Genomic DNA, 57,671 nt, shown 5'->3' on the forward strand with positions numbered 1-57,671 from the left:
ATCCGCCACCGATGGCGAACCGTTGCCCGTTACCGCTGGGGTTGTACTGCTGCCATTGCCAGCCGCGGGACCACGAGGATGAGCTGTCGCATCACTCGGCGCTGCATCTGGGGTTGTCCCCAAATTATGTCTAGATCCTTGGGTGTAATTGCTGCCCGTTTGCGCACCCTGACTCAGATTCACAGGTGTTGAACTACTCACCTCCCATTTACGGCCAGTGTATCCTTTTGCAGCATTCGCCTCAGGCACTTCTGTTGCAGGGGTGTCGTCCGTAGGCACGCCATCCGTCTGTGACGTTACTGGCGTGTTTGTGGTGTTCGCCGCGACAGGCGGACGAGCTGGTGTCCCCGCATTCGTCGGTGTGTCCGCGACGGCTGTCGGCACATCGGTTTGAGTACCATCATCTGTTACATCCGCCACCGATGGCGAACCGTTGCCCATCACTGGTGGGGTTGTTCCGCTGCCATTAACAGCCGCGGGACCACGAGGATGAGCTGTCGCAGCACTCGGCGCTGCATCTGGGGTTGTCCCCAAATTATGTCTAGGTCCTTGGGTGTAATTGCTGCCCGTTTGCGCACCCTGACTCAGATTCACTGGTGTTGAACTACTCACCTCCCATTTACGGCCAGTGTATCCTTGCGCAGCATTCGCCTCAGGCACTTCTGTCGCAGGGATGTCTTCCGTAGGCACGCCATCCGTCTGTGACGTTGAAGGTGTGTTTGTGGTCTTCGCCGCGACAGGCGGACGAGCTGGTGTATCCGCATTCGTCGGTGTGTCCGCGACGGCTGTCGGAACATCAGTTTGCGTGCCATCATCTGTCATCGATGGCGAACCATTACCCGTTGCAGGAACAGGACCACGAGGATGAGCTATCGCTGAACTCGGCGCTGCATCTGGGGTTGTCCCCAGATTACGTCTAGGTCCTTGGGTGTAATTGCTGCCCGTTTGGGCTCCCTGACTCAGATTCACTGGTGTTGAACTACTTACCTCCCATTTGCGGCCAGTGTATCCTTGTGCAGCATTCGCCTCAGGCATTTCTGTCGCAGGGATGTCGTCCGTAGGCACGCCATCCGTCTGTGACATTGAAGGCGTGTTTGTGGTCTTCGCCGCGACAGGCGGACGAGCTGGTGTACCTGCATTCGTCGGTGTTTCTGCGACGGCTGTCGGCACATCGGTTTGAGTGCCATCATCTGTTACATCCGCCACCGATGGCGAACCGTTGCCCATCACAGGTGGGGTTGTACCGCTGCCATTGCCAGCCGCGGAACCACGAGGATGCCCAGTAGCTGCATCTGGGGTTGTCCCAAAATTATGTCTAGGTCCTTGGGTGTAATTGCTGCCCGTTTGCGCACCCTGACTCAGATTCACAGGTGTTGAACTACTCACCTCCCATTTACGGCCGGTGTATCCTTGCGCAGCATTCGCCTCAGGCACCACTGTCGCAGGGATGTCTTCCGCAGGCACGCCATCCGTCTGTGACATTGAAGGCGTGTTTGTGGTCTTCGCCGCGACAGGCGGACGAGCAGGTGTACTCGCATTCGTCGGTGTTTCTGCGGCGACTGTCGGAACATCAGTTTGAGTGCCATCATCAGTTATCGATGGCGAACCGTTGCCCATCACAGGTGGGGTTGTACCGCTGCCATTGCCAGCCGCGGAACCACGAGGATGACCAGTCGCGGTACTCGGCGCTGCATCTGGGGTTGTCCCCAGATTACGTCTAGGTCCTTGGGTGTAATTGCTGCCCGTTTGTGCACCCTGACTCAGATTCACTGGTGTTGAACTACTTACCTCCCATTTGCGGCCAGTGTATCCTTGTGCAGCATTCGCCTCAGGCATTTCTGTCGCAGGGATGTCGTCCGTAGGCACGCCATCCGTCTGTGACATTGAAGGCGTGTTTGTGGTCTTCGCCGCGACAGGCGGACGAGCTGGTGTCCCCGCATTCGTCGGTGTTTCTGCGGCGACTGTCGGCACATCGGCTTGCGTGCCATCATCTGTTAGTTCCGCCACCGATGGCGAACCGTTGCCCATCACAGGTGGGGTTGTACCGCTGCCATTGCCAGCCGCGGAACCACGAGGATGACCAGTCGCGGTACTCGGCGCTGCATCTGGGGTTGTCCCCAGATTACGTCTAGGTCCTTGGGTGTAATTGCTGCCCGTTTGCGCACCCTGACTCAGATTCACAGGTGTTGAACTACTCACCTCCCATTTACGGCCGGTGTATCCTTGCGCAGCATTCGCCTCAGGCACCACTGTTGCAGGGGTATCGTCCGTAGGCACGCCATCCGTCTGTGACATTGAAGGCGTGTTTGTGGTCTTCGCCGCGACAGGCGGACGAGCTGGTGTACCCGCATTCGTCGGTGTTTCTGCGACGGCTGTCGGAACATCGGTTTGAGTGCCATCATCTGTCACCGATGGCGAACCGTTGCCCGTCACTGTCGCAGGTGTATCGTCCGTCTGCGTCGCAACTGGCGTTGTGGTTTTCGTTGTTGTACCTGCTAAAGGCCTAGGTACATCGGATCCCGTCGCACGATCGTGTTCATCAATAACTAATGATTCACTATTAGGAATAACAGCATACGCTGTAGCACCATCTTTCCCTTTTATTTCGACCATTTGAGCACATGCATCATCCCCGCTTAGAAGTAAATTGAATAAGGTTACCAGCTGCGGATCTGCTTGCTCTTGGCACTCAGATATTAACGTCTTTAATCGCGCTTGACGCTCCTTAACTGGCGTCTCGACAACAGTGACTTCAGCAGCATCAGCAAAGGGTAACGTGACCCGCCCGATCGATGTTGCATCAGTTGTTTGCGTGCCGATATTATTAACATGCGACTCGTTAGGGGTCTTAACTTGATCTTCTGAAACCAGATTAATGTCTGGATCCTTGGAAGAGTTAATAAAGACATACCAACTGTTATGAAAGTTATTAACGTTGTTAAAACAGTTATTAAAAACATCTCCGCGTTCGGTGTCTTTGTCCGTCACATCTTCTGTATGCTTAGGTTCCGGTAGCTCGGCCAGGGGAGGTAAATGAAAAGGGCGCTTAGTTGGTAAATCTTTGGGGGCATCAACTTTAGGCGGCTCAAGCGGGGCTTTTTTCTTCTCTTTATCGCCAGCGACAAATTGGGAGCCACCATACATAGCTATCGCAGATGCATTACCATACATCACTACAAATACCGTCGGTAATAAACTAAATCCTAAGGTGAAGGGAGCTAACACAGTACCGATTGTTACGGCACCGGCGATAGCAGCCAAATGAAACTTAGCCTTTTTCTCTGTGCTCACTCTATTTGATTTTTTAGTGCTTTCTTTAATCTTTTTAGGCTTAGCTTTAGAATGAGGCTCTTCCGTCTCCAAAATACTAGGGGCAGTAGAGACACTCTCTGGAATTTGAGGTTCCGCAGATCTAAGTGTTGGAGCTCTAACGTCCAATAAAGAGGTAGATCGTGCTATATTCCTAGGTAGAGCCTCACAGTCTAAACGTGATAACTCTGGCATAGAAGTACTACGAGTCAACGCTGGATTAAGTGCCATATTAAAATCTCATCTTTTCAAATAAATTAATGCTTAACCGTCTCACATTATCTTCGGAATAATCTTGCTCAGCTATTGTGAGAGTAAGAAATCCATCAACACGAATAAATACACCTTTTGAGGCCATTTCAAATTGTAAAATAAGATCAATAACGGCCTCCAAGTTAACGAGATGTATTAACTGGAAAAAAGGAAAAACTGGCAGCAATAGATTGTCTGGGTAATCTCTAAAAATAACACTCTCATTTTTTTCGAGGCGCTGTAAAAATTGTTGAATGTAGTCACACGTTCTAGTTTTCATTTACTTTGGACAAACCAATACAAGGTCATTATTAGTTAACGACAATATTTCTTCAACACTAAGACTAGTTTTAAACATAGTACAAGATGCCATCAGAACTAACGTTTTCGGTAATGAAGATAAACTAGTTTTCAAATAGTTAGCATCAATAATGAGTGTATCCACTTTTAACAATGCAGATATGTTGAAATCTCCTATAATAAGTTTGCAACTCATTAACAGAGGCAACTCATCTATATCCATCTCAGGATATGATTTAAACGCTAATCCATACTGGCTTAAGACTTGAGTGATTACATAGGATAAGTAATCCTGTTCGAGATGGTTCACATCCAAACCGAGCAACCTGCCTGCTTCGCATAAAGAAACATATAGTTCAGCCTCAATACCAACATGCTTTAAGCTGAGTAATATGAAATCCTGCTGCTGAAATCGATGACATACAGCCCCCACATCAACTCTAATCTCTTGATTATTAAAAGTTGTCCCAGCAATCTGATTAACTGCTCGGTACATTGCTGGTTTCATCTCATATTTTGGCATGAGAGTGACGCGCTCTTGTTTCATATATTTCACCGATTCCTAGATAACAGTGCTAATACATCCATACTCATTTTAAAATCTATATCATCGATCCAATCACGTATTCCAGCAGGTGTTTTGCAAACAAAGTCATAAAGCTGTTGATAAGCATCTTTCGAAGTCACCTCTTCAAAATCAACACTTTGTACTAATGTTAAAATAAAGGTAATTTTATGAAATTGACTATCTAGTATCCCTTCTACCACAATCGCTTTAACTGTTGTTTCAGAATAATCGCGCAACATAGCAAACCATTCGATTACCGCTTGTTTATCGGCATATATCTCCACATCAGATAATCTATTCCAACTAAGCCGTTCTGACTTAGCCTTTAATAACTGATAAGGATCAAGTGTTTTACCCTGTAAATGACAATGCGAGATACGAATATGGCGATTATTTTTAGGCATTTATACTTTACTCTTGAATATAGTAACGGCGGCATAAAGCCAATAATGACAGTAAACCATCTAAATTATGTTCATAAGCGACAAGTTGCTGCACCGTGCTGCTATTCGCATCCATATTCCCTGCGGAGGACTTAACATCTGCAATATATTTTTTAAGCTGTTTTCTTAACGTTAATGGATACAAGTGCTCACAGTGCTCTGCCGCATGTAATATCCAAAGTTGAGCATCATTTAATGATTTAACATCAAGTAAATTATCAGAGAAACCTTGCCAATCGCGTAACGCCTTGAGCTGATAGCTATTAAGCTGTCGAGCAAATTGCCTTTGCTGATCCAATGTTAAATTTTTACGTTTAACCCGGAACAGACGAGGATATTTTTTAGTTCGCTTGTCGACTTGCTTTATATCTTTTACTCGGCGAGGCTGGCGGTGGTCACCAGCCTTCTGAGTTCGGTTAATATCCGAAATTTTTTCGGTGCGTTGTGTCACGGCAAAAGAAACGGGTCGAAGCATAGTTAATCAGAGCGAGCTTAGGCTCGCTCTGCTCCGTATTATCGGTTAGTCACTAAACTCGCTTTCGCTACAGCTTCAAGGATCTCATTTAACTTCACCGCTTCAGCAGTCAGATCTTGAATATATTGATCAAGCTGAGCATCAAACTTCTCTTTCAAGTCTTTGCTCGCTTGAGTCTCTTCTTGTACTTTCACCTGTTCAGCATTTTGAATTTCGTTTGCATTGCCAACCATACCATCAGCCATTCCACCCATTTGAGTGACAGAGTTGTACTTGGCAGTACGCTGCTGCTGAAGATTAGCACTGTATTGATTAAGCTCTTTTGCTGTTAGATCTGAGACTTTAGGAGACTTATCAACATTAGTGACTTTACCAGACTCAAGATCCGTCGTTTTTAATAACTTGACTCCTCCTGTATCCGCAGCCCCTCGGTCGCCCATTTTGGATAAGTGTTTATCCTTCAGCGTTTTAGTTTGGCCAATTCGAACAGTTGCTGCAGTTGTCATTCCCATGTTAACCACAGATGACGCTAAGGTAATACCGAAGCGTAATTTGGCATCTTGAGATTTATCTTGCGCGAGCATAGTCGCCAACTCTGACGTAGCAACAGCTTCACCAATGCGATTCTTCATCACTTGAGCGCGAACCTGTTGAGACGACTCAATAATTTGTGCTAAAAGTGCCAGTAAATCAGCCATTGAAACCGAGCCTTTGTTGGCCTCTTTCAATGAGTTTTCATAACTGCCCCATGCTTTTTGATCTATCGGCTTGAGATTATTAACAGAAGAAGTCTCTTCAGATTTTGTCGATGGTAGTGACAGTGCACTCATTTGTACTAAATTCATAAATTAACTTCCTCTTACATATTGATTGAAATAATCTTGTCGTTGTATTCGCGCTGATCACTATTAACTTTAAAAAGTGATTCAAAAGCATGGCTTACCGCACGCAACGCCTGATTAAGCATGGTCAAGATTTGCTGGATACGTGTTTCCAACTCCTCTTGGTTTGCTTTAGCAATCTCAAGATCTTTTGTAATGTCGGCAGACTTAATCGCGTAACCGCTACTCACGACTGAAGTTGCATTTGAAGTAACCGAACTTGCTTGAGCAATCTTTGAGGTCAGCTTTTCACCACCACTTGCAAATGACTTAATCTTATCGAGTAAAGGCTCAATCAACTTCATAACTTTGTTGACCATACCCTGAATTTTTGTCGATATAGTGCTGAATGACTTCAACGTTTTAACTGCGTCGACAGCCTTATCAACCATAGTTGCGACTTTCGCAGCCCCACTCGCAACAGCCTTACCCGCAGTCGCCATCATGTTCCCAGGATTGAAACTGACCACCATACTGATAATGCCAATAGCAATCTCTAATCCCATTGATACATAGCCCCTGATCTCTTCAGAGACACCTGCGGCTTCCATAATCTTATCGACAATTTTAGGCAACACGATCGAAGCAATCATGAAACCAATCATCACTGCAGCCATAACAGGATTGAATGGCGCCATTATAATTGCCGCAAGAAAACCTAATCCCATAGCAATCTTGCCCCAAATGCCTTGGCTCTTTTGGGCTTGCTTCTGTTCTTCAATCTGCGCCATACGCTCTTTAAGCGCATCGATCTGAGCATTTTTTTGAATATCTATCAGTGTTTTTTTCGCTTCAGAGTTTTCTTTACCGGTACCAGAAAACGCTTCAGCGGCCAGTTTCATACTCTCTTGCACCATGCGCCAGAGCTGACTATCGGACACTCCAATCGTATTGCCTGGTAAGGGTTGATTCGGCTTAGCCGATTCTGTCGCAGCAGTGTTTTGGCGCTGAACACTCTGGCTCTGTTCATCGACTGTACCAATAATGCTTGGCGCAGCGACGGTAATCATGAATGTACTCATAGTTATTTCCTTTCATGTGACGATACTGGGAATAGATGCGCACTCACTATCAGAGTTACTGAAGTGAGCTTGCACATCTAAATTCTCGCGATGCGAGCGGCATGTTCCCAGTGCTACCATGCCCTTCTATTTTGTACTTAATACAAACACGACTCTTTAGATGTTCCTTGCGAATGCCATTTGTTCATCACGGCAGACCTGAATCCAATACTTAAGGGTCTGCTGCAGCATCTTGACTTGATCGCCGATACGGTTAATTTCTTTAATATCTTCATCAGTAAGCTGTCTAGGCGAGAAGTTTTTATAAAGATCTGTTAAATACTGAGCCTGAATCGTTCCGTCATAATCGAAGGCCTGAGTCACTCCAGGTGGTAAAGGCTTATTTGTGTCCGACGAATTCTGCCAACCAGGACACTTAGCACTGAACAAGTACGCCATCGCATCCATATTGGCTAATTTAGTGAGTAATCCATCAACCTCTGCTTTACTGCCAGTGAGAATGGTCTCGACCTCGGCTGCCGATACTGTTTGATCACCGTTTAACGCGCTCAGCAACACAATTCTTGCCATAGGGCTAATATCGTTAAGGCCGCTGGTGATCCAGCCGCCGGCATTGGGATCGTTATACACAGACGAGGTAAAGCGACTCGATAACTCTGTGGGCGTCGTCGATGAGATATTACCGCCACTCATAGCTGACATAGCTTGGTAAGCAATGCTATCCGTTGGAATTTTCCCCCCCTGAATCGCACTATTCAGAGTACTCCAAACATTATTGACCTTCGCCCCCAATTGCTCAGGGGTAAAATCCCAATTGGTATGACTGCCACTACCAGTTTTTTCCAGTAGAGTCCCCAATTCTTTCAAGAAGTTAGCGTCTTCTAAACCGTACTCTTTACTATTACTCAACACATCGAGCAGCACCAGCTGGAACATGTTCTCGTACTCAATTCCGTTAATCCCGCCCTCTTTCATAGCAGTAAACATCTGCATAATGGCGGCCTCGAATGCAGGTTTTCCACCACTGGTCCACTTATTAACGATGTCTAATTGACTTCCATAGCCCTCAATACTCGTCGCAAGAGCCGAAGCAATAACGGCCTCGGAATGTTGGCCCGCCATAACCATCACCACTTGTTTCTGCTGCGCCGCAACCATTAATAGCGTTGTTACATCCCCCGTTTCGACATCGAGTGAGGCGAGCGCACGGTCAGCAATCGCCAACTTGATTCATTCGCGACAGGCACCATAGCTTTAAGTGGTGCATTTTCGGTTGTAGACGGCACTGTCCACTGGGGCTGAAGACCAGAAACACCATTAATACTCATAGCAAACTCCCTGTTGATTGTTAGATATTTCTAGCAAATGCCATGAGTTCATCCCGGCAGATCTGAATCCAGTACTTAAGGGTCTGCTGGATCATTTTCACTTGATCGCCGATACGGTTAATTTCTTTAATATCTTCATCGGTTAACTCGCGTGGTGGAAAGTCGGTATACATATCTTTAAAATAACCGGAATCCAATCCAACCCCCTCCCAATCAATCACCTTATGCCCATTTTGAGTGACTTCACGCCAACCGCTATCTTCCCCGTGACCATCATTTTTAAAGAGAAAATCCATAGCAGATGTATAACTTCCGCCCGGTGTATTATTTTTAATAAAGTCATTCAACTCACCCACTGACCCAGTGAGAAATAAATTTATCGTATCTTGCGTTACGTCAGGATACTTATTTAAATAGGCAGCCATTAGTGCCATACGTAACATAGGCGAGACACCTGCATCACTTGGATATCCAGCATCACCAATAAACGAATATTTATTTTCAAAATTATTTTTAAAGTGGTCGACTAATGCAGATGGTGCGCCTTGTTTATCTTTTAAAAATGTCAGTACTTCATTACACAGGCTGTCTTTCGGAGCATTTTTCAACATAAAGTCAAAGATAGCTGTACTTTTATCTGCGAATTTCTGTCCATTCCAGCCCTCATGATATCCATGTGAACCAGAACCCGTGCTCTCTAAAAAATGCATCATGTCTTCCATCATCTGTGGCGTGAGATCTGGAAAGTCAGCTGAGTGTGAAATGTAATCCATAATGGCTAGCTGAAATAAATCTTCAATTTCATTACCTGTGATACCATCTTTCAGAAAACCTTCGAACATTTCTCTCATTGCACTTTCGAACATTGGCAGACCGCCAGTTGTCCAACCTTGTATATGTGCTAATTGTTTACCATAAGCTTCAATGCTTCCCGCCAAAGCAGAGGCGATCGCGCTTTCAGAGCTCAGGCCAACCATTGAGCGTACAACTTCTTTCTGATGGGCAGCAAAAGTAGCAAGCGTCTGAAATGGAGATGGCTCACTCTTAGTAAATGGCAGAGCTTTATTTGTTTTTTCTTCTTGCTGGGAGGCAGACTTAACTAACTTTTCTATATCATTTAGATTTTTTTTATCGGCATCAGTCAAAGATGAACTTTTTTGTTCAAAATTTAGCGCATCTGATAACACTCGTGCATTATTCACTATCATTTATAGAGTCTCTACAATTTAAGAATCCTGTATCCTCTTGATGGTACAGGTTGGGAATGCACTCACACAGAACAGCTAAATGTGTGAGTCATGAAATTGGCTTATATCTCAAGAAAAAACTTAGATTCAAATGGTTGTTTCATATTGACTCTGCAATACTATCTATAATTAAGGTAAATACGGGCTCAGCTGCGACTTAAGATAATGATATCGTTGCAGATAGAAATCATTTAAATTATCTTCTTTTACAATAAGCCAGGTAACACTAGCCTCGGTATATTCATTTAACTTATAATGACACAAAGAAATGTTGAGAATAGTTTCATCTAGATCATTTGTCGGGAAAGTCTTTAATATGTTTAGCACTTCCAAAGCTTTTTTAAATTGCCCTTTTTCCAAAAAAATGGCAGCTAGACATCCTGGGCCTCGATGATCATACGGATTTAAACCAACATAGGCAGAAAAAACAATCTCAGCTTCCTTAAATTGGAATTCAGTATAAAACTTAACCCCTAATTCATAAATTGATTTTAGTTGAGTTATTGTGATTTTCTGCGACTTACGCATAGCTGCAATATCTTTTTCAATGACTGTGCCACTCAATAGCTCAAAAAAGTCATCACAGGTTTCACCTGGGCGTATTGTATTTTTTTTCATATAAATTCAATCCAATTTTAACGGTTATTTTACCCGCCGCTGAGTTCGATATCTGTATCCTTGGCGACTTGTAAGATAAAGGCATCAAGTCTAGTAGAAGATTTTACTGCTAATATGGATTCTGGCAGTGATATACCTAGTCTTAAAGCCCAAATGATGGCATGACGTGGATTGTGAATAGCCAATAATGCTACTCCAAGTTTTTGGGTGCACATATTTTTTGACACATTAGAATCGAGTTTAATTCCTAGTGTACTTGACCAGAGATATTGACTTTGATTGAGATATTGCTTGCTCAGCAGCCAAGAGCGATCACTCGCGTCACCTTTGCGAGCTTGGTATATGACTACGCTACCCAATACTTTCACTAAAGCAGTAATTTTTGAACGTCTAGGTGTAAACCATACCTGTACCTCACTCTCGGTTAGTGTTGTAAGCACACTATATTGATCCGGGGAAAGTCGCCGATTGACCAGTAAATAATGTAAGTATGTTTGATGAAGTTTTTTATACTTTTTCATTACCCGTATTCTGAAAAAAATAACTGACAGTTAATGTATCCAACTCTGAAACTAAGCCTTTCAAAAAACGCTCAATATTCAACTTATTTTCACGTTCGATTTCATCAAAGCTAAAAATAATAACCGAGACTCGCTTATTTTTTTCCCCAGTGACGATAACACTGCTCCGTAGCACATTGGGAATAACACTAATTTTGTTATATATTTCGCGGCTCTCAAGCAAGTTTCCCTTCACTATCTCTAACTTACTCAAGCTAGCAAATTTTGACTCAAGCAGATCATTGAGATCTTCTCGTTCAAAATAGAAATTGAATTTTGTTAACACTTCTCTCGCCTGAGCTAAGTGATCTTTATCAACATAGACAAGATGACGATCCTTACTAATAGATAAAGAAGCGGAAACCTGATATCGGGCCAGCAGAACAACCACTTTGTTCGCTGCATCAGCGGAATCAAAATTGGCAACTTCTACTCGGCCCTGATCATTACATCCAAAGAGTACAAGAAAAACTATCCAGTACAGTTTTTTCATCACTGGGCCTTCATGACATCATTTATTGCAGTGGCAGACTTCGAAGCAATTTTAGTTACTGTTTCCTGATACATGCTGTAATGAAATACCGATTGCTGTAAGGCCAACGTATCCTGCAAGGTAATCGTTTTTCCATCATTTATCTTCTGTAAATTATTCATAATCTCTTGAAAACCTTCACCAATATTATTAAAGGTATCTTCAAATACAGAAGGTTGTATCGCTTGTACATTAAGATCTACCATTTCTAAACAACTCTTTAAATCAATACGCTTCACAATGTTTGATATTTAACCGCTGCCATCGTTAGCAAGCAAATGAACAAACTGGAATCAAAGTGAAAAAACACGAGTTTAAAAATAACTTTTTAATACAATGAGTTAATTAATAGACCCCGAGTTATTAGTTAAACTCCTAACCCGTCATATCCAAATATATGCGCTTTAGGAAAGTATTTATCGGCTTCAGTTTTACGCTTTACCCAAAACGTCAACACCTTTCCTTCTCGAAGTAAGTCATTTGTAGTCGAACAGCTTCGCTATGGCCTACAACATAAATATTCTTAATACTTTATCGGGTAGACAATTGATTGCTAAAAGGGCTATAGATGACACCATTAGTCACATGACGAACACGCGTTGCGTTGGATTTAGAATCAATAGCCACTTTTTCAGTGCATTATGGAGCCAGCTTAGTCGGATATACTGGAGACAGTTGATGAACAGATAATAATGAAAGAACATTAAAATTAACTAAATCATTCCTCTTGAATCATCAACTGCAGAAATTTCATTCCTGAATAATGATGTAAATTACTGGCTAGACTTTGATATATGCAACCATGTTATTGAACAGTTTCAGCTTACCGGCCAACACTCGTTCTACATTAGCGATATCTGCGGAAAATTCTGTCACTACTGTTAATTTCTCTTTCTTTATATTGAAGAAAACGTCTTCATCAGACATGAGACTCTCTATTATTTTAGGAGCTTTATTTTTAAGCATGCGTTGATCACGCAAGGGGATTTCAATAAAAGTTTGCAATGTTCTATCATTTATATAAACAAATATCTCCTCTCCGCCATTCAATTCGATTGCGATAGGATCATCACCCTCGATGCGAGATAATAAGCTTGGTGACACATTAAAATCATCTACGAGTGTTTTATAAACAATTTCTCTGAGTTTTTTCATAATACCTTCCGTTTAAAAGTTAATATTTAACTATTCAATGTTAGAGTTGCCCAAAAAGCAGATGGAATTGATCATAAATCCCACCGCCAACTTGTGTAAGTAAAACGATAAATACAACTAATTTAGCCGCCATAGGTAAGCCTGGATCTTGCACACTAAACACAGTTTGCAACAGACCGACAATAACTCCCGTGACGACAAAACTAAGCGAAAAAATAATAATCGCACTCTTGAGAATGTCTAAGCATGCCGCTGTGACATCAATGACGGTCATAATAATCCTCAAGAAAGTTAGTCACTTTGTTATCCTCAAACTGGAATACGTAGTACTTATTGCGAAAAAATACTCGATAGGTGTTCAATTGCGCATATTGGGTAAAATACTCGGGTGCGATTTGGTAATGCAGCATCAACGAAGACAATACAGGTTGGACAGTCATGCCTGCACTCACAGCTCCAATCGCCACAAGTTTAGAACCTAGACTTGGTAATTCCATCTGAGTGACTAAAACTGAAGATTTTTCCTCAATAAAAACCTTATTTATGTGCTGACCTCCCTCCTTTACTTCTAAATTTGAATGAACTGGTACAAAAGCTTTAATAACCGGGTCTTCTTTCTTCTCTCCGGCGGATAAGCCTTTATTAGCATTCGATTCTCGCTGTACTCGAGCCAAAACAGGTACATTAGAGTGAGCAACTGTTAATTCTGATTGCTTTTGAAGATTCACTCCAGACTCCCCCTCCATAGCAGCCAGCTGACTTATTGGTGGTGATTTAATTGGTGACGACAGAGTCGCTGCCGCCATAGACTGGGGTGGTGTCGTCAGTGAGCGCGTAGCCTGTTCTGAATTCACAACTGGTTGCACTACTATCAAGGAGTTACCAACCAGCGTCGTTGACACTTGAGCATTCGCTCCAGACTCTCGTCCGATAACAGCGGATGGCTGACTTATTAGTGGCGACTTAATTGGTGACGACTGAGTCGGTTGAAGCACTGCCGCCATAGACTGGGGTGGTGTCGTCAGTGAGCGCGTAGCCTGTTCTGAATTCACAACTGGTTGCCCTACTATCAAGGATTTGCCAACCAGCGTCGTTGACACTTGAGCATTCGCGCCAGACTCTCGTCCGATAACAGCGGGCGGCTGACTTATTAGTGGCGACTTAATTGGTGACGACTGAGTCGGTTGAGGCACTGCCGCAATAGATTGAGGTAATCGCGTCAGTGAGCGCGTAGCCTGTTCTGAATTCACAACTGGGCGCTCTACTATCAAGGATTTGCCGACAGGCGCCTCTAACACTTGAGCATTCACTACTGACTCAAACCCCATTGCCGTAGTAGGTTGCTTTATTAGTGACGACTTGAGTAATGGCTGAGAAAGTTCAGACTTTGCCCTCAGAGGGAGCGTAATCTTATCCGCACCTACTGTTGACTGAGCTGTGTTCAAAGACTTGCTGACTGGCACCGTTGAAGATGACACCTGGGTATTCATCGCAACCTCATCAGTGTTGCTCACTTTTAACTGAGATTGAACATGATTCGCTACTGGTATTGCACGTCTAGGCCGCTGCAAATTAGCCACATTTGCCAATGGTTCACTGGTCTCTAGTTTAAGCCGACTGCCACTAACTGCATCAGACGAATGGATTCTGATAGCTTTACTCGCCGAAAATATATGCTGCCGAAGTGGTACATAAGCCGTGACAGGTACAACATGCCCCCAAATAAAACCCTCTTCATGCTCAGCCTCATGGCTTTCAATGGCCTCCTTTTCACCATCAAATGTTGATGCATCATGAGAAGAAGCCTGCCGTTTTGATAGATTCAAAAGCTGTTCAAATTCGCTCTCTACTGGGCTCAAACAGGCTATTTGGGCAACTGGGGCAAGTCTATCCATCTTTGTCATTTTGTCACTCATCTCTTAACTGTTCTTGGATCTCAGCTAAAGCGTCCTTTCGTTTTTCTTGCCTTCGCTTTTCAGCGATAACAAGGGCAATCTCGGCAGCTAATTCATTAGCATTTTGTTGGGTCACAGACGCATCGAAGAATAAAGACTCGATATGAGACTTAACGCTTTCTCTTCGCTGAAACAAACGAGAAAGCCCATTTAATTCGTCTTTAACGACTAGACTTTTTAACTTTTGTTGCTCATTGGCGATTAATGCCCATGAGGCCTCTATCGAATCCAATAGCTCTTGATGCTTCAAATTTAGTTTGGCTAATTTACGTTGTTGCTTGCCAATTCTGATGTCAACTACATCAATAAGTTGACCAAATTCGATCCATTGCTTGGAGGGTTTCTTCATATTCGACCCCGTCGTAACCTTGCTTCAAAAACTCCATGATATATGGGAAGCGCTCTATCGCTTCGTCGGTCGCCAAATCGTTACCTTTCTCGTACTCGCCGACTCGGATTAACAATTCAACATTAAAATAGCGATACACCATATCTTTGAACTTTTCAGAAAGACTTACATATTGAGGATCCTGAACTTTATTTTGTAGACGGCTCTTGCTCTTTAGTACATCAATAGCAGGATAACGGCCAGTAGAAGCAATTGTCGTTGAGTAGACCAAATGTCCATCAATCAGTGACTTAACTTCATGTGCAATAGGATCTTCATCAATTTCTTTTTCAATCAATACCGTAAAAATTCCAGTCACTGAGCCATGAATAGAGTTACCACAATTCTCTACCAGTCGTGACAGTGCCAAAGAGACTCCGATCGGAATTCCGCCCTCGATGGGAGTACCATCTAACATGGCTTGTGCACGTGCAAAACGTGTCAATGAATCGAAATAGAGCACCACTTTCTTGCCCTGAGCCATGTAATGCCTAGCAATAGATACAGCGACTAAACCCGATCTCACTTTCTCCAACGGATTTGCTTCGGATGTAGACACTATAGTGATCGATTTTTGAATCACAGCAGGACCAATCTCTCCCTCCAAAAACTCAACCACCTCCCTTGCACGCTCACCAATCATGGCGAAAATCACCACATCGGCATCCATGTTATTTGCCATGATCGAAACCGTAGTAGTTTTGCCAGCACCTGCGGGGGCAAATAGGCCCAAACGCTGCCCTACTCCAATGGTGAATAAGCCATCAATAATTTTAATTTTTGTTGGAAAAACAGTGTCGATTGGTGCGCGAATATTAAGCGGTATAGGCTTATCGATAATGGGTAGATCATAGTAATCACCCTCACCGCCCAAATATTGTTCACCATACAATGACTCGCCATAGCAATTAATGACCTTACCAATAAGAGCCGTTTCATTCAGCGGGAAACAGAAGCGCCGCGGGGTAATTTCAACTTTACTTCCCCGTTGAATAGCACCAGGCTGAAGCAACTTAATTTCTACTCTTTTACCAGTAATTTTCATTATCTCACCACGAATACGCTCATTAGCGACTGTGATAATGAAGCACTCCTGCCCCACAAAAGTATTTATACTGACATGACAAATCACTGTATCTTGATAAGATTCTTTAACCTTAAAAAAATGTTTGATCATGACTAGATAACCTTAAATGACACTGATACGTAACGTTTATATTTACGTTTAGTTTCCTTCTTACTCTTAAATAATTCACCTAACCAAGGAATACTTGAAAGGATAGGGACACCATTCTCGACACTATCAGTCACTGTATTGTCAAATCCTCCAAGAATAACGGTCTGCCCTGGTTCAATATAGACTTCTGATGTCAAAGATTGAGAGTTAACTCTAGGCGCCTGAGTAGCTCCGCCTTCTGTCTTATCATCACTCAGTGACTCTTCTATATAGCTAAATTTCGCCTGCACTTTTCCCGATGGCAATAAACGGCCAGTGACATACAAACTATTTTCGGCCTCAATTTTTTGAGTTGATACTTGCTTATCAGATATAAGTACAACTGTAGCCGTTTCTTTTTTACCAAAATGCCCTTGCTGGTTCTCTAAGACTAAGAGATTAGTTTCATATACTCCTCTAGCCATATTATTAGTATACAAAGCTTGAAAATTTTTGAAAAAATCTACTGTATCCGTAAAGGGTGGAACGATAATATCGTACAGACCTCGACTGCCATTCAACCATGAACTATTAACACCTAGTGCTTCAGTTCGTTCTACCGAAACATCATAAACCCGAAGGAAAAATAGCAACTGCTGCCGTTTAACATCAATAAGAGTGGCAATACGCTTAGCTAACTGGATCTCCTCAGGGGTACCACGAACTAGCAATGCATTACTTCCAGGTAATACCTGGACTTTAGAGGTAAACTCATCCTCTTCAAGCTGTTGTTTATCATTTTGGTTAAGTTTTAGTTTATAAGCGCGCTTAACCATTTCTCCATCGCTAATATTCTCAAACTGACCAATTTTCTCAATTGCCGATGAGATTAAAGACTGCGCACCAGGAAAAATAACATTACCGTCATATGAATCAATTTGGCGATCCATAACAGATATATAATCAAACTCGATCCGTGCCAATTCCAAATTATTACCATTCTCTAAAAACTGATTTTTATCAATCATATTAGAGTAGACAACAACGTCATTAACAAACTTACGTGTTCCTGAAATAAAGATAGAGTTGCCACTGCCCACGAGTTCAATTTTCGTCGTATTATTGGCTCTGAACGTACTCTTTAATTCTTTAAGCAGGCTAGCTGGCGTAATATTTCTGGGTTTAAATGCATGATTTATATAAGCCTGACCAGAGTGAACCGTTAGTGTCCCGCCATATACATACCAATCAAAATCATAAACATCAGAAAGCTGGTCCAACAAATCGAGACCGTCACCAGAGAGTGTTTGAGTAATAGGCTGTTTAGCCTTTTTTTCTTCAATATCATCAACTAACTTTAGCTGCATATCCTTAGCTATTGCCGCCAAGGCGCCTTTCAAATCGATATCAGACTGCTTGATAAATACCTTTGCCTGACAAGTAAATGCCGTAAACAAAAGGAAAATAAGTAAGATTCTAGACTTCATCAAGTATCTCCTTCATACGTTCCTGACTAACTTTCATTTGTCTGATACTTTGATTAATAATGGCTTGCTCTACTATTTTCATCGTAAACTCTTCTTCAGTAACATAATCATTTTGCTTACTAGCGTGTACTTTTACTTGGCTATCGGAAAATTGTTCACTTAAATGTACTTCACCAGCAGCTTTGAGTTCTGACTCAAACTGAAGGGCATCCTTTTCTGAAGTGGTTTTAATTTGCTGACTATTCAATGTGACATTCAATAAATTAATGTTACTCATACCCTGCCTTTTTCATTATTTGTTTAAAAACATAAAACTGATCTTGTAACAGCCATAGGTTAAGAATAATAATCATGGTGATAGCTTTAATATCTGCTGTTGTACTAATAGATAAAGAAGCTTTTTTGAAAAAAAGGTCAACATAGCCACAACAAATAGTAATACACAACAACAGAACCATGTATTTACCAGTCACCATAGCCATCATAGTTAAGCTATCAGTGATGTAAAAATACAAAGTATCAAAACCAACATTAGCACCTTGTTCAATATTCTCTGAGATCACCGCCAGCAAAGGTCTAAAAACCACACCAGAGTCCAAGGCATACATCAAAAACATCAAAGAGCTAATCTTAGATAGCGCTTCAGACTCATCAGTAAAACGTTTATCTTGTACAGACTGTTCGTTAAGCAATAATAACTGTTGTATAACACTGCCAACCATACCACTGAGCCAATAAGGTACAGATGAAAACATAGCAAAAATAATAACGCTTAATACCCAAAAAGGAGTTGGAATATTTCCTAAATCACTAGAATCTATAACAATTGCAAGTCCAACAGCAATAGCAAGTGCCGTCGAATTATCAAGATAAAGACGTGTTGGATTATAAATTTTTAAAAATAAAAATAATCCTGCAAATAACAGCCAGTTAGGAAATAAAAGCATGTCCATATCACTGGAGCGCTCTAAATAAAATAGTCCAACTATCAGAAAAATAAAATACTGCGAGTTTTACAGGTGTCGATATTACCGTCGGTGATAACATAGTCATACCTACACCACTGAGAATCACGGCAATTAAAAAATCAATACTCACAAATATCATGTATAGCTTTAGGCCAAACTCGAAACCTTGATACAAATCTAAAATCAGATTACCAAGAAAATATTTTAGTGTATCACTCCCTGAGTCAAAATTAAGTGGAATGTCAATAATGCCAGTTAGTTCATTAGTTTTACGCTGCGCCCTCGCCAACAGTTCAGGGAAAAACTCAAATACATTGCTGACCAGATAATACATAGTCACTTGTTCTGGATTTTTATCCTCAAATAGGGAGGATGATTGCAAGACGTCAGGGTCTATTCCTCCATTAATCTGCTCAATAAAATATGGCTTAACCCTCTCTAATCCGGGTTTTATATCAGGCCAAATACTATTAAGCGCCATTAATGCCGCAAGTAAATTCACTACTATTGTAGGTGGAATTTGTTGTGTACCCACCGCATTTTTAATGATGTTAAGTACAATATTATATTTAACATATCCAGAGAAACAGATAAAAAAGACGGTAGACAACAAGATCAGAGTCAGGAGCAAAATTAAATTTGCTCCTGAAAATGCATTATCTGGATTCAATAATTGCAACATCTATAGCACTCTCTATTGCCCATAATGCATTATAAAATTAAAGTTAAATGTTTCTTGCCGCTGCAGAAATAGAGTCTTTAATTGATTTTAATGTAGTTGTTGAGGTTTGAGCGGTAATGCTTTGATCTGCCATTAACTGTTGTAGCGATAAAGAATCAGATGCACTCAAAATAAGTGTACCATCTTTATCTGGTGTAAATTTTCCATCTTTATCAACACTTCCAGTATGATCGGTAATGAATGTACTGACCTTATCGTCGGCATTATTAACTAAACCGCCAAAAACACCACTTATATACCCAGTTGATAATTGTTGAGCCATTTAATACATCCCTAGTTATTCATACGTTTATTTCTAATGCTTAACATGCCTACTTATACTTAACATGCCTACTTAATTTTAATTTTACATACATGCACAAACTTCTAGATAGCTCTAGAATGCGCAAAATATAAGCCATCTGCGCCAGGCCAAGCCAGTGAAAACTTCTGATAAAACACGGAAAAAGCTCATTAAAAGCACAATCAGCTAATGTATTAATTTATCCTTGGCGCTTTGCGCGTCTGTTGAACACGGCCAAAAACCACTGATTAATATGGTTTTTTAAAAAATAAAATTACCGTAAATCACAATGACCTGTATCTTCTGAACCTTTAAGCTGTAAGCCGCGCCGAACATTCTGCATAGATATTATCTCTTCCCATACATTTAAGTTAAATCAAGCTGCATGACTTATAGTCATTTATATGTTGAATCGACAATTTAAACTCATAAGACTTGCATGGTAACCTTTGCCTTAATATTTCATAAACAATCTTACAATTATATCTAACTAAATATACTAATATTCACTATAAATATTGCAATTAAAATTTTAGGTGTCTATGTCTCTTGTTCCAATTTCAATACGATCTAATCTTGGATTAAGTGTTTCATCGATCGAATTGAGTAATCTTGAAAATATAGATGTGAAAAGCATTAATAAAGTCGACATTTCTCGGTTAGACAAAACATTATTAGTAACAAAAAATCCTGTTAAACGGGAAAAAGTTATAATATTGAAGGATAAAATTAGTGATGCAAAATATGGTCGAATTTTTGATGTAAAGCGAGAAGAAACAAAAAATGAAGTATCAACACTTAGTACTAAAGGATTAACGAAAAGTGTATTAAAAGCATTCAATAAAGATAAACGGCTTGCAAGCATCATTCATAAGACTAATGATAAAACGATTGGCCAATCTGCTATCATTAGAGATTTCCAGCTCGTAGGGGTTAAGCTGACCACTCTCCCTAGCAATTATCGAGAATTATTTGAATTCATAAGAGCAAGCTTCTCAGATAATAGTGTGGTTGATGGCATTTTCAAAAAATATGAAAATCGTGGTCAACTTGATGAAGCTTTAAAACCTAACGCGACTAAAAAAATTCTCTCGATACTTTTTTCATTACCACAAAATCAACAACTGCTTGCCAATCATTTCGGTGGATGTCTTGATGTCACTTGGGATCAATCGAGCATACTGAAGAATATTCAAGTAGGTAAAGATGGGCTATGTTCAACGCTCGCCATAAAATGGTGTGCTGACAAACATCAGGGTGTTCACTTTTTTAATGATATGGACACAAAAGAGGGTTTAGAAGAAGTTGTTAACCTAAAAATAAACAAAGAAGTAGCATCATATTTGCAATCTAGTGGGTTAGCTGTCTCGGAAAATGAAACAAACCTTAATATAAAAAAGGCAGGTTTCCATTTATTGGGTCTTTCTCCCAAAAATAAAGGTTATGGACATGAAGTCGCAGCATTTATCGACGACCAAGCGAAACAGTACAAATATTTCGATCCTAATCTTGGAGAGTTTTCTTTTTCAACGTCAGAAAAAATGAAGTCATTTATTCTGACTTCATCGACCAGAATATATACAGACTTAAAGCTGGATCAAGACTTAATATTAACTGCAGTTGAAGAAAATAATTAGCATAGCTCCGAACATTTCTCTGATTTCCCAGTAAAATCCACTTTTCAAAGAAGGAGGTCGTCATTGCGACCTCCACTATCTGCAACTCTTAATGGAGAAATATTAAGCTAGCCTTTTCACTTCAATTGGTTGCTCGCAGCTTTATAGTGAGGATATTGAGTAACCATTCACTTCCCGACCATTTTTGTCCAGCCGTTTAACACTAACCAATACCAAATGACTATTCAAATTAATGAGTTTTATTTATTATAATCAACATAACGTTGACCATAATAATAAGGACCATGTTATTGCTTAAACTCACGAACCTCCCTAGAGCGTTCGCTATTGCTCCTCGTTAATCCTATCTGTTTTGCATCAATAAGCAAATAGTCATATCTTCCATGTGAATTTTTGACTTTCATAAAATTATCAGGCTTTACATCAAAAGGTCTAAAACCTGCTTGTTCCATCATAACCAGCACTGAATATGGAATTTTTTCATGATTATCTAGATGCTTTGCACCTGGTATTTTTTGAAAAGTAAACACTCTTACTCGTGGAGAGCCACATACTCTATCATCCCTCATAGTAATAAGGTCATTGTTCGCAAAAAATGCATACTTACCATCATAGAAATTATGATTACGATATACATCATTTACTCTTAAGTCGGCATTAGTTAACGCTCCCCACGTACTATCTTGTTTAAAGATCTTATACCCTCTCCCTGTTTTTTTATCGATAAATACTTCTCGATTTGTCCCCTCAAATTTTTCATATTTTCCCGCCTTAGCCTCCTCTTTTAATTGAGATATTATTTCTGGATGACGGATGTTTATTGAGTCAACATGACTTGACAGTGCTAGATGCAATGGCAAAACTTCATGCTGCAGTTGTGGCTTCAACCTTGGTCTTGGTAGTAGTAGTAGTAGTAGTAGTAGTAGTAGTAGTAGTAGTAGTAGTAGTAGTAGTAGTAGTAGTAGTAGTAGTAGTTTTTGTGGTGTAGCTAGCTTGGCTAAAAATGTGGCTATTACTTCCCTTTTTTTTATATTCAGGCTCCTTATCAAAGTTTGCTTTAAGCGTAAAATATCCACATTACGAACACTTTTTACATCCAACTTTTTTAATTCACTCGATGATATATTTAACCCAAGCTTTTATCGAAGGGAAGGAATTATAATAAATAACATATACACCTCTAAATTTGTTGATGAAAAGCACACCATCTTCCACGAAGAATGCAATCAATGACTATGCAAAACATACATTAATATTATTCTCATACTACAAATGGCTTTAGTTTATAAATATAAAAACATTAACCAAATCTTAAATAACATCTGCAATAAAAAACCACTTTTAAAAGTGGTTTTTTAATAACACTGAGACATTGTGATATCAATTAATGCCAGAGACTAACTCATTACCTACGATAAGTCGTTGCCATCAAGTCTATGATTTTTTTATCTGCATCAGAAATGGCACTCTTTAAACTACTATACATTTCATCATGCTTCATAATTTTATCATTTTTATCCAATACACCTTTATTTATTAGCATATTGGCTATATATGCCCCCTGTATCACTTCAGGTAAACTATGATGCACAGGCTGCTTTACGCTATCACCAACTAAGTGGTCTAAGCATACATCAAGCACTTGTTCGAAATTAAATGTAGCATTAGTGGCACGACAGAGTTTAGCTGTCTGAATGGTATAATGCAGAGCATTTCCAGATACACCTGCAGTGAAACCCTCCATATCAGGACGGCTGAAATTATCCATATTGAGGTTTACAGCTAAATCAAGTATATCTTGGCCTAACGTATCGATATTATTTTGATACATTTTTTCGTTAGGCTTAAAATCAAAATGTAACCCCCCAGAAGCTAAAATCCCCTCATTAAATAAGCCACTTTTACTTTTACTGGAATCGACAGGGTCCCGCATAATACCTTGCAAGGCACCACCAAAAAGCTGACCTAAAGTAACTGGCTCACCTTTTTCACTCATAAATGCGTTTAATGCATAGGTTTCATGGAGCTTAGCGCTTGGTCTATCTAAAAGGCTGCTAGGAAAGCCAAAATTCTCAACTAATATCTTATTATTTCTTGCTTCAGTTTCATTTTTAACAACCGCAGCATCACCAGGAAACTCTAACACTAAATTTTCTGGTTTCAAGAGTTTGTTTGTATAAAGGTTATTACCTTGAGTGTCCTTCAATGCATCTTTAGTTAATTTTTCAAATAAGTGTTTCTCTTCACTTTCATTCAATTTTTCATTTTTTGATAATTTGTCTCTGATTGTGTTCAAACGTTCAGATAAATCACTTTGGTTAGAATTCATAAACCCATCAAAACATACTGATAACCGTGAAAAGATCTCTGCTTTATGCACAAGTGTAAATTGATCAGATGTCACTTTGACAGGCTTACTTTGATCGCATTGAAGAAAGTTTTTCACATATACCTTCTTCCCACTTAGATCTACATCATCTGTTGCCGTATTAAGAATATTAGTTAAACTAGATGCCATTGCATCGAGAGCCCGTTCAGAAGCAGTACTTTTACCATTTATTAATTTATTTTTAATTAAAGAAGAAAAAATTTCACTGCCGCTTTTTAGTTCTACTTTTACTTTTTGGTAAGGTTTTGGACTCAATAATTTACTTAAAGAAACAATGGGATCTTTATTCTCAATGTGGGAAATTTTTTTGACATCTAAATCAATATTTTTTTTATCCATGATTTCAGATGTTTCAGTCTGTCCGCATGCAGCTAGTTTGTTTAATGAAAGCATAATATCTCCTAGAGGTTAAGCTTTAATTATCCATCATCCTGCACATCAATATCACCAGATTACTTATGAAAAAATCCGTAAAAAATAACTATCACCGAACGACATGTATAACAACCAACAGTCGCGCTTATACCAAGATGTAAAAGTGACTTTAAAGGAGCAAAAAAAGCCTTATCCTTGGCTCAAATCTCTGTAGAGAAGCCCATAAATTATAGAATACTAGTAGAATATTTAAGACAATCTTGCGTATGATTTCATTTCGTTTCAAGGTTGAATTTGAACGTGAAAAATTACACTAAAAATCTTTTAGATTGAATCAACTCTTATTTTAAAAATAAAAGTCAACCAATATGAATCTTGGCACGCATAAGTTTAAATTTACGTGAAATATAATTTTAAAAAAACTTATTGAAAACGACTATTGCTCCTACTGTTAACATGGATGCAAGAAGAGCAGAGAAAAAACATACCAATAAAAAATATATATTTCTCATTGGTATGTCAGTACGAATTGATAAATTTCGTTCGATTGAATATGGAGAAACATTGATATTACTTAAGGATTCTTTACGACTCTGCTTAATATTCTTTATCTCAAAAATCGGATATTCCTCTTCAATTAAAACGCCTGAAACACTTTCATCCAGAATCAGTATATAACCTTCTTTAGAAATGGTTTTTATTTCGCACGCTAAGTTATCAAATTGCGCAAGAGATTTTCTTAAATTGGAAATGGCTTTTGTCAATGATGTTTCACTCACGAAAACCTTACCCCAAACTTTTTCTTGTATATACTCCTTACCTACAACTTCATTTACATGATCACATAGTAGTTTTAATATTACAGCCTCACGTCCACCTATGCTAACTACATTATCCTCAGTGCTAACCTGTCTTTTAAGCACATCAAAAACCATCTGATTTCCTAACGCATAGTTTCTTGCCATTGCTATTCCTCCTAAGAATTACTCGTTCATCACAAAATTAACCCAGAGTTACATTGTGGTCTTTTTTTCAGAATAAAGTAATAAAAAATCGCCAAAAAAAGATGAATTAACCAGAAAAAAATCGAAAAAAACACACTCAAAAAACAAGGTGCGGACATTTTGCAGCTTTGAAAACAATGCAAAAACAAACGAAACCAAATGTATCAAGCTGCCGAATGTAAATACTAATTATTAAGATTACAGAGCATTGTGCTGATATGCTTAGTAGGTGATAAGGAACTACGGGAACCTCAGAGAATATAACTAACAAAAACCTAAATATTCATACTTGAAAATATGACACATATTATTATACTCACCTTAATTATTTTAAATTAAAAATTTACCTTTAGGAAAGTTTAGTTTCGAAAATTAATTTATTAATGTGTACACATATGTTTATGTTTACAAATCTATATATATTAAGTCATAAGTCAGGTCTAAAATATCTACTTAGACCCGACTTACTATGTTTAGCTTAACTGTTAGAATAACCCAGTTTTAATTGTAATGCTTTTATTAACTCACTCTGTTTTTTGACCAAAGCCTCCTGTCCTAAAAACGTAAAGTCTTCAAATCCAGTTTTCATATGAGTCGATAGGAATCTTGATATATCAGCTTTAAGACTGTCGGCTCCATGGATGTTTGCCATAAATTGCTTTTCCAACTTTGCCTGCGCATCTTTACCATTCTTAGTAGCGAATCCTTCCATAAAAGGCATTTCTGTAAGAACTTTGAGTGCTGACTGACGGTAATTGCTACCCAGTAAATTCAATTTTTCTTCATTTGTCGTCAGCTGATTGGCTGTGCGACGAGCCCCATCTAAAATAGCTTCCCCTTTTTTCATCTCAATGGCGCCACGGCTACTATCCGAACGGAAAAGCCGAGTTTTTCCTGAATCGAGGCGACTCATCGCCTCAGTAGCAACACCTTTACGCTGCGTCTGGAAAGGCTGATCAGACACAACATCGGCTCGCTTCCATAGATCAGGAAAACGTTTCACTTCGGCCCAATAACTTGAAATCGATTTAGACTGCCCGTTCATTGCCGCCTCTAACGCATCAATATCCGCATACTGCCCATATTGATCGAGTAAAATGCCTTCCCAATTAACCTCCATAGCATTGACAACATAATCGCTAATTTGTTGGCAGAGCAACTCTCTATTAGCTTGATTCATATTGGGCGCTGTTTTAAGTAATTCATCAGAGTAGAGTTCATCCATGGGCTCATTTTTTGTTACAGGTGCCTGAACATCATCATTTTTGATTCCAGTAACTGCTTTTTTAAGGTTGTTTTTATTGAAACCTGTAATTGCATTTAGCAAAGCGTCCTTTCCTCCACCTGACGGCGCAACCACGTCACTTGCCATCGCACCTACTGGCAGGATCGGAGCCGGTGGCGGCAAAGGTGGCGGTGGCGGTGGCGGTGGCAATGTACCACTTGCCATAGTTAATACGACAGGAGGCTGAATATCTCCTTGCACTGTGGATGGTGCAGTACTTTGGCTGGATAAAACCATCCGAGCGTCTTGCATTTTTTTCAATACTTCTTGTAAAAATGAAGTATCGGCATTGGGCGTCACAGGTCGCGCTTTCTGATCTGCCGTTACCGATCGCAACTCAACGCCATCACGAATCGCTTGCATTAATGACAGTCTAGAATCCGCATTTTGCTGCGGCGCTGTAACTGCCATTTTGGCAACTTGGGCTGGTTTGGCTAACTGAAGCGGTTTATTCGCAACTGACTTTTCTTTGCCATTCTTCGAGCGAGATTTAAGACGGATAGATTGAAACAGCGATAAAAAACGCTTTTTTATACTAGGCCTATTACTCACCTGCTTAATCTCGAGTTTATCAGTTGCGGCGTTACTGACGCCCTCACTCTTGATATCTGATGAAGGTGGATTGATGATGTGATTGGAAATTGGCATCCGGTACTCCTCTGGTCATAGGCTCACTAGTGTTTGAAATATGTGAGCAATTAATTATCTACTCCATCACTATATAAATAAGTAGAAAGGGGACACACAGACTTTGTCTGAAATATTCTGAGTAAAACTGGAATGACTTAATCACTCTGTTTATTTAGACAGGTAAAAGTAATCACTAGTTAGTTAAAAATTAGGATTGCTCAAGTAAATTAATCATTTTTTATTCATCATTTGCCATTAACCATTAATAAAATTTTCATTTATTTTAGTATTAATATTCCATTCAGAGATTTGATAATGCCTATTCATACAAGCAATTATTCTAATTTTTCCAGCTATAAAAGCTACAATCAATTCGCAGCTATACCTAACACGCTCAATATCGTAAAACTTTCCCAACGTAGAGCTGATACGCTAAAGCCTGTGAAAACGATAAGTTCATTCGCAGAGATCAACAATGTCAAAAAATCTCTCCATCGAGTGAAAATCGAAGCGGCTCAGCTAATACAAAAAAGTTATCGCTCTTATCAACAAAAAAAAGCTGAAAAAGAGCTCAATACAGTAGGTATAAAATCACTCACAAATGCTAAGGCAGGACGTAGCTACTTCTATAATGCACAAACCGAATTAGTCGCAAAAACACCAACTAAGTTTCAACCTGCTGGGAAAGGAACCTACAAACAGTTAGTACGCCAAGATAGTCAATTTGTGCAATTACATATTCATAATGACACGTTTGATATAGATAAAAATAAATACAACCAATTAGCAATGAACCAACTTAGATCGCATCCTTCAATTTGTCCTTCTATTTATGTAAACGATTCGACCATGATTGCCCATAATGGTGGCATTGAAGTAGCGCAATTAATTGAACAAGGGGACAAGATTCCCTTAATTCACTTTAAATCACTCTTAGAAGATTTATGTTCCTTACATAGCGAGGAGATATTCCTGCACGATATTAAACCTGAAAATCTAACCTATAAAGGCAGCCATGTGCATCATATTGATGTGGAAAATCTGGTCGCGGCGGATTATAACGATGGCGAGAATGGTATTGTCTGCACGCCAGAGTACACCACAGCGCATTTAACAAATGCGATTTTAAACGGGGATCCACTCGCAGACCAAAACCACGATAACTACGCCATTTTATTGAGCATGATTGGAGCCACTAGCGGTGACTTCTTCCCAAATGCCCCAGTTGTAAACCCACAACGTATTTTCGGGCTCATGGGTAAGGATCTAATAAGAGCTCAAGGCTGGATACAAGAGCACATCAAGCCTGAGTACCAAGCGACAGCAGGAGCATTACTTAAGTGTCCAGGAACCAATAGCGATTCAACGCCCTTAATCGATATGATTAATTGGAAGTAAACTGTCTCAAACCGCTTGTAACAATCAATGATTGGAGCTCTATTTCCATAGATGGCTCCATAACCACTTTTTATGGTTATGGAGCTAACAACGGTTCTTAGTTCTGTGATGACTTTATGAGCTGAACGTGCAAATAGTACATTCATCAAAGTATGTGTACTATTTCTATCCACTAAATCATCTCTGTGCATAATGGCTTTTAAATCACCTCTTTTGCTGATGCCAATTTAGTTACAATTTCAGCTATAGCGTGAATAAACGCGAGTATTCCCATGCAATTTCATTTGCTTAGTATTAACATTGGGCAATCAATGTCAGCATTTATCGCATTCAAGTTACTAAGGTGAGCTAGTCGCCTTGGTTGAATGCGGCTATATTAGGCAGATTCGTTTTCAATTTCAGCCAGTTGGTTAATCTTAACTGTTTCTCGTCAGTAGAATAAGCACCAATCTGAGCAATTAAAGGACATCCCATGGGACAAGAAACCTCGAAAATCCTCGTCGTCGATGATGATATGCGCCTGCGAGCGTTACTCGAGCGTTACCTGATGGAGCAAGGTTATCAGGTGCGCAGCGCGGCCAATGCCGAGCAGATGGACCGCCTATTAGAACGCGAAAACTTCCATTTACTCGTGCTCGACTTGATGTTGCCCGGTGAAGACGGCCTGTCTATCTGTCGTAGACTGCGCCAACAAGGTAACCCCATTCCGATCGTGATGCTGACAGCCAAGGGCGATGAAGTCGACCGTATTATTGGTTTAGAGTTGGGTGCTGACGATTATCTGCCAAAACCTTTCAATCCACGGGAATTACTTGCACGGATCAAAGCCGTGATGCGTCGCCAAACCCAAGATGTGCCCGGTGCGCCCGCTCAGCAGGAAGCACAGATTAGCTTCGGTGAGTTCTCGCTAGATTTAGCGACCCGTGAGATGTACCACGGCGACGAATCCATCGCACTCACTAGCGGTGAGTTTGCCGTGCTTAAAGTGCTCGTTACCCATCCACGCGAGCCCTTGTCTCGGGATAAATTGATGAACCTCGCCCGTGGCCGCGATTATTCGGCGCTAGAACGCTCCATCGACGTGCAAGTGTCACGTCTGCGGCGTTTAATCGAAAAAGACCCTGCGAATCCACGCTACATTCAAACGGTGTGGGGATTAGGTTATGTGTTTGTGCCCGATGGCGCAGCGCGTCGATGAGCCGCGCCGCCATCTTAATCTACTGCGGTTATTGAGCCCACGATGAAACCTAAGTTTTGGTGGCGGTTTGTTCCTCGCAGCGCATTTAGTCAAACCGTGATGCTGATTGGTTGCCTATTACTGATCAATCAGCTGGTGTCTTACGTCACGGTCGCCGTCTATGTACTTAAGCCAAGTTACCAACAAATCAATCAGTTAATCGCTCGCCAAGTCAAATTACTGTTTGTCGACGGCATAGATATTGGCCGCGAACACTTAACCATAGTCGATGCCCTTAATGCCAAAGTCCACGACGATGGCATGAAAATCTACAATCAACAGCAAGCGCATGAAGCGGGTATTGAGCAAGCCACTTACTATGGTTTCTGGTCATCGCAGATGTCGGAATATCTTGGCGGCGATGCTGAAGTCCGCGTCACCCATGGCAGCGTATTACAGATTTGGATCCGTCCACCACAGGCGCCCTCTATTTGGATAAAAGTGCCACTTATCGGCCAAAATGTTTCAGATCTTTCGCCACTCACCCTTTATTTAATGGTGATTGGCGCACTCAGTGTCGCTGGGGGATGGTGGTTTGCTCGCCAGCAAAACCGCCCACTTAGGCGACTACAAAAAGCCGCGATTTCAGTCTCCCGCGGTGAATTTCCCGACCCCTTGCCGCTAAAAGGTTCGAGTGAAATTGTCGAAGTTACCAATACTTTCAACCAGATGGCACACAGCATGAAGCAACTGGAGCAGGACAGAGCGCTATTGATGGCAGGGATCTCCCACGACTTGCGCACGCCACTCACCCGTATTCGCCTCGCCTCAGAGATGATGGTTGAGGAAGATCAATATCTTAAAGATGGCATAGTCAACGATATCGAAGATATGGACGCCATCATTAGCCAGTTTATTGCGTATATTCGCCAAGATCAGGAAACCAGCCGTGAGCTAGGTCAAATCAATAAACTCATTCAAGATGTCGCTCAAGCAGAAGCCAATCGCGCCGGTGAAATAGAAGTGGTGTTAACTGACTGCCCCGAAGCCCAATTCCAAGCGATTGCCATCAAGCGGGTACTGAGTAACTTAGTCGAAAATGCCTTTCGCTATGGTTCTGGCTGGATCCGCATTAGCTCACAGTTCGATGGCAAGCGTGTCGGTTTTAGCGTTGAAGATAACGGCCCAGGGATCGATGAGTCGCAAATTACCAAATTATTTCAACCCTTTACCCAAGGTGATATCGCCCGTGGTAGTGTTGGTTCGGGCCTAGGCCTCGCCATTATCAAACGGATTATAGATAGACACCAAGGGCAAATTACCCTCTCCAACCGCGCCGAAGGCGGTTTAAAAGCCCAAGTGTGGCTGCCGCTGGAATAACGCGAGATCACATATTTGCAAATCAAATGACAACGCTGACATCCAAGTGAGCACTTGTCATATTAATGTCACCTTAAATTCATAAACTCAGCACAGTTACTGGCTCTGACCATTATGAAGATTGCAAAATGAAAATTTCAACGCTGTCGCTTTCTGCTTCTGCCCTGTTGTTATTGCTCGCGGGATTGCTAGCAGCCGTAGTGCTGTGGAGCAGTGATCAGCGGCAACAAATTGAGCAGCAAACACTTACATTACAAGCTATTCAGCAGGATTTTCTCGTCGGTGTACGCCGCGATCTCGATGGCTATTTAGCCAGTGGCAACGCTAGCCAACTTGAACAAGCGAAAACCAAACTCAGCTCCATTAAGAACCAGCTCACGCAGCTTAACCTCGCAGCCATGGGCGCTACCGACAATGACTTGCAAGCCAGCCTAAGCAACTTCATTCAAGATTTAGATACCAAGTACCGCGCCGCGGGTAAACTCGCAGGCAATCCTAGGCAACTGCTCGCCCACGCCGAATCTGAAATGCTCGACTACAACCGTCGTCTGGGCAGCTATGCCGATAAAGGCTTAGCCACAAATGCGGCGGTCGCCGAACAATATCTGCAATTGAGCCGCGATTTACCTTCTATCGTCTACCAACTTTCCCAGCTGACCGATGGCTATCTGATCGGTAAAAATCAGCAGCTCAAGGGTATTTTAGACAGCACCAGCAAAGAGCTAAATACGTGGCACGACTCCCTCAGCGCACTGCCGTTAATCGGCGTATATGAACAGCAAGAAGCAGATGAATTTGCACTCGGTGCCAGCGAACCGGAACAAATTGAAATCGGCGAGAGTGACCGCAGTGAACTGCTCAGTCTCGCCAATCGATACAACAAAGAAGTCGCCAATACCCACCAATTACTGCAAACCAACCAAGAGATGCAAGATCAACTCATTCAAGCGATTAGCAATGTGGAACAACAGCTTATTGGTTTAGGTGAGGCTCAGGCAGCAAAGAACCAGCAGCTGAAATATGAGTTACAGCTAATCCTCTACACTATGGTTTCCATCATGGCCTTGTTTGCGATTGGTTATTTAATCCTGCAGCAAAATCGTGTCGTCAAACCGCTAAAACGTCTCAACCAAGCTTTTATGAAATTAAGCGAATCGAACAGCCGCGAGCGTTTAGACATTAATCGTCGCTGCGAGACGGGCCAAATCGCAGGTCATTTCAACCAGTTACTGCACAGGTTTGAACAGGAAGACGAGGCACAGCGCCAGCAAATCACTAAGGTTTCTCAATCATTAAGCCAACTGGTGGCGCGCATTACTCAGCTATCACAACACACAGAGCATACCCAAACGATTGTGGCCGATACGCAAACACAGACCGAGCATATCCGCAGCCTCGCCAATGAGGTGAGCCACACTTCGGCGCTTGTGGAAGACAGCGCCGCCGAAACCATGCGCCAAATGCAGTCGAGTCAAGCACAAGCCGAGGCGGTATTGAGCGCAACTGAGCAGACGCAAACCGCCGTTGGCCTTTGCCATGCTTCCCTTGAAAGCCTGAATAACTCAGTGACGGATGTGTCGAAAATCATTGATGTAATTGGCAATATCGCCGAACAAACTAACTTACTCGCCCTCAATGCCGCCATTGAAGCTGCGCGGGCGGGAGAGCAAGGTCGCGGCTTTGCCGTGGTTGCCGATGAAGTGCGAAATTTAAGTCAGCGCACCCAAGTGTCTTTAAACGAAATCGTGAAGATTCTGCAGCAACTGACCCAATCGAATCATGCCCTCAGTGAGAGTGTCGATGGCATAGCACAGGCCACCAGCAGCCAAAAACTGCGCGCTCAAAGCCTATGGCAAGTGGCGCAAACGGTGCAAAACCAAGCGAGCGACATGGCCAATACCGCTAAACAAGGCTCGCTCAATGCCAAGGAGCAAGTCGATTATCTCGATCAATTTGTGCGCACTATGGATAGCTTAAAAGAGCAGGCACAAACCAGTTCACAACAGAGTGAAGTCATCGCCCAAGAAGTACAGCAGAGTGTAGAAGATATTGAAACCAGCTTGGGGATTGGGCAAAGCCAAATAAACCGTGCGGCCTAAAACCGCACGTTTATTCACTTAATTTCTCTATTTGTGTTTAATCGTCGATTCGACAATTGTGGATATTAGAGCCATCGAACTGACATTCGACATCAACCCATTTGCCTTCAAATGGCGTTAATGAAGCATCAGTCGCTTGATAGCCCCACAAGGTCTTTTGCATCACTAAACCCGACAAATCAAGCTCATTGCTTCGCACTTCAAGATCAATTTCTTTCACTAACCACTGGTTATCTGCAAGTTCAACACCTTCTATTTGAATCCATTTTTGGTCAAGTGTCGCTAAGGTTAAACCGTCATCGAATTGAGTTCTGGCATCAATATCAAATGTAAATCCATTAATTTGTAGCTGATTATTGGTGGTCAGTGTCGCCAGACCTTCTAGCTCGAACTTTTTACCTAAGGTTGGAGGTATTCCACCATTATCATGTGATGTTTCAAATTCAACTTCTCTGGCCCATAAACCCTGCGGCATAGATTGAATATCTACATCGACTAACTTGCCTTCAACCAAGTTAGCTTGCTTGCCATCTTCAAATTGAGTATTTGTAGTGACATAGAGTCGAGTACGGGCATTAAGCTCAAACTGCGTTTTATCTTGGTTGACCCAAGTAATAGTCCCTTCTAGCTCCATATCGTTACAAGACGCCGTATCTTCCACCTCGACTTCAGAGGCCAAAAATGAAGCACCACTTTGCTGGCCTTCCACTTCGACCCATGCGCCTTCCTGTAAGCTGCCTTCTAAACGTGCGTTGGCATAATTAATCACTGCCGAACCGATATTGAATTGTTGCGTGGCCTTGTTTAATCCAGAGACACGTCCCTCTATTTCAGCAAACGCAAAATTGGGGATAAGGTTTATAGAATTAACCTGCCATTCTCCCATTACCGTTGGGTAACCATTTACCGCCACCCAATCGCCTACTTTATACTGGGTAGCGTCCGCTGGTTTAACGACTAAATTAATCCCATTAACGGCAATAGTATTTTGATTAACGGAACTGATTTCACCCACAAGGCTTGGATCTAATATGACATTTTTAGCCTGTTGGCCTTCATTATCAATTTTGACCCTCATCCCCATTTGAATGGCATTAACCTCTAACGGCTGTTGACCATAGTGAATCTTAGCATTAGCGATATTGACGTTATATCCATTGACCGTAATCGAATTATTGTCAGAAGCAATATTTGTTACTGTACCGTTAATTTTTGCGGGTAACGTAGGTTGTGGAACGATAGGATCGGGTTTAGAGGTATCTGTTGATGAATCATTACCACCGCAACCTGCCAGCAAAATGGCCGTAATACAGACTAAGAGTTTATTCATTTTCTTCCCTATTTTGTCTTGTTAAATCAGTGCTGGGCATCTTAGTATGAAGATCGTCAAGCAAATGTGAAGAAATGAATTAACCTATGAAAGTATTAATTGTTGATGATAATCATGATGTTATTGAAACAATCATGGATTATTTAACCCTAGAGGGGATTATTGCCGACTGTGCATATCACGGGGAAAGTGCAATCAATTTGATTCAACAAAACCATTACGATGTCATCATAATGGATATTATGATGCCTAAATTAGACGGTATTAATACGGTCAAAAAACTGCGTGAAGAAATTTATTGTAATACACCGATTATATTTTTAACCGCCAAAGATAGTCTGCAGGATAAAATTGATTCTTTTACATCAGGTGGGGATGATTTTTTAAATAAACCTTTCGCGATGGAAGAATTATGCTTACGACTACATTCACTGCATAATCGTGGCCCACGTTTAGATGTGGGTATTTTGCGCTTCAGTGATATCAGTTTAAATTTGCAAACCCATCAAGTTACCCGTGCTGGTAAAGAAATTAAGCTCAGTAAAATTCAGCGCACCATTCTTTCACTGTTACTAAAACATGCGCCCGCTATCGTGAGTAAAGAGCAATTGGTAGATACAGTATGGGGAGATGATGCACCTTCGAGTGATTCACTTCGCAGCCACATATACAGCTTACGCAGTGCACTCGATAAAGGTTTTTCAGACTCAAAATTAGAGACTATCCATGGCCAAGGTTACCGACTTATCCCCTGAGCATTTTCCGAGTTTATATAAAAAAATCCGCCTCACTTTTTTAGTATTAACTAGCTTGATGTTTGCCATTTTTTGGAGCCTCATTTATATCGCCGAAGAACAAATTGAGAAGATTAGCCTCGAGCAAACGCTGGCCACAGAGACTCGCGAATATCTAAAGAATTATCAAAGGTTTGGTGATAAAGCACAGCTCCCCGATATCAATGAATTGAAAACATATTGGAGCAAAGAGTTTGTACCAGCTTGGCTGCAACCTTATCAAAATACCGGATTTTACGAACATCAACTGGGTGACGAAGATAAACACTTTTTAATATCCGCTCATCCTTCTGGGCAAGGGCTGTTGTATGTGGTTTATAAGGATGACGCGGACGATTTCCTTGATAGCTATGAAGATAGAATGCACATTTTGATCTCTATTATGGGGATCGGTTTGCTCCTGTTTATCATGGCGTATGGATTGTATTTTGTACGTCTGCTATCCAGTCCACTTGCTGAGATTGAAAATAAAATCAATCAACTATCACCAAAAAGACCAACATCAACACCGAGTACTTCATACCGTGAAACCCGCCAGATTGAGCAAACCCTATTAAGCAACAAAGCTAAAATTGCCGCCTACTTCACTCGGGAACAAGAATTTAGCCGTTTTGCCTCCCATGAACTACGCACGCCCATTATGGTGATCCAAGGTTCGGTAGAATTGCTCAAAAAAATCCCCAATGCGACAACCGAGGCTCAACAATTAATGGTCAAAAAAGCCATTACACGTATTGATTACGCAGGGCATCAAATGAAAACGCTCACCGAGGCCTTTTTACTTCTCGGAAAAGAAGACATTGAATCCCAGCACTACAGCCAAATTGATTTAGCACCACGCCTTGAACACATTTTAGCTGAATTGGCGCAGCACTTTGCCAAGCAAGAAATCACCTACAGCTTAACGCTTAAAGATTGCTTGAGCATCAAGGCGCCACTGAGCTTTATTGACATAGTGATAGGTAATTTAATTAAAAATGCTTTCAATTACAGTGCCGGAAACATTGAAATTACGATGCAAAGCAACCAATTATGGATACTGAATCCACTAAGCACTCAAAGTACTGATACATCAGGCTATGGCTGCGGATTAATTATTATTGAACGTATTTGCGAGCGAATGGGCTGGGCATTTTCAACCCAAAACGATGGTGCTAGCTATCAGGCTTATGTTCAGTTTATAGATAATGCCCATTAACTGAAGTTATCTTGGATAAATGACCTCGTTTTAGCAAATTCTGAGTTGCAAACCCAATCTTCACAACCGCTTCACGCTTGTCTTGGCACTATGCTCGCAACACTGTAATAGCCATTGAGGCTGAGTTACATAAAACCATAGAAAGGACAAACAGATGAATAAAATGACTCTTACCGTTTTCGCAATGGCACTTTCATTCACGACTATGGCCAGCCAAGCAGGCTTTCAACCTACAACGGGTGAACCTCAAATACAGGGTGGCTTCCAAGGGCCGAGCGCAAGACAAGTGATTCATGATGTGGTGAGCGCGCTCAATGCCAGTGATGACGCCCAAATTGAGTTAACGGGCCATATCATTTCTTCCATTGGACACGATGATTATATTTTCCGTGACGCTACGGGTGATATTAAGGTCGAAATTGATGATGATTTATGGCGCGGCAACACAGTAACACCTGAGACTCAGGTCATTATTCGTGGTGAAGTGGATAAAGATTGGTCTGAAGTGACCATAGATGCAGACAACATTCAAATCGTACAATAAATTGATTTAGTTAAAGCCAGCCAATCAATGGCTGGCTTTGGTCACATCCAAACTTCATGTCTTAAATACGCTTAGATAGCAGCCAAAACAACTTCAGCTTTACTGGCTTCAAAAGCCTTTGGCTCTTCTACATTCAGTAGAGTCACTACACCATTATCGATGATCATGGCATAACGTTGTGAACGCACGCCACCAAAACCGGCAGTATCCATCTCTAAACCTACGGCTTTAGTAAAGCTGGCATCGCCATCGGCTAACATCATTAATTCAGAGGCATTTTGTGCTTCGCCCCACGCTTTCATCACAAAGGCATCGTTCACAGCAACACAGGCAATCAAATCCACGCCTTTCGCTTTAAATTGATCGGCTAATACCACATAGCCAGGTAAATGCGCTTCAGAACACGTTGGAGTAAAAGCACCTGGCACTGCAAACAATACGACTTTTTTACCCGCGAACAATTCGGTAACTTGGTGATTCACCATGCCATCTTTAGTCAGTTGACCTAATGTGGCAGCAGGTAATGTTTGACCTTGAGCAATCATGTCTTTCTCCATTTAGTTAAAATAACTCATCCATACTAGCCCTATTTACCGCAGATAAACACCGAGAGAAATAAGGGCGATTAGACTCGAGTTCGATTCAACCGCAGCCCCGCACACAAACTAAGACATAACAAACCTAATACTGAGAAGGCGCCGCCACTTTCCTCAACAACGATAATGTCGGGCTCTCTGTCTCGATCGCTACTTTCCAATGGCAGCGCATACAAACTATCGGTCTCATCGGCGCTAATGGTCGCAACAATATCGCTGTAACCCACTTCATACACATCAATCAACACATCATAGTGATCCGTCGCATAACCCGTGTAGAGCGTGGTCAACACTTCGTAATCGTCCTGTGTCGAATCGCCGTAAATGGTAAATACGTCTGTGGTGTAGTAATGCACCCAAGGGCCACCATCACGACTGAGATAAAGCTCGGCAAATAAATCAGCTCTTTCATTAAGATATGAACCATTGACATCAACGTCGAAGGTCACGCTAAACGTTTGATAAAACCCATCGTAGTCAAAGTCTTCAAACAAACGACTGCTGGCATCAAAAATCGAAAAGCTGTGATACACAGGTGCGCGGTAGGGATCTTCACTGGTCGCGCTCGAACTCGGAATCCCTTGGCTCGCATGTTTCGCTGTTACTTGCTCACGCGTCATCGGCGAGGCGCCCATAAGTTGCACTCGGTTTGCAGTCGGCGCTTTGGATGATAAGGCTGGCGCCAAGGATTTCACGGCCGCAGCGGCGACTTCAGTGACATTTTTTGCGGGCGCGGCTTGTTGTAACAAAGCTAAAGCTTGTTGTTCCTGCTCAGCAGCTTGCTCGCTATTTTCTGCTTTTTTGGCAATACCAACGCTGGCTGCAGTAAATGGCGTTAAGCTTTGCGATGACTCCAGTTCGCGGGGCTGAGCGCTAGCGACAGATGACGCTAAAAACAGCGCAGCAATAGCCGTTGCCATAAACAGCTTAATATTAACTGTGGCTGCCATATCTTGCTTATTGAGTATGTTCATCTTGAATATCCTATGGATAACCCGTTCAAATTGGAGCTATTAAAGTGCAATGAAGGTGAACATAAGCTGAACATCAACGCCCACTGTTCTCAGCCAGAAGATACGTTCAGCCCGAGTTCATCTGGAATGGGTAACACTCACAAAACTTAAACGATACAAGCGCGAGCATAGAGATAGACTCGCCAACAGAACTTCAGTTCTGTCACGAATAACAAAATAACTGCCAGAGTTAATTTTGAAGGAATTGTGCCAACCAATTGGCTGATCTCTATGTGTTTGTTAAGGTGATGAGGTATTCTTAGTCGACTCGATAAGTTATCCATCTCACTCATTAACTTAAGATCGCTGAACATTGCGGGTACCCGATATGAAACTTGGTTTGACCTTGGCCCTAATCACTTGCTTATCAGCCTCCTTTGGTTGCATAGCAGGTAATGATAGACATGATGATCGCAATCAGCCTCGTAACCAAGGTGCGAAGAATGAGCAGCGTCGTCTAGCGGTCAATAGCCCTGATCAAGCGGTGGCAATGGCGCAACGACAATTTCAAGGCAAAGTATTGAGCGTACAATCCAGCGGATCGGGATATCGTATTAAAATCCTCAATAATGATGGCCAAGTATTTTCTGTTTCAGTAGATGCCGCAACGGGCCGAGTCTCGAGGAACTAACGATGCGATTGTTACTAGTTGAAGATGATATAGAACTACAGACTAACTTAAAGCAACATCTCCTCGATGCCCATTACAGTATCGATGTGGCGAGTGATGGTGAAGAAGGCTTATTTCAAGCGCTCGAATACAACTATGATGCAGCAATTATCGATGTAGGTTTACCTAAACTCGATGGTATCGCCTTGATCCGTAGCGTGCGTGAACAAAAACGCGACTTTCCTATCCTGATTTTAACCGCAAGGGACAGTTGGCAAGATAAGGTTGAAGGACTCGATGCCGGTGCCGACGACTATCTGACGAAACCTTTCCATCCCCAAGAACTCATCGCACGACTAAAAGCCCTGATCCGTCGCTCCGCCGGTAAGGCCAGCCCCCTGATCTACAACGGCCCCTTTAGCCTTAACACCAGCAGTCTAGAAGTACGTAAAGGCGAAGAACTGGTTAATCTCAGTGGTTCTGAATACAAGCTATTCGAATTTTTTATGTTGCATCAGGGCGAAGTCAAATCAAAAACTGTACTCACAGAGCATATTTACGATCAGGATTTTGATTTAGATTCTAACGTCATCGAAGTCTTTATCCGCCGGTTACGCAAAAAACTCGACCCAGATAATCAATACAACTTAATTGAAACTCTGCGCGGCCAAGGTTATCGCCTAAAAGCGTTAACGTCCGGGCAAGCAGCCGATGAGTAAACGCGCCATGGCGTGGCAAGTGTTGAACTCCCTAAAAGCACGCTTAGTTGCCAGCGCGCTATTATTTATCTTAGTGTTATTGCCTTTGATCGGCGTTGCCTTAAACGATGCCTTTACCGAACAAGTTAAAAGCGCAACCAAGAATGAACTCAGTGCCTATGTCTATTCGATTCTCGCGGTGACTGAAGTCGAAAACAAACAAATCTCCATCCCAGAGTTAGTGTTAGAGAATCGTTTTAACCTCATTCAATCAGGGCTGTATGCCATTGCAACCACTGAAGACGCCAGCGGCAAACAAGATATAGTGTGGCATTCGCAATCTTTTATGGGGATTACGCCACCGCCACATTTTACCATCCCAGCCACGGGTCAAAGCGCATTTGAGCAAATCGAGCTCGCCGATCAACTCCATTTGATTTATAGCTTTAGTGTCAGTTTTGCCAGCCAAAATCAAAACGTGCCTGTGACAATCCACATTATTAAAGACGAGCGAGAATTTCAGCAGCAAATTGATCAGTTTAATCAACAGCTTTGGACTTGGCTGCTGATCTTAATGTTAGTCATGTTAGTGTTTCAATTGAGTTGGTTACTGTGGACGTTGCGGCCTTTAGCACGCTTTACCCAAGAGCTACATTCCGTCGAGCAAGGTAAGTCGATGCAGCTAAGTAGCCAGTACCCCACTGAATTACAAGCGGTTGCTCGGCAGCTTAATATTTTGCTCAATACCGAACAAACCCAACGAAAACGCTATCGTAATGCCTTGGCCGACCTAGCCCATAGCCTCAAAACACCACTGGCGGTAATCAAGAGTCAGGCCGACTTAAGCGAATCCTCCAGTGAGCAAGTATCAGTGATCAGCAGGATCATTGGCCACCAGCTAAAACGCGCCCAAACCGCAGCGGCGGCCTCGTGGCATTTAGGTATTCGTGTCGATGAAGTCGCCGCTAAGTTATTACGCACATTAGCTAAAATTTATCGAGAGCCACAAATCAATCTCAGCGGCGAGATGGTAGAACACGCAGTATTCAAGGGGGATGAAGCAGATCTGACTGAAATTCTAGGCAATTTACTCGACAACGCCTGTAAAGCCGCGAAGTCTACGGTGACATTAACGCTCACAGGCGATGCCTATCAACTGCTAATCTGTATCGAAGATGATGGCCCAGGGATCAGTGAAGCCCTGCAAAATCAAATCTTTGAACGTGGTATTCGCGCAGACTCCTACCTTCAAGGTAATGGTATTGGGCTTGCTATCGTGCGCGATTTAGTCGACAGCTATAACGGCAGAATTTCTGTCTCTCGTTCAGAAACCTTAGGTGGTGCCAAATTTAGCATCAGCTTTGCACACTCAGTTTAAGTCTTTATTTTCAATGTGATAGATTTATTTCTTCTCTTAAAACTTGGCTATAAATAAATATTTAACCGCAAAACACTTTCAGCTTATGTTCATATTCACACGCCTAATATGCCCATAACATCCTCGAACAGGATTATTGGAGCAAACCATGAACAGACTACATCGATGGAATTGGCTAGTGTTAACGGCGGCATTAGTGGCCTTGCCTTTCACTACCACAGCACAGGCTGCGGGCATATCTGCGAGCCAAGGATCGAGCACAGCGGCAAGCCAAGCCGAACTCGAACAAATGCTGGCGCCTATTGCCCTGTATCCCGATAGCTTACTGACCCACATACTTATCGCTTCAACTTATCCACTCGAAATAGTGCAGGCACAGCGTTGGTTAACCCAGCGCCCCAAATCATCGATCGACCAAATTATGTCGCAAGCCGAAGATCAGGACTGGGACCCGAGCGTCAAAGCCTTGCTGGCCTTCCCGACTCTGCTGCAAAAAATGAGTGAAGATCTCGAATGGACTCAAAGACTCGGTGAAGCCTTCTTAGAAGATGAAGGCCAAGTGATGAACAGCATTCAGTCCCTAAGACAACAGGCTGATAAAGCGAATAGCTTAGCGGACATGGATAACATGGCAATTACCCGCGCCAACAATCAGATCATCATAGAACCCGCTAAGCGAGAAATCGTCTACGTCCCCTATTACGATCCACGCGTGGTTTACGGCACATGGCGTTGGGGTGTGGCTTATCCACCTGTATATTGGAAATTTGGCGGCTATGCTGGCTACCCCTATCGTCCGAGTCATACCCATTTCTACTGGTCACCGGGCATCCATATTTCCTTTAACTACTTCTTCAGTTCGTTCCACTGGCACAACCATAAAGTGGTGGTGATCGACTATCGCCATTCACACCGATATCGCCCACGGGAAAGATACAGTGTTAGCCATGGCGCACAACCTTGGAAACATAAACCCGAACATAGACGCGGTGTGAGTTATCACAATCCAGTGGTGAAACAACGCTATTACCATGATGATAAATATCGCGGCAGAGATTCACACTCAAGCGGCAGTAAACAGCACTTCAATAGCCAATATTCGAAGTCAAAAGAACGCCAAGATACCCATAGCAATCAGGGCAATATGAGTAATCAGGGTCATAAGAGTCGTGACAATAAGGACTATCACAGCGTCAGCCGTGAACGTGATAACCGCACGCCGAGTTATCAGAAAACGCAAGCCGAGTTAAAGGAACGTCGCTCCGCCCCTATGGTACAAACACCAACCCACAAGGAGCGTAATGACATGCAATCAAGACCCGTGCAGTCAAAGCCAATGCCATCAAAGGAGCCTCAGCAAAGGCAATATCAAACTCGTGAGCCGCAACCGCGTAATATCGATCAACAAAGGGCACAGTCACAAAGGCAAGAAAAACCAAGAACTATGACCCCAAGAGTTGAAACGCCACGACCTGAAACAAGACGTACAGAGCCACAACGGATTGAACAACCAAGACAAGCTGCGCCTAGACAACACGAAGAAGTGAGAGTGAGACAAAGTGAGCCACGCCAAAATGCGCAAACCGCTCGCTCGGTAGAACATAACCAAGGTCGATCAACTCAAAGCCAAGAACGCCGTCATAGGGAATAACAAGATATAAACTGAAAACGAGTGCCCAGAAGACTCACCCTCTTACTGGGCATTTTTATGGATTATTTATCTGTAACATCACCTCACAAAGGCAACTTCCTCCAGAGTTAAGATCCTAAATATATCTCATATTCCAAAATGGACTACAAATAACAATTTTAATAACCAAATTTGTAGATATAGTCAGAGTGCGAGTCAAACTGGCTTCATCCGGTCGTCATTTGGCTCTCTTATAAACTCACATCTTGGAGGATAAAATATGGCAACCTTATTAATTGTGCCAGGGTTTGGTGGTAGCGGCCCTTTACATTGGCAAAGTTGGATTGCACAAAAATATGAATCAGCTATATGGGTCAATGACTTACCACTATTGGAGCCTAAGATTCATATCTGGGCCAATGCCATTTGCCGCGCAATCGATCAAATCGAAGGTGAAATCCTCATCCTCGCCCACAGTTTTGGCTGTTTAGCGACAAGCCTTGCCATCGCTCATCATCCACAGCGGGTAGCAGCAGCTATTTTAGTCGCGCCAGCATCACCAGCACGATTTTCTGAGAATGGACACATTCTGCCTGAACACGATGGCACTCAAACGATCAAACACTTGTTGCCAAGACATCCCTTAGGTGTCACTGGGCTTGTCATTGCCAGTGAAAACGATCCTTGGATGCCCTTTAATCAAGCTGCAAAACTGGCAAAAAAATTGGGATTCCCAACAATCAACTTAGGGTTAAGTGGCCACATTAATGTCGATTCCGGACATGGACAGTGGCCCCTCATTGATGTGCTTATTGGTAATCTTATCTATCAAATAGAAAGTGCAACTCAGAGCCTGTCTAACGATCTCACAAACTCAAACACACAAAAGACACACTTATTACATAAAAGAATATCAAATCGCAAAATGTAACTTTTTAGTTATCAATATTTGATTATAATTCCAATTACGTTGTCAAAAACCACTTACATGAGGACTTATATGGCAACCAAAGAAGATCTACAAACCGTGATCCCCGTGCTCGTCAATAGTTTAGAAAAACTACTGGGTAGAATTGAGTTTGGGACAGTGGAATTAACCTTTCACCATGGGAAATTAGTGCAATTAGAAAAGAAAGAAAAAATTCGTTTAGACCAAGTTACGCCGTCGAAATAAAAACGAAATTTACCACCCAATCAACACAGTTAGACCACATCGCTGACCGGTCAACCGGAAGCCTTATTAAATAATATGAGGATTTCGGTATGAATATTTTATCTCACCTACAAAAAGCAACACTCACCTTAGTTTTGGCCTCTACTAGTTTTCTCGCACTCGCTGAAGATACGCTATTGAATGTTTCCTATGATCCAACCCGTGAATTCTATCGGGAATATAACCAACTCTTTAGCCAATACTGGCAAAAACAAGGCCATAAAGCCCCAACCATACGTCAATCTCACGGTGGTTCAGGCTCGCAAGCTCGCTCAGTTATCGATGGATTAGAAGCGGATGTTGTCACTCTGGCACTGGCCTATGACATTGATGCATTAAGGCAAAAAGCGGATTTAATTCCTGAAAATTGGCAAAGTCGCCTGCCACACAATAGCTCGCCCTATACCTCGACCATAGTGCTATTGGTTCGCAAGGGAAATCCCAAAAATATCCATGACTGGAATGACTTAGTTCGTGAAGGTGTAGAAGTCATTACCCCAAATCCTAAGACTTCAGGCGGGGCGCGCTGGAACTATCTTGCCGCTTGGGGTTATGCACTGAAGCAATACGGCTCAGAAGAAAAAGCGTTAGAGTTTGTCACTCAGATTTATAAAAACGTACCTGTGCTGGACTCTGGCGCCCGTGGCGCAACCAATACCTTTGTACAGCGTAAAATTGGCGATGTGTTCATCGCTTGGGAAAATGAAGCCATATTATCTGTTGAGCAGTTAGGAAAAGGTGAATTTGAAATCATTGTTCCAAGTGTCAGCATTCTTGCTGAGCCACCAGTGACAGTGGTAGATAAAAATGTCGATCGCAAAGGGACACGTAAGTTAGCAGAAGCTTACCTAGCACATCTCTATACTGATGAAGCACAACACCTAGCAGCAAAACACTTTTATCGCCCGACAAACCCAGACATTGCGTTGCAATACAAAGACAAGTTTCCACAACTGACGCTCTTTACCATTGATGAGGTTTTTGGTGGCTGGAACAAAGCACAAAAAACTCATTTTAATGATGGTGGTCAATTCGATTCTATTTTAACCAAGATTAGCAAGTAATCTTTTACGCGGTTTCACTCATACGAAACCGCCCATTGGTTTCACTTATCTCGCGACGGAATAATGATATGAGCAAGGTTGTCATAAAATCTGTGCTACCTGGATTTGGTATTACCTTAGGCTTCTCAGTTTTATATTTAAGTTTGCTATTTCTTATTCCTGTAGCCGGATTAGTTCTGTTTACGCTGCAAATGAGTTGGGCTGACTTTTGGGTCGCAATTAGTCATCCTCAGGTTGTAGCCTCATACAAGCTGTCATTTACGGCGTCTTTTATTGGCGCCAGCATTAATGCCATTTTTGGGACTCTCGTCGCTTGGGTGTTAGTACGTTATCAATTTTTTGGTAAAAAAGTCGTCGATGCTTTAGTCGATCTGCCTTTTGCCTTACCGACGGCTGTCGCAGGTATCGCGCTCGTAACGCTTTATTCGACTACCGGGTGGGTAGGTCAATATTTACATTTATGGGGCATTAAAGTCGCCTACAGTCAAATTGGTGTTGTGATCGCCTTAACTTACATTGGATTGCCCTTTGTCGTGCGAACAGTGCAACCGGTTTTAGCAGACTTTTCAAAGGAACTTGAAGAAGCCTCAGCATCCCTCGGTGCTAATCGATTAACCACCATAAGAAGAGTGATCCTACCTGCGGTATTACCTGCATTATTAACGGGTTACGCCTTAGCCTTTGCACGTGCAGTGGGCGAATATGGTTCCGTCATTTTTATCTCGGGCAATTTGCCCTATCGCACCGAAATTACTCCGCTACTGATAGTGTCCAAAGCTGAGCAATATGACTATAACGGCGCTGCGGCTATCGGAGTGGTCATGCTCGCAGCAGCTTTCCTCTTATTGTTATTAATTAATAGCCTACAGTGGTGGGCGAGTAAAAGAGGTTAAGTCTATGGGCCAAATATCGACTGTAAATCATCACGCTACTACTGAGGCTCCTTGGATAAAGTGGAGTTTAATCGGGATCGCATTAAGCTTTCTCGCACTGTTTCTGGTTTTGCCATTAGCGGTTGTGCTCTACGGCGCCTTCGAAGCGGGTCTCAAGGTCTGGTGGCAAGCCGTGACCGATCCCGATGCGCTCGCTTCCATTCGCCTCACCTTGTTAGTGTTAATTATTGTTGTACCCACTAATGCTATTTTTGGTGTCGCCATCGCTTGGGCCATTGCTAAATTTGAGTTTAGAGGCAAAACCATACTGATCTCGATAATCGATATGCCCTTCGCCATTTCACCCGTAGTGGTCGGGCTGATTTTTGTGATCCTCTTCGGTGCCCAAGGCTGGTTTGGGCCTTGGCTTGCTGCCCATGATTTAAAAGTGATTTTTGCCGTTCCGGGCATAGTCATTGTCATCATGTTCGGCACTTTACCCTTTATTGCCCGTGAACTCATCCCACTGATGCAGCAACAGGGCAAAGATGAAGAAGAGGCCTCACTCACCCTAGGTGCCAGTGGTTTAAAGACCTTTTGGTACGTCACACTGCCGAACATTAAGTGGGGCTTACTCTACGGCGTGATCCTGTGTAATGCCCGTGCTATGGGCGAGTTTGGGGCGGTAGCAGTGGTCTCTGGACGCATTCGCGGTGAGACCAATACTATGCCGCTACACATAGAAGTGCTTTATAACGAATACATGTTTACGGCCGCGTTTGCCGTGTCATCCCTGCTCACAGGTTTAGCACTGGTCACTATCGTGCTGAAAAGCCTCGTGGAGTGGAAAGATGAGCGCAAACATCAAATTAACTAAACGCAACGTCCTTGGGAACAGAGCATTATGAGCATACACATTCAACAAGTTAATAAGCGTTTTAGTGATTTTGTTGCCGTAGACTCGGTCAATTTAGAGATCAAAACCGGAGAGCTGACGGCCCTTTTAGGCCCATCCGGCTCAGGCAAAACAACTTTACTCAGGATTATTGCCGGACTCGAACAGGCCGACAGTGGCATAGTCAGATTTAATGGCGAAGACATCACCACACAGCATGTGAGTGAACGCGGTGTCGGTTTTGTATTCCAACATTACGCCCTGTTTAAACATATGACTGTATTCGAAAATGTCGCCTATGGACTCACAGTCAGACCACGAAAGACACGTCCGAGTAAGGCAGACATTGCCGATAAGGTGCATTCATTACTCAAACTCGTCCAATTAGATTGGACTGCTAATCGCTATCCATCACAACTTTCAGGCGGTCAAAGGCAACGCATCGCACTCGCCCGCGCGCTTGCGGTCGAACCTAAGGTTCTACTGTTAGACGAACCCTTTGGCGCGCTCGATGCAAAAGTCCGCGCAGAATTACGCCGCTGGTTAAGACGCTTACACGATGAGATTAATGTCACTACCGTATTTGTGACCCATGATCAGGAAGAAGCACTCGAAGTCGCAGACAAAATCGTGGTGATGAATCAAGGTCGTATCGAGCAGCAAGGTACGCCAGAAGAAGTCTATGATAATCCAAGCAATCCTTTTGTGTACGAGTTTCTTGGCAATGTGAACCTATTTCATGCCCGGGTAAAACAAGGGCATAGCACTATAGGCAATATCCACATTCCCTCACCTGAACACACGATTAGCGAAGAGCAACAAGGCTTGGCCTATGTTCGTCCACACGAAATCGAAGTACTGACACAACCAACTGAAAATGCCCTTAAAGTCAGTTTAGACTTAGTGACCATAGTTGGCCCTGCAGTGAGATTAGAAGTCCTAACTGAGCTAGATAACCAACTGATCCATGTTGAATTATCTAAAGTGCAATTTAAACAGCTTGGCATAAACAAAGGTGATAGCGCTTGGATCCAGCCGCGCTATACCAAAGTCTTTTTAGGGGAAGGTATTTAGCCACTCACCGCCCTAATCAATAGATCAGAACTTCAAGGTCAAGGACTGACCTTCACCCATTCCCTGCCACTCAACACTCAAATCCATAATCTCATTGAGAATATGATCAAAATCTGTTTGGTTAACAGTAGGAACGGCTAAGTCTCGACTGCTACAGGCTTGCTCTAACAGATAAATAAAGCCGTCATAGGTTGGCGTTTCACCCGACCACAGTAGCGACTGCAGGGTCTCAACTATGGATTCGGTTTGCCACACCTCCGTTTTATCAGCGATGGCGCGGGAGGTTTCATTATGCTCTAAGGTAAAGCTGATATCGGCGCCAGCTCTGATCTGCGAGAAGAAAGCGCCTTGAATATGCAGGCGTTTTTCAACCACATAGTGGATCATATCGTGAGGTGCTATACCTTGTTCTGGCATTTGGGTTTGGGTCGCACTACCGTCCATGCGCACACAGCGCAACTGGCCATAACGCTGAGTACCTTTAGTGAAGATGACTTGCATAAAACCATCCTTAGTATTTTGATTAACGCATGCATAATGCGAACTCAAGTATAGTCCAACTCTGCGCCAGCATTAGAAAAACAACAACACTCTGCCGTTATAAATTACGCTGGATAAAGCGGAAACACTCTTCTGCCGCTAAGGGTTTACTAAAGTAAAACCCTTGCACTAAGTCGCACCCCATACTCGACAATAATACCAATTGCGCCTCGTTTTCAACCCCTTCAGCGACCACAGTTAACCCCAATTCATGGGACATAGAAATAGTTGCAGCGCTAATGGCTGCATCATTCGAGTCGGTCTCAATATCCTTCACAAAGGATCGGTCGAGCTTTAACCTGTCTAAGGGCAAGAGTTTCAAATAGGATAAAGAGGAATATCCTGTACCAAAATCATCGATGGCGAGTTCGATACCATGTTGACGTAATTCCGCTAATAGGCGCGCATTCTGCTCAGGATATTGCATCGCCACACTCTCGGTGATCTCCAGCTCCAGCGCTCCTTTGCCCAACTTATGCTTCACCAGCACATTGGTAATATCGGCGACTATCGTATCCTTACGAAGTTGATGTGCCGACAGATTCACCGCCATTCGCAACTCAGTGGCACCCGCTGCGCGCCAGACAGCAAGTTGCGCCATCGCCGTTTCTAACACCCATTGGCCAATTGGGATGATCATGTCGATCTCTTCGGCTATGGGAATAAAACGGTCAGGCGCTATCATGCCAAATTCGGGATGCTGCCAGCGCACAAGCGCTTCGACACTGACCACTTGCCCGCTTCTAATATCAATTTGTGGCTGATAATGCAGCCGCAATTCGTCGTTTGCTAACACTTGCCTCAGGCCCGTTTCAATATGCTGGCGCTCAGTGATCAAGGTGTTCATTGCCGCAGTAAAGAATTGATAGTTATTGCGTCCAGCCGCTTTTGCGCGGTACATGGCCATATCAGCATTTTTCATCAAGGCTTCAACACTGTCACCATCATTGGGGAATAAACTGATCCCTATACTTGGCGATGAATGTAATGCTTGATTATTAATCACATAGGTTTGACTCAAACCACTGCGCAGCGCCTCGGCTAAACTGGCCACTTCATCATGGTTCGTATCGGACAAGGCAACCACAAACTCATCGCCCCCCAAACGCGCCACAGTATCATTATCACCAACGATGTATTTCAAACGTCGGGCCACCTCTAGCAGCAGTTGATCGCCCACATGGTGGCCCAAGGTATCGTTGATATTTTTAAAGTGGTCCATGTCGATGAACATTACCGCTATTTGGCTGTGGGATACCAGAGCATCCTTAAACACCACTTCGAGGCGCGACTGCAAGCTCAGTCGATTAGGCAATAAGGTCAAAGAGTCATGATGGGCAAGGAAATGAATGCGTTCCTCACTGACTTTACGCTCACTGATATCGGTAAAGCTGCCAATATAGTGGCTCACTGCACCAGAATCATCCCGCACCACAGACATCATCAACCATTTCGGGAAATCGTAGCCTTGTTTATGCCTATCCCAGACTTCACCTTGCCAGAAACCCGTTTGCTCGAGGGCAGCACGGACTTGAGAATCGATACTTTTATCCGTTCGTTCAGCCTCTATAAAACGGCAGTTTTTACCAATAATGTCCTCTCGGGAATAACCCGTGATCTGAGAAAATGCGCTATTCACATCCACAATGATATCGTTGGCATCCATAATCGTGATGCCTTCACCACTCTGCTGAAATACTTGCGCCAAGAGATTTACCCGCGCAACGGTACGCTCCTGCTCGGTAATATCTTCGACAATAAACAAAATAAGCTGTTCACCATTAGCACCAGTTACTAAAGCCCCGTTAAGGCGCACCGCCACTAATTGGCCATTTTTATGTAAATAATGCTTCTGATAGGGGCCGTAACGGCGCGTCTGCTTTAAGCGCTCTAATTGCTCAGTTTCACTTAATTGATAACGCTTTGGGGTAAGATCCCAAGGATAAAGTTGATTAAGCTCATCGAGTGAATAACCCGTAATCGCTTGAAAGGCAGGGTTAATCGCCACAAATTGACCATCGTCTAAACGTTTAAGCACATGCCCTACAGGTGCCTTATCAAACAAATTACGATATCTTTGCTCGCTTTCGACTAAAGTGGCCTGAAAAGCCTGACGACGGGCAATTTCCTTTGACAAGGCCATGGTTTTTTCCGTCACTTTCGCGGCAATACGTTGACGCTCGCCGGAGGAAACTAGTGTCATGCCGCCCACGACCGCACAAGTGATAAAGGCGAGCAGCAGCATCAGTAGCGATAAGCTAAAAGTATCGCCCATCAGCACCGCATAGGATTGATAAATCACTATATGCCAATGACGATCCGCTAACATCAAGTTTGCCTGAAAATACTGCCCAGTTTTATCGCTGAAGAGCTTACTGCTAAATTCGGGAAACGATTTTTGAGTATTGCTATAAAGTAAGGTACCGCCCGCACTCATATCTGTCAGTTGCCACTGCAAGCCTTTTACACTATCAACATCATCAATAATGCCTTGCAAATCAATTACTGCTGAACAGAACCCTGAGATCTTACCCAATCGGTCAAAAGCAGGAGCTATGAGTAAAGTGCCACCAGGACCATTGGGATCTTGTGCTAATTGAATCTTGGCTGTCATCACGGGTGCTAACGTCGCACGCACTTTTGCGATGGCAGCAGCTCGCGTCGGCTCACTATTGAGATCTAATCCCAAGGCCGCTTCGTTACCTATCTGCGGCTGAATATACATCACAGGGACTAGCCAACCATCAGTATTCGCCTGCCAGCCTTCGGGACGAGTCACTTTGTAGGAACCACCAACCACAGAACGAATGGATGCCTCAAAACTTTGCTGATCGGCTGCCGCCACAAGCGGTGACCAAGACCAAGCTCTAAAGCCATCCTTCATCAACATATTGCGTTTGCCAAACTGTACAAACTCATCCTCAGAAACCTGCTCGCTATTATCGAACAAGCTTGCTAAGGCAACAATTTGTTGAAGGTTCGCATCTTGAAAACTTTCAATATTGCTAATAATCGCATTAGATTGAACCAGAAACTTATCCTGTAACTGTTGGCGCTGATTCATATCTGAGTAGTAATAAATCCCCACACAAAATAAAAAACCCACCAGCAAAGGCACACCCGTCTGAATGCGGCGAGAACGCCAAATAACTCGCTTATCAAATAACAACATAGTCAGAGGGATAAAAATCACGGCACCGAGCAAATCCCCAGTCCACCAATTTATTAAACTACCCAGTAAATCGGACTGTGGAATCGTACCGTTGATCACTAAGGCACTGTTGCCAAAAACGGTCGCCACAATACAAGTAAAGGCTAAGCTCAAGCAGGATTTAATGACGGTATTGGGATTATCTAAGGTGAATAAATGATCGACCCGTCCCAGAATATGGGCAGAAAGCACAGCCTGTATGCAAGACCCAATCGAGATAGCAAAGGGTAACCAGCCCCAATGTATATGCCCGCCAATATTAATGTTGATCAGTAGCGAACCAATAAATACCCCCACCCAAGGGACATATTCTTTCCACAGGATACAGGCAGCAATGGCAATCCCTGCGGCAGGCCAAATGGCAGCTGAATATCCTGGTGGCAACGCAATCATCAAGCCTAGTTTACCTACAATTATGTAAGCTAAGGCGATGAAAATGTTTACCTTAAGGTATGGGGTAATTGACTTTATGTGTAATCCTTTAAACTGCCATAGTTACAATATTCAGAATCATAATGCCCTACTCGTTAACTCAATCTCAAGTAGATATCTGGGCAGTGATAAAATCACAGTCTAATAATCGTTTTACCTAATGTAAATAGCGTAAATGACTGACACGACCATTGTTTTAACTTGATGTTTTTATTTGAGATGCCCATCTAAATTCCGCTTAGTCAAACTTTACTCGCATTAAAAATAAGCATGTAAACATGTGCGCATGAGTCAGAGAAAACAGCAGCGCTATTCGGCACGCCTAAAAAGTAAATGTTGGCTAACACCCGCAAGTTTATCGAGGTATTCATCCACCCCATGACTTAGCCAATACATCAACTTTAGCCAAAACAAATAAATGAAGCGCCTCACACATTTTTATTTTATGAGAACCAAATCAGTTAAATTCCGGTTAATTTTGTAAATTTATTTCTTTAATTTGGTTTTAATTAAGGTTTTTTTAACGCTTAAGCCCTTTTACCGCGGGGATCCGCTTTCAATCAATAGCCGCTTCTTGGTATCCTCCTGCCGCATAAAAAAGTTGCATGCTGAATATTTTTTGTTCTGCCAACTGACTCCCTTTCCCGTTCAACCGGACCCGTTAATTGAAATTAGCTCTTAGCCAATTCATTGCTGAAAGATTGAACCTGATTATTCGGTTTTCAACCTTTAGCATGACAAACCTAACCCTGTTTTTCGGGTTATTGTTTGTGCTGCCTGTAGCTGACGTTTTATCCGTGTTGATCGGCGGTTGTGTCGATATTAGCGAACTAATCAGCCTCAGCAATGGCTTTTTGGTCGAGTTTATCGGCGCTAGTTTGCTCAGCCTGTTATTACTCAATCCCCTCGTTATTCTGCAGTTATGGCATTTAATCGACTGCTGCTTCAAATTTTTCATTCATCTCGATTTAACTAACGCTTCACTTTTTTTAGCACCCCCAAGGCTAAAATCCCTCGAACATACCGCCCACGGTTGTCGCGCTCCGCCATTTTAACCCTCTGTTTTTAAATTCAAATTAAGCATTAAGCGCTGAAAGCGGATCTTAGATTTGCCTCGGGATGGCGGCACATTATTGTGTCATGCCTCTTGGGTTTCAGGATTTGCGCTCAGATAACGCCGCTTAGTGCGACTGCCGGTTAACGCTTGGCAGAGTTGTAAACCTTAGGGTTAGAGGAATCTTCCTTTGTTAATTCGAAAATTAAGTAAAGCAGCAATCGCGGCACTAGCACTCATGCTCGCGGGTTGTGATGGCGGTGTATTGGACCCTAAGGGCCAAATCGGTATCGATGAAAAACACCTGATTATCGTCGCCACCCTACTCATGCTCATTGTCGTTATCCCTGTGATTGCCATGACATTGTACTTCGCGTGGAAATACCGCGATGGCCGTGATCAGGAAATCTATGCGCCTAAATGGGCACACTCAACGGCGATTGAAACCGTAGTGTGGATAGTACCGATTGTGATCGTGATAGTGCTAGGTGTGATCACTTGGGGTTCGACCCATGATCTTGATCCATACAAACCTTTAGATCACGAAGCTAAACCCGTCACGGTTGAAGTGGTGTCGCTGGACTGGAAATGGTTATTCATTTATCCAGAACAAGGCGTGGCATCGGTCAATGAGTTGGCGTTCCCAGCCAATGTGCCGGTGAACTTTAAGATCACCTCTGACACTGCGATGAACTCCTTCTTCATCCCGCAGTTAGGCAGCCAGATTTATTCTATGGCGGGCATGACCACTAAGTTGCATTTAATCGCTAACGAGCCCGGCACCTTCGACGGTATCTCGGCTAACTACAGCGGCGCCGGATTTGCGGGCATGAAGTTTAAAGCGATTGCCACTCAAACACCTGCCGACTTCGAGGCATGGGTAGCCAAGTTAAAACAACAGGGCAAGAAATTGGACTCAGCGGCCTATGCCACACTGGCTAAACCGAGTGAATACAACCCAGTTGAATACTTTGGCTCAGTGAGCAAAGGGATGTTTGACCAAATCGTGATGCAATACATGCACATGGACTCACATGAGGGCATGAAAAGTCACGAAGGAATGGACATGCACGCAGGCATGGAACACATGGGCACTGAGCACACATCTGACATGGCAGACATGAAAGGTATGCACGACATGGCACATATGGCAGGCGAGCACGCGATGGAAAATACACAGAACATGGCCGACATGGATAGCTCAACACCTTCTGTACCGTCATTAACACAAGACTCATCCACAGAACCTTCATCATTAGAGCACTCATCCACTCATAAAGTGGAGGCGGAGTAATCATGTCATTTCTCGGTAAATTAAGCTTAGATGCGATTCCGTATCACGAGCCCATCATCATGGTGACCCTAGCGGTCGTCGCAGTGGTAGGTTTGTATATCGCAGCCTTGATCACTAAACACAAAAAATGGAGTGTACTCTGGAATAATTGGTTAACTTCAGTTGACCATAAACGCCTCGGTATCATGTACATAGTGTTGGCTTTAGTGATGCTCATTCGTGGCTTCTCCGATGCCATTATGATGCGTACCCAGCAAGCACTCGCCACCAACGGCGCCGCAGGTTATCTGCCGCCAGAACACTACGACCAGATCTTCACCGCCCACGGCGTGATCATGATTATCTTTATGGCGATGCCATTTATGATAGGTCTAATGAACTTAGTAGTGCCGCTGCAGATTGGCGCACGCGACGTTGCCTTCCCCTTCTTGAACAACCTCAGTTTCTGGCTGACCGCCTCTGGCGCTGTGCTGATTAATATTTCATTGGGTTTAGGTGAATTTGCTAAAACAGGTTGGGTGGCGTATCCCCCCCTCTCAGAACTGGCTTACAGTCCGGGGGTTGGAGTCGATTACTATATCTGGGCACTGCAAATTTCAGGCATAGGGACAACCTTAACCGGGGTGAACTTTATCGCCACCGTACTTAAGATGCGCGCCCCCGGCATGAAGCTGATGCAAATGCCAATCTTCACTTGGACTTGTACTTGGGCGAACATTTTGATCGTCGCGTCATTCCCTATCTTAACCGCCGTGCTAGCCATGTTAACGCTCGACCGTTATATGGATTTCCACTTTTTCACCAATGACGGTGGCGGTAACGCCATGATGTATATCAACCTATTTTGGGCGTGGGGACATCCTGAAGTTTACATCCTGATTTTGCCTGCTTTTGGTATTTTCTCCGAGGTGATCTCAACCTTCACGGCTAAGCGTTTGTTCGGTTACACCTCTATGGTGTGGGCGAGCGGTGCGATTTCAATTTTAGGTTTCATCGTTTGGTTACACCACTTCTTCACTATGGGCTCAAGTGCCAACGTCAACGCTTTCTTCGGGGTGATGACTATGGTGATTGCAGTTCCAACCGGGGTAAAACTGTTTAACTGGTTGTTCACTATCTACCGTGGCCGCCTACGGTTAACGGTACCTGTGTTGTGGACGCTAGGCTTTATGGTGACTTTCACCATAGGCGGTATGACAGGTGTGCTATTAGCCTTACCAGGAGCCGATTACGTTCTACATAACAGTTTGTTTTTAATCGCGCATTTCCATAACACTATTATTGGTGGTGCGGTATTTGGTTACTTAGCTGGCTTTGCTTACTGGTTCCCTAAAGCGACAGGTTTCCACTTGAATGAGCGTTTAGGTAAAGCGTCATTCTGGTGCTGGCAAATCGGTTTCTACGTGGCCTTTATGCCGCTGTACGTATTAGGCTTTATGGGTATGACGCGCAGAATTAGCCATACGGATAACCCGGCATGGAATCTATGGATCTACTTAGCCGCTGTGGGTGCTTGCATCATCATGGTCGGTATCATTCTGCAGTTTATCCAACTGTACGTGAGTATCCGTGACCGCGACCAAAACCGCGATACTACGGGCGATCCATGGAATGGCCATACGTTAGAGTGGTCAACCGCTTCACCACCCCAGTTCTATAACTTCGCTAAGCTGCCACAGGTTGATGATATCGATGCCTTTACCGATGCGAAAGAAAAAGGCTTGGCTTATCAAGGCCTCAAACACTATCAGCCAATCCATATGCCGAAAAATACCTCAAGCGGTATCTTAATGGCGCTGGGGATCACTGCCGCGGGTTTTGCCGCTATTTGGCACATTCTGTGGTTAGCCATTGTGGGCTTAGTGGGCGCGTTTATCGTGTTCTTATTCCGTGCCTATAACAATGACGTCGACTATTACGTGCAACCCGATGAAGTGGCTCGCATTGAAAATGCCCACTTAAACAATGTAGTAAGGGGCTGATATGAGTATTGCAATCCCAGCAGATTTAGAAGTAGCTCACGCAGAAGATCATCACGAACACCATGATACGAGTGGCAACACTCTGTTTGGTTTTTGGATTTACCTGATGACAGACTGCATTTTGTTTGCCTCGGTTTTCGCAACCTATGCTGTGCTCTACATGAACACGGACGGTGGCGTTTCGGGTAAAGACATTTTCGAATTGGACTTTGTGCTGATCGAAACTGCCGCCCTGCTCGTCAGTAGTATTACCTATGGCATGGCGCTGATTTTTGCTAAACGCCATAACAAAGCCGCGACCTTGGCTTGGTTACTCGTCACCTTCGTCCTCGGTTGTGTGTTTATCGGGATGGAAGTCTATGAATTCCATCACCTGATTGAACATGGCAATGGCCCGCAGCGCAGCGCTTTCCTGTCGTCCTTCTTCACCCTTGTCGGTATGCACGGCTTGCACGTGACCGCAGGTCTGATTTGGATGGCGATCATGATGATTGAAGTGGCGAAAACCGGTTTAGGTCATCGCAGCATCACCCGCCTGAGCTGCTTAAGCCTGTTCTGGCATTTCCTCGACATAGTGTGGATTTGTGTATTCACGGTCGTGTATTTATTGGGAGCACTGTAATGAGCGCACATAGTCATACTGATAAGCATAGCCATGGTACTGACAATCTGGCCGCGAGCATTAAGTCATATCTAATGGGCTTTGTGCTGTCTGTGGTATTAACCGCCATTCCATTTTGGGCGGTAATGACCCATCACTTCGAGCAATCGACGACGCTCGCCGTCGTAGTTGTAACGGCACTGGTGCAGATTTTAGTACACCTTAAGTACTTCTTGCATTTGGACTTTTCCAAGGAAGGCAAGATCAATACTTTCTCCTTCCTGTTTACCGCCCTGATTATTGTCATGGTAGTCGGCCTGTCGGTGTGGATCATACTCGAAGCCAACGCTTTGATGATGTAACGAGAAACAGTCTATGCAAATACAAGACAGATTTATGTCACCGCAATGGAAAGCACGCTTCAAAGGGTATGTACAGGTAACTAAGCCTGGCATCATTTTCGGGAATCTGATTTCCGTTGCTGGCGGTTTTTTATTAGCCGCCAAAGGCGACGTAAATTTGGTCTTGATGCTGGCTAGCTTAGTGGGATTGTCCTTGGTCGTAGCCTCGGGTTGCTCACTCAATAACTGTATTGACCGTGATAT

The 57,671-nt window shown here is 43.0% G+C and carries 55 protein-coding genes (1 of these 55 running past the window's edge); 24 read left to right on the top strand and 31 right to left on the bottom strand.

The window, feature by feature from the left end; genetic code table 11:
• The 22 genes from L5L97_RS12060 to L5L97_RS12165 all read right to left on the bottom strand — a co-directional run.
• Positions 1–3,291 (bottom strand): hypothetical protein (locus L5L97_RS12060; protein WP_263187168.1); only part of this gene is annotated, 3,291 nt, incomplete at its 3' end.
• A 550-nt stretch (positions 3,292–3,841) separates the two neighbouring features.
• On the bottom strand, positions 3,842–4,408 hold the full coding sequence (locus L5L97_RS12065) for a hypothetical protein (RefSeq protein WP_173497862.1): 567 nt from the start codon (positions 4,406–4,408) through the stop codon (positions 3,842–3,844).
• A 5-nt stretch (positions 4,409–4,413) separates the two neighbouring features.
• Positions 4,414–4,833 (bottom strand): hypothetical protein, encoded by a 420-nt coding sequence (locus tag L5L97_RS12070; protein WP_006079545.1) that lies wholly within the window; start codon positions 4,831–4,833, stop codon positions 4,414–4,416.
• Between the two features lie 7 nt (positions 4,834–4,840).
• Complete coding sequence (locus L5L97_RS12075) at positions 4,841–5,347, bottom strand: hypothetical protein (RefSeq protein WP_168826357.1); 507 nt, start codon at positions 5,345–5,347, stop codon at positions 4,841–4,843.
• A 38-nt stretch (positions 5,348–5,385) separates the two neighbouring features.
• Positions 5,386–6,192 carry a type III secretion system protein gene (locus L5L97_RS12080; RefSeq protein WP_173248270.1) on the bottom strand — a complete coding sequence of 269 codons (807 nt, stop codon included), beginning with the start codon at positions 6,190–6,192 and terminating at the stop codon, positions 5,386–5,388.
• 14 nt (positions 6,193–6,206) lie between these two features.
• Positions 6,207–7,250 carry a VspD gene (locus L5L97_RS12085; RefSeq protein WP_219252237.1) on the bottom strand — a complete coding sequence of 348 codons (1,044 nt, stop codon included), beginning with the start codon at positions 7,248–7,250 and terminating at the stop codon, positions 6,207–6,209.
• A 156-nt stretch (positions 7,251–7,406) separates the two neighbouring features.
• Positions 7,407–8,474 (bottom strand): hypothetical protein, encoded by a 1,068-nt coding sequence (locus L5L97_RS12090; protein ID WP_263182153.1) that lies wholly within the window; start codon positions 8,472–8,474, stop codon positions 7,407–7,409.
• Between the two features lie 124 nt (positions 8,475–8,598).
• Positions 8,599–9,786, bottom strand: coding sequence for a hypothetical protein (locus L5L97_RS12095; protein ID WP_173248276.1), 1,188 nt, complete (start codon positions 9,784–9,786; stop codon positions 8,599–8,601).
• Between the two features lie 168 nt (positions 9,787–9,954).
• Positions 9,955–10,443, bottom strand: a complete 489-nt coding sequence (locus L5L97_RS12100) for a regulator (protein WP_198572421.1) — start codon at positions 10,441–10,443, stop codon at positions 9,955–9,957.
• A gap of 29 nt (positions 10,444–10,472) precedes the next feature.
• Positions 10,473–10,964: a regulator gene (locus tag L5L97_RS12105; protein WP_173248280.1), complete on the bottom strand. Its 492-nt coding sequence runs from the start codon at positions 10,962–10,964 to the stop codon at positions 10,473–10,475.
• Positions 10,951–11,496 (bottom strand): type III secretion protein, encoded by a 546-nt coding sequence (locus L5L97_RS12110; protein ID WP_173248282.1) that lies wholly within the window; start codon positions 11,494–11,496, stop codon positions 10,951–10,953. The genes L5L97_RS12105 and L5L97_RS12110 overlap by 14 nt, the downstream gene beginning before the upstream one ends.
• Positions 11,496–11,774: a type III secretion system inner rod subunit SctI gene (sctI, locus tag L5L97_RS12115; protein WP_263162474.1), complete on the bottom strand. Its 279-nt coding sequence runs from the start codon at positions 11,772–11,774 to the stop codon at positions 11,496–11,498. Before sctI ends, L5L97_RS12110 begins: the two co-directional genes overlap by 1 nt.
• Before the next feature lie 541 nt (positions 11,775–12,315).
• Positions 12,316–12,690: a hypothetical protein gene (locus L5L97_RS12120; protein WP_173248284.1), complete on the bottom strand. Its 375-nt coding sequence runs from the start codon at positions 12,688–12,690 to the stop codon at positions 12,316–12,318.
• A 40-nt stretch (positions 12,691–12,730) separates the two neighbouring features.
• A complete protein-coding gene (locus tag L5L97_RS12125) occupies positions 12,731–12,964 on the bottom strand; it encodes a flagellar biosynthetic protein FliQ (RefSeq protein ID WP_173248286.1) in 234 nt (77 codons plus the stop codon).
• Entirely contained in the window at positions 12,951–14,594 is a 1,644-nt protein-coding gene (locus L5L97_RS12130) for a hypothetical protein (RefSeq protein WP_198572422.1), read from the bottom strand. The genes L5L97_RS12125 and L5L97_RS12130 overlap by 14 nt, the downstream gene beginning before the upstream one ends.
• A gap of 4 nt (positions 14,595–14,598) precedes the next feature.
• Complete coding sequence (locus tag L5L97_RS12135) at positions 14,599–14,994, bottom strand: hypothetical protein (RefSeq protein WP_173497860.1); 396 nt, start codon at positions 14,992–14,994, stop codon at positions 14,599–14,601.
• Positions 14,948–16,210, bottom strand: a complete 1,263-nt coding sequence (gene vscN2, locus L5L97_RS12140; protein WP_168826340.1) for a type III secretion system ATPase VscN2 — start codon at positions 16,208–16,210, stop codon at positions 14,948–14,950. Before vscN2 ends, L5L97_RS12135 begins: the two co-directional genes overlap by 47 nt.
• Before the next feature lie 2 nt (positions 16,211–16,212).
• Positions 16,213–17,676 carry a secretin N-terminal domain-containing protein gene (locus L5L97_RS12145; RefSeq protein WP_263182155.1) on the bottom strand — a complete coding sequence of 488 codons (1,464 nt, stop codon included), beginning with the start codon at positions 17,674–17,676 and terminating at the stop codon, positions 16,213–16,215.
• Positions 17,666–17,953 (bottom strand): hypothetical protein, encoded by a 288-nt coding sequence (locus tag L5L97_RS12150; RefSeq protein ID WP_173248293.1) that lies wholly within the window; start codon positions 17,951–17,953, stop codon positions 17,666–17,668. Before L5L97_RS12150 ends, L5L97_RS12145 begins: the two co-directional genes overlap by 11 nt.
• Positions 17,946–18,623: a type III secretion system apparatus protein VscT2 gene (locus L5L97_RS12155; RefSeq protein WP_242068364.1), complete on the bottom strand. Its 678-nt coding sequence runs from the start codon at positions 18,621–18,623 to the stop codon at positions 17,946–17,948. Before L5L97_RS12155 ends, L5L97_RS12150 begins: the two co-directional genes overlap by 8 nt.
• Before the next feature lie 7 nt (positions 18,624–18,630).
• Positions 18,631–19,326, bottom strand: coding sequence for an EscR/YscR/HrcR family type III secretion system export apparatus protein (locus L5L97_RS12160; RefSeq protein ID WP_263182158.1), 696 nt, complete (start codon positions 19,324–19,326; stop codon positions 18,631–18,633).
• A 43-nt stretch (positions 19,327–19,369) separates the two neighbouring features.
• A complete protein-coding gene (locus L5L97_RS12165) occupies positions 19,370–19,648 on the bottom strand; it encodes a hypothetical protein (protein WP_014620520.1) in 279 nt (92 codons plus the stop codon).
• A gap of 563 nt (positions 19,649–20,211) precedes the next feature.
• On the opposite strand from L5L97_RS12165, the gene L5L97_RS12170 reads away from it, so the two are divergent.
• Positions 20,212–21,306, top strand: coding sequence for a C58 family peptidase (locus L5L97_RS12170; protein ID WP_263182160.1), 1,095 nt, complete (start codon positions 20,212–20,214; stop codon positions 21,304–21,306).
• A 287-nt stretch (positions 21,307–21,593) separates the two neighbouring features.
• On the opposite strand, the gene L5L97_RS12175 is transcribed toward L5L97_RS12170, so the two are convergent.
• The 4 genes from L5L97_RS12175 to L5L97_RS12190 form a co-directional block, all read right to left on the bottom strand.
• Positions 21,594–22,193 (bottom strand): hypothetical protein, encoded by a 600-nt coding sequence (locus L5L97_RS12175; protein ID WP_263182161.1) that lies wholly within the window; start codon positions 22,191–22,193, stop codon positions 21,594–21,596.
• A gap of 518 nt (positions 22,194–22,711) precedes the next feature.
• On the bottom strand, positions 22,712–24,088 hold the full coding sequence (locus L5L97_RS12180; protein WP_263182163.1) for a hypothetical protein: 1,377 nt from the start codon (positions 24,086–24,088) through the stop codon (positions 22,712–22,714).
• A gap of 395 nt (positions 24,089–24,483) precedes the next feature.
• Positions 24,484–25,035, bottom strand: a complete 552-nt coding sequence (locus L5L97_RS12185; protein ID WP_173497857.1) for a transcriptional regulator — start codon at positions 25,033–25,035, stop codon at positions 24,484–24,486.
• A 517-nt stretch (positions 25,036–25,552) separates the two neighbouring features.
• Positions 25,553–27,007 (bottom strand): WH2 domain-containing protein, encoded by a 1,455-nt coding sequence (locus L5L97_RS12190; RefSeq protein ID WP_263182165.1) that lies wholly within the window; start codon positions 27,005–27,007, stop codon positions 25,553–25,555.
• Positions 27,008–27,304: 297 nt separating this feature from the next.
• Between L5L97_RS12190 and L5L97_RS12195 the strand changes: the two genes are divergently transcribed.
• The 4 genes from L5L97_RS12195 (at position 27,305) to L5L97_RS12210 (ending at position 33,043) form a co-directional block, all read left to right on the top strand.
• Positions 27,305–28,387 (top strand): hypothetical protein, encoded by a 1,083-nt coding sequence (locus tag L5L97_RS12195; protein ID WP_263182166.1) that lies wholly within the window; start codon positions 27,305–27,307, stop codon positions 28,385–28,387.
• A gap of 472 nt (positions 28,388–28,859) precedes the next feature.
• Complete coding sequence (ompR, locus tag L5L97_RS12200) at positions 28,860–29,585, top strand: two-component system response regulator OmpR (protein ID WP_006079507.1); 726 nt, start codon at positions 28,860–28,862, stop codon at positions 29,583–29,585.
• Between the two features lie 42 nt (positions 29,586–29,627).
• Positions 29,628–30,944 carry a two-component system sensor histidine kinase EnvZ gene (gene envZ, locus L5L97_RS12205; RefSeq protein ID WP_263182167.1) on the top strand — a complete coding sequence of 439 codons (1,317 nt, stop codon included), beginning with the start codon at positions 29,628–29,630 and terminating at the stop codon, positions 30,942–30,944.
• Positions 30,945–31,072: 128 nt separating this feature from the next.
• Positions 31,073–33,043 (top strand): methyl-accepting chemotaxis protein, encoded by a 1,971-nt coding sequence (locus L5L97_RS12210; RefSeq protein WP_263182168.1) that lies wholly within the window; start codon positions 31,073–31,075, stop codon positions 33,041–33,043.
• A gap of 37 nt (positions 33,044–33,080) precedes the next feature.
• Here the strand turns inward: L5L97_RS12210 and L5L97_RS12215 are convergent, their stop codons facing one another.
• Positions 33,081–34,373 carry a DUF5666 domain-containing protein gene (locus L5L97_RS12215; RefSeq protein WP_263182169.1) on the bottom strand — a complete coding sequence of 431 codons (1,293 nt, stop codon included), beginning with the start codon at positions 34,371–34,373 and terminating at the stop codon, positions 33,081–33,083.
• A gap of 86 nt (positions 34,374–34,459) precedes the next feature.
• Here L5L97_RS12215 and L5L97_RS12220 point away from each other — a divergent pair, with 86 nt between their 5' ends.
• From L5L97_RS12220 to L5L97_RS12230, 3 genes are all read left to right on the top strand, one after another.
• Complete coding sequence (locus L5L97_RS12220; RefSeq protein ID WP_131525518.1) at positions 34,460–35,128, top strand: response regulator transcription factor; 669 nt, start codon at positions 34,460–34,462, stop codon at positions 35,126–35,128.
• On the top strand, positions 35,100–36,365 hold the full coding sequence (locus L5L97_RS12225) for a sensor histidine kinase (RefSeq protein ID WP_263182170.1): 1,266 nt from the start codon (positions 35,100–35,102) through the stop codon (positions 36,363–36,365). The genes L5L97_RS12220 and L5L97_RS12225 overlap by 29 nt, the downstream gene beginning before the upstream one ends.
• A gap of 154 nt (positions 36,366–36,519) precedes the next feature.
• Positions 36,520–36,909, top strand: a complete 390-nt coding sequence (locus L5L97_RS12230; RefSeq protein WP_113940229.1) for a YgiW/YdeI family stress tolerance OB fold protein — start codon at positions 36,520–36,522, stop codon at positions 36,907–36,909.
• 71 nt (positions 36,910–36,980) lie between these two features.
• On the opposite strand, the gene L5L97_RS12235 is transcribed toward L5L97_RS12230, so the two are convergent.
• Positions 36,981–37,454 carry a peroxiredoxin gene (locus tag L5L97_RS12235; RefSeq protein WP_263182171.1) on the bottom strand — a complete coding sequence of 158 codons (474 nt, stop codon included), beginning with the start codon at positions 37,452–37,454 and terminating at the stop codon, positions 36,981–36,983.
• An 80-nt stretch (positions 37,455–37,534) separates the two neighbouring features.
• Positions 37,535–38,479 carry a choice-of-anchor H family protein gene (locus L5L97_RS12240; RefSeq protein ID WP_263182172.1) on the bottom strand — a complete coding sequence of 315 codons (945 nt, stop codon included), beginning with the start codon at positions 38,477–38,479 and terminating at the stop codon, positions 37,535–37,537.
• 367 nt (positions 38,480–38,846) lie between these two features.
• On the opposite strand from L5L97_RS12240, the gene L5L97_RS12245 reads away from it, so the two are divergent.
• The 10 genes from L5L97_RS12245 (at position 38,847) to L5L97_RS12290 (ending at position 47,952) form a co-directional block, all read left to right on the top strand.
• Positions 38,847–39,149, top strand: coding sequence for a PepSY domain-containing protein (locus tag L5L97_RS12245; protein WP_105250671.1), 303 nt, complete (start codon positions 38,847–38,849; stop codon positions 39,147–39,149).
• A gap of 2 nt (positions 39,150–39,151) precedes the next feature.
• Complete coding sequence (locus tag L5L97_RS12250) at positions 39,152–39,847, top strand: response regulator transcription factor (RefSeq protein ID WP_105250672.1); 696 nt, start codon at positions 39,152–39,154, stop codon at positions 39,845–39,847.
• Positions 39,840–41,204, top strand: coding sequence for an ATP-binding protein (locus L5L97_RS12255; RefSeq protein WP_263182174.1), 1,365 nt, complete (start codon positions 39,840–39,842; stop codon positions 41,202–41,204). The genes L5L97_RS12250 and L5L97_RS12255 overlap by 8 nt, the downstream gene beginning before the upstream one ends.
• A 148-nt stretch (positions 41,205–41,352) precedes the next feature.
• A complete protein-coding gene (locus tag L5L97_RS12260) occupies positions 41,353–42,855 on the top strand; it encodes a DUF3300 domain-containing protein (protein ID WP_263182176.1) in 1,503 nt (500 codons plus the stop codon).
• Between the two features lie 259 nt (positions 42,856–43,114).
• Positions 43,115–43,765: an alpha/beta hydrolase gene (locus L5L97_RS12265; protein ID WP_113940224.1), complete on the top strand. Its 651-nt coding sequence runs from the start codon at positions 43,115–43,117 to the stop codon at positions 43,763–43,765.
• 69 nt (positions 43,766–43,834) lie between these two features.
• Entirely contained in the window at positions 43,835–44,008 is a 174-nt protein-coding gene (locus L5L97_RS12270; protein ID WP_105250676.1) for a YezD family protein, read from the top strand.
• An 89-nt stretch (positions 44,009–44,097) separates the two neighbouring features.
• Positions 44,098–45,111, top strand: coding sequence for a sulfate ABC transporter substrate-binding protein (locus L5L97_RS12275; protein ID WP_263182177.1), 1,014 nt, complete (start codon positions 44,098–44,100; stop codon positions 45,109–45,111).
• A 68-nt stretch (positions 45,112–45,179) separates the two neighbouring features.
• On the top strand, positions 45,180–46,004 hold the full coding sequence (cysT, locus tag L5L97_RS12280) for a sulfate ABC transporter permease subunit CysT (protein WP_011790693.1): 825 nt from the start codon (positions 45,180–45,182) through the stop codon (positions 46,002–46,004).
• Between the two features lie 4 nt (positions 46,005–46,008).
• Positions 46,009–46,860, top strand: coding sequence for a sulfate ABC transporter permease subunit CysW (gene cysW / locus L5L97_RS12285; RefSeq protein ID WP_198572436.1), 852 nt, complete (start codon positions 46,009–46,011; stop codon positions 46,858–46,860).
• A 27-nt stretch (positions 46,861–46,887) separates the two neighbouring features.
• The gene (locus L5L97_RS12290) at positions 46,888–47,952 is read left to right on the top strand and encodes a sulfate/molybdate ABC transporter ATP-binding protein (protein ID WP_168826299.1); all 1,065 of its coding nucleotides are present in this window, start codon (positions 46,888–46,890) and stop codon (positions 47,950–47,952) included.
• A gap of 24 nt (positions 47,953–47,976) precedes the next feature.
• Here the strand turns inward: L5L97_RS12290 and L5L97_RS12295 are convergent, their stop codons facing one another.
• Positions 47,977–48,453: a cytoplasmic protein gene (locus tag L5L97_RS12295; RefSeq protein ID WP_113940220.1), complete on the bottom strand. Its 477-nt coding sequence runs from the start codon at positions 48,451–48,453 to the stop codon at positions 47,977–47,979.
• 97 nt (positions 48,454–48,550) lie between these two features.
• On the bottom strand, positions 48,551–52,174 hold the full coding sequence (locus tag L5L97_RS12300) for an EAL domain-containing protein (RefSeq protein WP_263182238.1): 3,624 nt from the start codon (positions 52,172–52,174) through the stop codon (positions 48,551–48,553).
• Between the two features lie 626 nt (positions 52,175–52,800).
• On the opposite strand from L5L97_RS12300, the gene L5L97_RS12305 reads away from it, so the two are divergent.
• The 6 genes from L5L97_RS12305 to cyoE form a co-directional block, all read left to right on the top strand.
• The gene (locus L5L97_RS12305; RefSeq protein WP_263182178.1) at positions 52,801–53,190 is read left to right on the top strand and encodes a hypothetical protein; all 390 of its coding nucleotides are present in this window, start codon (positions 52,801–52,803) and stop codon (positions 53,188–53,190) included.
• Between the two features lie 189 nt (positions 53,191–53,379).
• A complete protein-coding gene (gene cyoA, locus L5L97_RS12310) occupies positions 53,380–54,483 on the top strand; it encodes a ubiquinol oxidase subunit II (protein WP_168826287.1) in 1,104 nt (367 codons plus the stop codon).
• Between the two features lie 2 nt (positions 54,484–54,485).
• Positions 54,486–56,465 carry a cytochrome o ubiquinol oxidase subunit I gene (cyoB, locus tag L5L97_RS12315; RefSeq protein ID WP_198572439.1) on the top strand — a complete coding sequence of 660 codons (1,980 nt, stop codon included), beginning with the start codon at positions 54,486–54,488 and terminating at the stop codon, positions 56,463–56,465.
• A gap of 1 nt (position 56,466) precedes the next feature.
• Entirely contained in the window at positions 56,467–57,087 is a 621-nt protein-coding gene (gene cyoC / locus L5L97_RS12320; protein WP_173248335.1) for a cytochrome o ubiquinol oxidase subunit III, read from the top strand.
• Complete coding sequence (cyoD, locus tag L5L97_RS12325; RefSeq protein ID WP_263182181.1) at positions 57,087–57,428, top strand: cytochrome o ubiquinol oxidase subunit IV; 342 nt, start codon at positions 57,087–57,089, stop codon at positions 57,426–57,428. The genes cyoC and cyoD overlap by 1 nt, the downstream gene beginning before the upstream one ends.
• Positions 57,429–57,441: 13 nt before the next feature.
• Positions 57,442–57,671, top strand: the start of a protein-coding gene (gene cyoE / locus L5L97_RS12330; RefSeq protein WP_263182183.1) for a heme o synthase. The gene runs 703 nt beyond the window's last position; the window shows 230 of its 933 coding nt (coding positions 1–230); it begins with the start codon at positions 57,442–57,444; its stop codon lies off the right edge, out of view.

Source organism: Shewanella sp. SM71 (assembly GCF_025653905.1).
Lineage (GTDB): Bacteria > Pseudomonadota > Gammaproteobacteria > Enterobacterales > Shewanellaceae > Shewanella > Shewanella oncorhynchi.

Excerpts from the sequence above, each read along its gene's own strand:
- L5L97_RS12150 (WP_173248293.1), bottom strand. The coding sequence starts at position 17,953 with ATGAGTAACATTAATTTATTGAATGTCACATTGAATAGTCAGCAAATT.
- L5L97_RS12170 (WP_263182160.1), top strand. The coding sequence starts at position 20,212 with ATGTCTCTTGTTCCAATTTCAATACGATCTAATCTTGGATTAAGTGTT.
- cyoB (WP_198572439.1), top strand. The coding sequence starts at position 54,486 with ATGTCATTTCTCGGTAAATTAAGCTTAGATGCGATTCCGTATCACGAG.
- L5L97_RS12240 (WP_263182172.1), bottom strand. The coding sequence starts at position 38,479 with ATGAACATACTCAATAAGCAAGATATGGCAGCCACAGTTAATATTAAG.
- L5L97_RS12160 (WP_263182158.1), bottom strand. The coding sequence starts at position 19,326 with ATGTTGCAATTATTGAATCCAGATAATGCATTTTCAGGAGCAAATTTA.
- L5L97_RS12135 (WP_173497860.1), bottom strand. The coding sequence starts at position 14,994 with ATGAAGAAACCCTCCAAGCAATGGATCGAATTTGGTCAACTTATTGAT.
- L5L97_RS12235 (WP_263182171.1), bottom strand. The coding sequence starts at position 37,454 with ATGATTGCTCAAGGTCAAACATTACCTGCTGCCACATTAGGTCAACTG.
- L5L97_RS12295 (WP_113940220.1), bottom strand. The coding sequence starts at position 48,453 with ATGCAAGTCATCTTCACTAAAGGTACTCAGCGTTATGGCCAGTTGCGC.
- L5L97_RS12270 (WP_105250676.1), top strand. The coding sequence starts at position 43,835 with ATGGCAACCAAAGAAGATCTACAAACCGTGATCCCCGTGCTCGTCAAT.
- L5L97_RS12130 (WP_198572422.1), bottom strand. The coding sequence starts at position 14,594 with ATGACAAAGATGGATAGACTTGCCCCAGTTGCCCAAATAGCCTGTTTG.
- L5L97_RS12120 (WP_173248284.1), bottom strand. The coding sequence starts at position 12,690 with ATGAAAAAACTCAGAGAAATTGTTTATAAAACACTCGTAGATGATTTT.
- L5L97_RS12210 (WP_263182168.1), top strand. The coding sequence starts at position 31,073 with ATGAAAATTTCAACGCTGTCGCTTTCTGCTTCTGCCCTGTTGTTATTG.
- L5L97_RS12100 (WP_198572421.1), bottom strand. The coding sequence starts at position 10,443 with ATGAAAAAAAATACAATACGCCCAGGTGAAACCTGTGATGACTTTTTT.
- L5L97_RS12250 (WP_105250672.1), top strand. The coding sequence starts at position 39,152 with ATGCGATTGTTACTAGTTGAAGATGATATAGAACTACAGACTAACTTA.
- L5L97_RS12195 (WP_263182166.1), top strand. The coding sequence starts at position 27,305 with ATGCCTATTCATACAAGCAATTATTCTAATTTTTCCAGCTATAAAAGC.
- cyoD (WP_263182181.1), top strand. The coding sequence starts at position 57,087 with ATGAGCGCACATAGTCATACTGATAAGCATAGCCATGGTACTGACAAT.
- L5L97_RS12145 (WP_263182155.1), bottom strand. The coding sequence starts at position 17,676 with ATGAAGTCTAGAATCTTACTTATTTTCCTTTTGTTTACGGCATTTACT.
- L5L97_RS12245 (WP_105250671.1), top strand. The coding sequence starts at position 38,847 with ATGAAACTTGGTTTGACCTTGGCCCTAATCACTTGCTTATCAGCCTCC.
- L5L97_RS12275 (WP_263182177.1), top strand. The coding sequence starts at position 44,098 with ATGAATATTTTATCTCACCTACAAAAAGCAACACTCACCTTAGTTTTG.
- L5L97_RS12075 (WP_168826357.1), bottom strand. The coding sequence starts at position 5,347 with ATGCTTCGACCCGTTTCTTTTGCCGTGACACAACGCACCGAAAAAATT.
- L5L97_RS12230 (WP_113940229.1), top strand. The coding sequence starts at position 36,520 with ATGAATAAAATGACTCTTACCGTTTTCGCAATGGCACTTTCATTCACG.
- cyoC (WP_173248335.1), top strand. The coding sequence starts at position 56,467 with ATGAGTATTGCAATCCCAGCAGATTTAGAAGTAGCTCACGCAGAAGAT.
- envZ (WP_263182167.1), top strand. The coding sequence starts at position 29,628 with ATGAAACCTAAGTTTTGGTGGCGGTTTGTTCCTCGCAGCGCATTTAGT.
- L5L97_RS12220 (WP_131525518.1), top strand. The coding sequence starts at position 34,460 with ATGAAAGTATTAATTGTTGATGATAATCATGATGTTATTGAAACAATC.
- L5L97_RS12215 (WP_263182169.1), bottom strand. The coding sequence starts at position 34,373 with ATGAATAAACTCTTAGTCTGTATTACGGCCATTTTGCTGGCAGGTTGC.
- vscN2 (WP_168826340.1), bottom strand. The coding sequence starts at position 16,210 with ATGATCAAACATTTTTTTAAGGTTAAAGAATCTTATCAAGATACAGTG.
- L5L97_RS12165 (WP_014620520.1), bottom strand. The coding sequence starts at position 19,648 with ATGGCTCAACAATTATCAACTGGGTATATAAGTGGTGTTTTTGGCGGT.
- L5L97_RS12070 (WP_006079545.1), bottom strand. The coding sequence starts at position 4,833 with ATGCCTAAAAATAATCGCCATATTCGTATCTCGCATTGTCATTTACAG.
- L5L97_RS12290 (WP_168826299.1), top strand. The coding sequence starts at position 46,888 with ATGAGCATACACATTCAACAAGTTAATAAGCGTTTTAGTGATTTTGTT.
- L5L97_RS12180 (WP_263182163.1), bottom strand. The coding sequence starts at position 24,088 with ATGCTTTCATTAAACAAACTAGCTGCATGCGGACAGACTGAAACATCT.
- cysW (WP_198572436.1), top strand. The coding sequence starts at position 46,009 with ATGGGCCAAATATCGACTGTAAATCATCACGCTACTACTGAGGCTCCT.
- L5L97_RS12080 (WP_173248270.1), bottom strand. The coding sequence starts at position 6,192 with ATGAATTTAGTACAAATGAGTGCACTGTCACTACCATCGACAAAATCT.
- L5L97_RS12095 (WP_173248276.1), bottom strand. The coding sequence starts at position 9,786 with ATGATAGTGAATAATGCACGAGTGTTATCAGATGCGCTAAATTTTGAA.
- L5L97_RS12065 (WP_173497862.1), bottom strand. The coding sequence starts at position 4,408 with ATGAAACAAGAGCGCGTCACTCTCATGCCAAAATATGAGATGAAACCA.
- L5L97_RS12105 (WP_173248280.1), bottom strand. The coding sequence starts at position 10,964 with ATGAAAAAGTATAAAAAACTTCATCAAACATACTTACATTATTTACTG.
- cysT (WP_011790693.1), top strand. The coding sequence starts at position 45,180 with ATGAGCAAGGTTGTCATAAAATCTGTGCTACCTGGATTTGGTATTACC.
- L5L97_RS12225 (WP_263182170.1), top strand. The coding sequence starts at position 35,100 with ATGGCCAAGGTTACCGACTTATCCCCTGAGCATTTTCCGAGTTTATAT.
- L5L97_RS12085 (WP_219252237.1), bottom strand. The coding sequence starts at position 7,250 with ATGAGTACATTCATGATTACCGTCGCTGCGCCAAGCATTATTGGTACA.
- L5L97_RS12265 (WP_113940224.1), top strand. The coding sequence starts at position 43,115 with ATGGCAACCTTATTAATTGTGCCAGGGTTTGGTGGTAGCGGCCCTTTA.
- L5L97_RS12260 (WP_263182176.1), top strand. The coding sequence starts at position 41,353 with ATGAACAGACTACATCGATGGAATTGGCTAGTGTTAACGGCGGCATTA.
- L5L97_RS12110 (WP_173248282.1), bottom strand. The coding sequence starts at position 11,496 with ATGAAAAAACTGTACTGGATAGTTTTTCTTGTACTCTTTGGATGTAAT.
- L5L97_RS12185 (WP_173497857.1), bottom strand. The coding sequence starts at position 25,035 with ATGGCAAGAAACTATGCGTTAGGAAATCAGATGGTTTTTGATGTGCTT.
- ompR (WP_006079507.1), top strand. The coding sequence starts at position 28,860 with ATGGGACAAGAAACCTCGAAAATCCTCGTCGTCGATGATGATATGCGC.
- L5L97_RS12255 (WP_263182174.1), top strand. The coding sequence starts at position 39,840 with ATGAGTAAACGCGCCATGGCGTGGCAAGTGTTGAACTCCCTAAAAGCA.
- L5L97_RS12155 (WP_242068364.1), bottom strand. The coding sequence starts at position 18,623 with ATGCTTTTATTTCCTAACTGGCTGTTATTTGCAGGATTATTTTTATTT.
- L5L97_RS12190 (WP_263182165.1), bottom strand. The coding sequence starts at position 27,007 with ATGCCAATTTCCAATCACATCATCAATCCACCTTCATCAGATATCAAG.
- L5L97_RS12125 (WP_173248286.1), bottom strand. The coding sequence starts at position 12,964 with ATGACCGTCATTGATGTCACAGCGGCATGCTTAGACATTCTCAAGAGT.